Source organism: Nonomuraea sp. NPDC059007 (genome assembly GCF_042740555.1).
Lineage (GTDB): Bacteria > Actinomycetota > Actinomycetes > Streptosporangiales > Streptosporangiaceae > Nonomuraea.
This window is the reverse complement of the sequence record NZ_JBHYJD010000060.1, coordinates 1-55613: the sequence shown is the minus strand read 5'-3', so window position 1 is coordinate 55613 and position 55613 is coordinate 1. Positions and strand designations below refer to the sequence as shown.

At 71.1% G+C, this 55613-nt stretch carries 54 protein-coding genes and 1 pseudogene (1 of these 55 running past the window's edge); 39 read left to right on the top strand and 16 right to left on the bottom strand.

Annotated features, from left to right (window positions below; genetic code table 11):
* Positions 1-705: the 3' portion of a hypothetical protein gene (locus ACFWY5_RS50640; protein ID WP_379639280.1), read on the top strand. The gene continues 399 nt to the left of window position 1, outside the view; 705 of the gene's 1104 nt are visible here — the last part of the coding sequence; its start codon lies off the left edge, out of view; it ends in the stop codon at positions 703-705.
* A 54-nt stretch (positions 706-759) separates the two neighbouring features.
* Here ACFWY5_RS50640 and ACFWY5_RS50635 read toward each other — a convergent pair whose 3' ends face one another.
* A complete protein-coding gene (locus tag ACFWY5_RS50635; protein ID WP_379617549.1) occupies positions 760-1686 on the bottom strand; it encodes an MBL fold metallo-hydrolase in 927 nt (308 codons plus the stop codon).
* Between the two features lie 112 nt (positions 1687-1798).
* On the opposite strand from ACFWY5_RS50635, the gene ACFWY5_RS50630 reads away from it, so the two are divergent.
* Positions 1799-2137 (top strand): single-stranded DNA-binding protein, encoded by a 339-nt coding sequence (locus tag ACFWY5_RS50630; protein ID WP_379639278.1) that lies wholly within the window; start codon positions 1799-1801, stop codon positions 2135-2137.
* A gap of 15 nt (positions 2138-2152) precedes the next feature.
* Here ACFWY5_RS50630 and ACFWY5_RS50625 read toward each other — a convergent pair whose 3' ends face one another.
* Complete coding sequence (locus ACFWY5_RS50625) at positions 2153-3982, bottom strand: DUF1015 family protein (protein ID WP_379639277.1); 1830 nt, start codon at positions 3980-3982, stop codon at positions 2153-2155.
* A 155-nt stretch (positions 3983-4137) separates the two neighbouring features.
* Between ACFWY5_RS50625 and ACFWY5_RS50620 the strand changes: the two genes are divergently transcribed.
* Together ACFWY5_RS50620 and ACFWY5_RS50615 are read left to right on the top strand one after the other, a co-directional pair.
* Positions 4138-4560, top strand: a complete 423-nt coding sequence (locus ACFWY5_RS50620; protein ID WP_379617555.1) for a tetratricopeptide repeat protein — start codon at positions 4138-4140, stop codon at positions 4558-4560.
* Positions 4561-4976: 416 nt separating this feature from the next.
* Entirely contained in the window at positions 4977-5942 is a 966-nt protein-coding gene (locus tag ACFWY5_RS50615; protein WP_379639276.1) for an HAD-IIA family hydrolase, read from the top strand.
* A 309-nt stretch (positions 5943-6251) separates the two neighbouring features.
* Here ACFWY5_RS50615 and ACFWY5_RS50610 read toward each other — a convergent pair whose 3' ends face one another.
* On the bottom strand, positions 6252-7424 hold the full coding sequence (locus ACFWY5_RS50610) for an ROK family protein (protein ID WP_379639275.1): 1173 nt from the start codon (positions 7422-7424) through the stop codon (positions 6252-6254).
* A 141-nt stretch (positions 7425-7565) separates the two neighbouring features.
* On the opposite strand from ACFWY5_RS50610, the gene ACFWY5_RS50605 reads away from it, so the two are divergent.
* Genes ACFWY5_RS50605 through ACFWY5_RS50580 form a run of 6 tightly spaced genes read left to right on the top strand, consistent with a single transcriptional unit; the run spans position 7566 to position 15061 of the window.
* A complete protein-coding gene (locus ACFWY5_RS50605; protein ID WP_379639274.1) occupies positions 7566-8813 on the top strand; it encodes a Gfo/Idh/MocA family protein in 1248 nt (415 codons plus the stop codon).
* Positions 8810-10417, top strand: coding sequence for a beta-N-acetylhexosaminidase (locus ACFWY5_RS50600; RefSeq protein WP_379639272.1), 1608 nt, complete (start codon positions 8810-8812; stop codon positions 10415-10417). Before ACFWY5_RS50605 ends, ACFWY5_RS50600 begins: the two co-directional genes overlap by 4 nt.
* Before the next feature lie 26 nt (positions 10418-10443).
* Positions 10444-11688, top strand: coding sequence for an ABC transporter substrate-binding protein (locus ACFWY5_RS50595; protein WP_379617565.1), 1245 nt, complete (start codon positions 10444-10446; stop codon positions 11686-11688).
* The gene (locus ACFWY5_RS50590) at positions 11685-12560 is read left to right on the top strand and encodes a carbohydrate ABC transporter permease (protein WP_379617567.1); all 876 of its coding nucleotides are present in this window, start codon (positions 11685-11687) and stop codon (positions 12558-12560) included. Before ACFWY5_RS50595 ends, ACFWY5_RS50590 begins: the two co-directional genes overlap by 4 nt.
* Positions 12553-13362 (top strand): carbohydrate ABC transporter permease, encoded by an 810-nt coding sequence (locus ACFWY5_RS50585; RefSeq protein ID WP_379639271.1) that lies wholly within the window; start codon positions 12553-12555, stop codon positions 13360-13362. The genes ACFWY5_RS50590 and ACFWY5_RS50585 overlap by 8 nt, the downstream gene beginning before the upstream one ends.
* Before the next feature lie 7 nt (positions 13363-13369).
* Positions 13370-15061, top strand: coding sequence for a bifunctional metallophosphatase/5'-nucleotidase (locus tag ACFWY5_RS50580; protein WP_379617571.1), 1692 nt, complete (start codon positions 13370-13372; stop codon positions 15059-15061).
* Here ACFWY5_RS50580 and ACFWY5_RS50575 read toward each other — a convergent pair.
* From ACFWY5_RS50575 to ACFWY5_RS50565, 3 genes are read right to left on the bottom strand one after another with little or no spacing between them, the layout of a single operon-like run.
* A complete protein-coding gene (locus ACFWY5_RS50575) occupies positions 15058-15831 on the bottom strand; it encodes an ABC transporter permease (RefSeq protein ID WP_379639284.1) in 774 nt (257 codons plus the stop codon). The two genes, ACFWY5_RS50580 and ACFWY5_RS50575, sit on opposite strands and share 4 nt — an antisense overlap.
* Positions 15831-16583 (bottom strand): ABC transporter ATP-binding protein, encoded by a 753-nt coding sequence (locus tag ACFWY5_RS50570; protein WP_379639270.1) that lies wholly within the window; start codon positions 16581-16583, stop codon positions 15831-15833. The genes ACFWY5_RS50575 and ACFWY5_RS50570 overlap by 1 nt, the downstream gene beginning before the upstream one ends.
* Before the next feature lie 38 nt (positions 16584-16621).
* Positions 16622-16969, bottom strand: a complete 348-nt coding sequence (locus tag ACFWY5_RS50565; protein ID WP_379617575.1) for an SCP2 sterol-binding domain-containing protein — start codon at positions 16967-16969, stop codon at positions 16622-16624.
* 114 nt (positions 16970-17083) lie between these two features.
* On the opposite strand from ACFWY5_RS50565, the gene ACFWY5_RS50560 reads away from it, so the two are divergent.
* The 13 genes from ACFWY5_RS50560 to ACFWY5_RS50500 all read left to right on the top strand — a co-directional run bounded on the left by ACFWY5_RS50560 (position 17084) and on the right by ACFWY5_RS50500 (position 29762).
* Entirely contained in the window at positions 17084-17242 is a 159-nt protein-coding gene (locus tag ACFWY5_RS50560) for a hypothetical protein (protein WP_379617577.1), read from the top strand.
* Entirely contained in the window at positions 17239-18060 is an 822-nt protein-coding gene (locus tag ACFWY5_RS50555) for a TlyA family RNA methyltransferase (RefSeq protein WP_379617579.1), read from the top strand. Before ACFWY5_RS50560 ends, ACFWY5_RS50555 begins: the two co-directional genes overlap by 4 nt.
* On the top strand, positions 18057-18956 hold the full coding sequence (locus ACFWY5_RS50550) for an NAD kinase (protein ID WP_379617581.1): 900 nt from the start codon (positions 18057-18059) through the stop codon (positions 18954-18956). Before ACFWY5_RS50555 ends, ACFWY5_RS50550 begins: the two co-directional genes overlap by 4 nt.
* Positions 18957-19061: 105 nt before the next feature.
* Entirely contained in the window at positions 19062-20774 is a 1713-nt protein-coding gene (gene recN, locus ACFWY5_RS50545) for a DNA repair protein RecN (protein WP_379617583.1), read from the top strand.
* 63 nt (positions 20775-20837) lie between these two features.
* On the top strand, positions 20838-22034 hold the full coding sequence (steA, locus tag ACFWY5_RS50540; protein WP_379617585.1) for a putative cytokinetic ring protein SteA: 1197 nt from the start codon (positions 20838-20840) through the stop codon (positions 22032-22034).
* Positions 22031-23008 carry a copper transporter gene (locus tag ACFWY5_RS50535; RefSeq protein WP_379639269.1) on the top strand — a complete coding sequence of 326 codons (978 nt, stop codon included), beginning with the start codon at positions 22031-22033 and terminating at the stop codon, positions 23006-23008. The genes steA and ACFWY5_RS50535 overlap by 4 nt, the downstream gene beginning before the upstream one ends.
* A gap of 3 nt (positions 23009-23011) precedes the next feature.
* Positions 23012-23911 (top strand): hypothetical protein, encoded by a 900-nt coding sequence (locus ACFWY5_RS50530; protein ID WP_379639268.1) that lies wholly within the window; start codon positions 23012-23014, stop codon positions 23909-23911.
* Positions 23908-25596 carry a murein biosynthesis integral membrane protein MurJ gene (gene murJ / locus ACFWY5_RS50525; protein ID WP_379639266.1) on the top strand — a complete coding sequence of 563 codons (1689 nt, stop codon included), beginning with the start codon at positions 23908-23910 and terminating at the stop codon, positions 25594-25596. The genes ACFWY5_RS50530 and murJ overlap by 4 nt, the downstream gene beginning before the upstream one ends.
* Before the next feature lie 46 nt (positions 25597-25642).
* Positions 25643-26713 (top strand): glycosyltransferase, encoded by a 1071-nt coding sequence (locus ACFWY5_RS50520; protein ID WP_379639265.1) that lies wholly within the window; start codon positions 25643-25645, stop codon positions 26711-26713.
* A 198-nt stretch (positions 26714-26911) separates the two neighbouring features.
* Positions 26912-27901, top strand: a complete 990-nt coding sequence (locus ACFWY5_RS50515) for a TerC family protein (protein WP_379617595.1) — start codon at positions 26912-26914, stop codon at positions 27899-27901.
* Between the two features lie 106 nt (positions 27902-28007).
* Positions 28008-28649, top strand: a complete 642-nt coding sequence (locus tag ACFWY5_RS50510; RefSeq protein ID WP_379617597.1) for a phosphatidylserine decarboxylase — start codon at positions 28008-28010, stop codon at positions 28647-28649.
* Complete coding sequence (gene pssA / locus ACFWY5_RS50505; protein ID WP_379617599.1) at positions 28636-29457, top strand: CDP-diacylglycerol--serine O-phosphatidyltransferase; 822 nt, start codon at positions 28636-28638, stop codon at positions 29455-29457. The genes ACFWY5_RS50510 and pssA overlap by 14 nt, the downstream gene beginning before the upstream one ends.
* Positions 29458-29495: 38 nt before the next feature.
* Positions 29496-29762: a hypothetical protein gene (locus tag ACFWY5_RS50500; RefSeq protein ID WP_379617601.1), complete on the top strand. Its 267-nt coding sequence runs from the start codon at positions 29496-29498 to the stop codon at positions 29760-29762.
* 18 nt (positions 29763-29780) lie between these two features.
* Here the strand turns inward: ACFWY5_RS50500 and ACFWY5_RS50495 are convergent, their stop codons facing one another.
* Positions 29781-30437 carry an MBL fold metallo-hydrolase gene (locus tag ACFWY5_RS50495; protein ID WP_379617603.1) on the bottom strand — a complete coding sequence of 219 codons (657 nt, stop codon included), beginning with the start codon at positions 30435-30437 and terminating at the stop codon, positions 29781-29783.
* 20 nt (positions 30438-30457) lie between these two features.
* Positions 30458-31216 carry a maleylpyruvate isomerase family mycothiol-dependent enzyme gene (locus ACFWY5_RS50490; protein WP_379639282.1) on the bottom strand — a complete coding sequence of 253 codons (759 nt, stop codon included), beginning with the start codon at positions 31214-31216 and terminating at the stop codon, positions 30458-30460.
* A 261-nt stretch (positions 31217-31477) separates the two neighbouring features.
* Between ACFWY5_RS50490 and uvrA the strand changes: the two genes are divergently transcribed.
* Positions 31478-34318 (top strand): excinuclease ABC subunit UvrA, encoded by a 2841-nt coding sequence (gene uvrA / locus ACFWY5_RS50485; protein WP_379639264.1) that lies wholly within the window; start codon positions 31478-31480, stop codon positions 34316-34318.
* A gap of 55 nt (positions 34319-34373) precedes the next feature.
* Here uvrA and ACFWY5_RS50480 read toward each other — a convergent pair whose 3' ends face one another.
* Positions 34374-35081, bottom strand: a complete 708-nt coding sequence (locus ACFWY5_RS50480; protein ID WP_379639263.1) for a DUF2306 domain-containing protein — start codon at positions 35079-35081, stop codon at positions 34374-34376.
* A 210-nt stretch (positions 35082-35291) separates the two neighbouring features.
* Between ACFWY5_RS50480 and ACFWY5_RS50475 the strand changes: the two genes are divergently transcribed.
* The 7 genes from ACFWY5_RS50475 (at position 35292) to whiA (ending at position 41882) form a co-directional block, all read left to right on the top strand.
* Positions 35292-35717 carry a Rieske (2Fe-2S) protein gene (locus tag ACFWY5_RS50475; RefSeq protein WP_379617611.1) on the top strand — a complete coding sequence of 142 codons (426 nt, stop codon included), beginning with the start codon at positions 35292-35294 and terminating at the stop codon, positions 35715-35717.
* Positions 35718-35821: 104 nt separating this feature from the next.
* Positions 35822-36277 carry a Rieske (2Fe-2S) protein gene (locus tag ACFWY5_RS50470; RefSeq protein WP_184974084.1) on the top strand — a complete coding sequence of 152 codons (456 nt, stop codon included), beginning with the start codon at positions 35822-35824 and terminating at the stop codon, positions 36275-36277.
* Positions 36278-36326: 49 nt separating this feature from the next.
* Positions 36327-36773: a Rieske (2Fe-2S) protein gene (locus tag ACFWY5_RS50465; RefSeq protein ID WP_379617613.1), complete on the top strand. Its 447-nt coding sequence runs from the start codon at positions 36327-36329 to the stop codon at positions 36771-36773.
* A 68-nt stretch (positions 36774-36841) separates the two neighbouring features.
* Positions 36842-38809, top strand: coding sequence for an excinuclease ABC subunit UvrC (gene uvrC, locus ACFWY5_RS50460; protein WP_379617615.1), 1968 nt, complete (start codon positions 36842-36844; stop codon positions 38807-38809).
* Positions 38806-39675 (top strand): RNase adapter RapZ, encoded by an 870-nt coding sequence (rapZ, locus tag ACFWY5_RS50455; RefSeq protein ID WP_379617617.1) that lies wholly within the window; start codon positions 38806-38808, stop codon positions 39673-39675. Before uvrC ends, rapZ begins: the two co-directional genes overlap by 4 nt.
* A 224-nt stretch (positions 39676-39899) precedes the next feature.
* Positions 39900-40817 (top strand): uridine diphosphate-N-acetylglucosamine-binding protein YvcK, encoded by a 918-nt coding sequence (gene yvcK, locus ACFWY5_RS50450; RefSeq protein WP_379617784.1) that lies wholly within the window; start codon positions 39900-39902, stop codon positions 40815-40817.
* Positions 40818-40901: 84 nt separating this feature from the next.
* Positions 40902-41882 carry a DNA-binding protein WhiA gene (whiA, locus tag ACFWY5_RS50445; RefSeq protein WP_379617619.1) on the top strand — a complete coding sequence of 327 codons (981 nt, stop codon included), beginning with the start codon at positions 40902-40904 and terminating at the stop codon, positions 41880-41882.
* A 270-nt stretch (positions 41883-42152) separates the two neighbouring features.
* Here the strand turns inward: whiA and ACFWY5_RS50440 are convergent, their stop codons facing one another.
* Both ACFWY5_RS50440 and ACFWY5_RS50435 read right to left on the bottom strand, forming a co-directional pair.
* Positions 42153-42809: a hypothetical protein gene (locus ACFWY5_RS50440; protein ID WP_379639261.1), complete on the bottom strand. Its 657-nt coding sequence runs from the start codon at positions 42807-42809 to the stop codon at positions 42153-42155.
* Complete coding sequence (locus tag ACFWY5_RS50435; RefSeq protein WP_379639260.1) at positions 42809-43750, bottom strand: hypothetical protein; 942 nt, start codon at positions 43748-43750, stop codon at positions 42809-42811. Before ACFWY5_RS50435 ends, ACFWY5_RS50440 begins: the two co-directional genes overlap by 1 nt.
* 186 nt (positions 43751-43936) lie before the next feature.
* Between ACFWY5_RS50435 and gap the strand changes: the two genes are divergently transcribed.
* The 5 genes from gap (at position 43937) to ACFWY5_RS50410 (ending at position 47628) form a co-directional block, all read left to right on the top strand.
* Complete coding sequence (gene gap / locus ACFWY5_RS50430) at positions 43937-44941, top strand: type I glyceraldehyde-3-phosphate dehydrogenase (protein ID WP_379617625.1); 1005 nt, start codon at positions 43937-43939, stop codon at positions 44939-44941.
* Positions 44938-46110 carry a phosphoglycerate kinase gene (locus ACFWY5_RS50425; protein ID WP_379617627.1) on the top strand — a complete coding sequence of 391 codons (1173 nt, stop codon included), beginning with the start codon at positions 44938-44940 and terminating at the stop codon, positions 46108-46110. Before gap ends, ACFWY5_RS50425 begins: the two co-directional genes overlap by 4 nt.
* A complete protein-coding gene (tpiA, locus tag ACFWY5_RS50420) occupies positions 46107-46883 on the top strand; it encodes a triose-phosphate isomerase (RefSeq protein ID WP_379639259.1) in 777 nt (258 codons plus the stop codon). The genes ACFWY5_RS50425 and tpiA overlap by 4 nt, the downstream gene beginning before the upstream one ends.
* Positions 46884-46982: 99 nt before the next feature.
* Positions 46983-47213 carry a preprotein translocase subunit SecG gene (secG, locus tag ACFWY5_RS50415; protein WP_379617630.1) on the top strand — a complete coding sequence of 77 codons (231 nt, stop codon included), beginning with the start codon at positions 46983-46985 and terminating at the stop codon, positions 47211-47213.
* Positions 47214-47283: 70 nt separating this feature from the next.
* Entirely contained in the window at positions 47284-47628 is a 345-nt protein-coding gene (locus ACFWY5_RS50410) for an RNA polymerase-binding protein RbpA (RefSeq protein ID WP_184974105.1), read from the top strand.
* A gap of 168 nt (positions 47629-47796) precedes the next feature.
* On the opposite strand, the gene ACFWY5_RS50405 is transcribed toward ACFWY5_RS50410, so the two are convergent.
* Positions 47797-49401: an amidohydrolase gene (locus ACFWY5_RS50405; protein WP_379639258.1), complete on the bottom strand. Its 1605-nt coding sequence runs from the start codon at positions 49399-49401 to the stop codon at positions 47797-47799.
* Between the two features lie 16 nt (positions 49402-49417).
* Positions 49418-50809 carry an NAD(P)/FAD-dependent oxidoreductase gene (locus ACFWY5_RS50400; protein ID WP_379617633.1) on the bottom strand — a complete coding sequence of 464 codons (1392 nt, stop codon included), beginning with the start codon at positions 50807-50809 and terminating at the stop codon, positions 49418-49420.
* A 108-nt stretch (positions 50810-50917) separates the two neighbouring features.
* On the opposite strand from ACFWY5_RS50400, the gene ACFWY5_RS50395 reads away from it, so the two are divergent.
* Positions 50918-51940: a GNAT family N-acetyltransferase gene (locus tag ACFWY5_RS50395; protein WP_379639256.1), complete on the top strand. Its 1023-nt coding sequence runs from the start codon at positions 50918-50920 to the stop codon at positions 51938-51940.
* A gap of 251 nt (positions 51941-52191) precedes the next feature.
* Here ACFWY5_RS50395 and ACFWY5_RS50390 read toward each other — a convergent pair.
* Positions 52192-52588: pseudogene (locus tag ACFWY5_RS50390) on the bottom strand (Clp protease N-terminal domain-containing protein); the annotation flags it as partial.
* Positions 52589-52675: 87 nt separating this feature from the next.
* On the opposite strand from ACFWY5_RS50390, the gene ACFWY5_RS50385 reads away from it, so the two are divergent.
* Positions 52676-53446, top strand: coding sequence for a hypothetical protein (locus ACFWY5_RS50385; RefSeq protein WP_379617637.1), 771 nt, complete (start codon positions 52676-52678; stop codon positions 53444-53446).
* On the opposite strand, the gene ACFWY5_RS50380 is transcribed toward ACFWY5_RS50385, so the two are convergent.
* Complete coding sequence (locus ACFWY5_RS50380; RefSeq protein WP_379617639.1) at positions 53443-53595, bottom strand: hypothetical protein; 153 nt, start codon at positions 53593-53595, stop codon at positions 53443-53445. The two genes, ACFWY5_RS50385 and ACFWY5_RS50380, sit on opposite strands and share 4 nt — an antisense overlap.
* Before the next feature lie 50 nt (positions 53596-53645).
* Positions 53646-54395, bottom strand: a complete 750-nt coding sequence (locus tag ACFWY5_RS50375) for a class I SAM-dependent methyltransferase (protein WP_379639255.1) — start codon at positions 54393-54395, stop codon at positions 53646-53648.
* Between the two features lie 123 nt (positions 54396-54518).
* Between ACFWY5_RS50375 and add the strand changes: the two genes are divergently transcribed.
* A complete protein-coding gene (gene add / locus ACFWY5_RS50370; protein ID WP_379639254.1) occupies positions 54519-55532 on the top strand; it encodes an adenosine deaminase in 1014 nt (337 codons plus the stop codon).
* Positions 55533-55613: the final 81 nt, after the last annotated feature.

Here is a 55613-nt window from a genome sequence, read left to right as displayed (position 1 = left end):
GAGCTGGCGATCGTGGAGTCCGGGGCCCGCCGGGACCTGGGGCAGCACGACGCCGCGGTCATCACGCTGCAGCGGCTTCCCGAACTGCGTGACCCGCAGGCGCGTCCCTGGTCAGGGCGGCTGGCGTTCGCCTACGCGGACGCGCTGGCCGAGGCCGGGCATGGCGAGGCGGCTACGGACTGGTTCGCGCGGGCCATGTCCTTCGACGAGGACGGCGAGACGGACGCGGCCGAGCGTTACGCGGAGCTGACCGGAGCGGTCATCGAGGACCTTGAGGAGGACGACGAGGACCTCGACGCCGACGCCGAGACCGATGTCGAGGCCGAGGAGGTGTCCGACTCGGCGGCGTTCGCAGAGGCGGGTGACCTGCTGGGCGGCGACGAGCCCGTGGCCGTGGACGAGCCGGCGGTCGATGAGCCCGAGGCCGAGGTCGACGAGCCCGATGTCGACGAGCCCGTGGCTGCGGAGGAGCCCGCCGACGTTGTCGCGGAGGAGCCCGCGGCTGACGACGCCAAGGAGCCGGCCGAGGCAGTTGCCGAAGCGGTGCCTGAAGCCGAGACGGTGGCCGAAGCTGAGCCTGAGGCCGACAAGCCGGACGAGGAGGCCCCGGCCGCGGCCGGTATCACGCCCGCGTTCATCGAGCCGGACTTCGGTGACATCCTCGACGAGGCGCCTGAGCCCAAGGATGGCAAGACCGAGTCCTGACCTGCGCCGCCCGCCGTACCGTGGAATTCTTCTGGGGTACGGCGGGCGGCGCCGTTACGGTGAGACGCGGTCGAGCCAGTGGAGGATGCCGGCGACGTTGGAGGCCGCGCCGCTGAGCAGTTCGAACTGCTCGGCCGTCTCGTCGTCGGCCTTGAGCGCGAGGTAGCGCTCCTTGGTGCGTTCGTGGACCATGGCGACGGCGTGATCCAGATCCATCCCCTCGGAACGGGCCTGGCGCGTCATGTCCACCCAGACACGTAGTTCTTCCGCGGACCTCTCCAGAGTCTCCTGAACCGCCTCGACCGGTCCGTAGTGGCTGAACAGCAGCCGTTGCGGCCCCAGCGCCTCGAACAGCGCGATCGAGTTGAGTGCCGTTTCCAGGTCGAAGTCGGGCGGCGGGGTGGCGGGGCGGAGGTCGCCGGTCTCGGGGAGGTAGACCCCGGCCGCGTCGCCGACATAGAGGTCGCCGGTGCCCGAATCGACCAGTCCGACATGGTGTTTGGCGTGGCCGGGGGAGTAATGGCTGCTGAGCGTGCGGCCGTTGCCCAGGTCGATGGCGCCGGTGTCGCCGAGGGCGACGATGCGTTCGGCCTCGGTGGGGGTCAGTTCCCCGAACAGCGTGTCCAGCCGATCGCCCCACACCATCCGGGCACTGGCCATCAACCTCGACGGATCGGCCAGATGCCGCGCGCCCTTCTCGTGCACCACGATCTGCGCGGACGGGAAGTACTTCGCCATGTCCCCCACTCCGCCCGCGTGGTCGAGGTGGATATGCGTGACGACGACCGTCGCGAGGTCCTGCGGCCCCACGCCGAGCGAGGCCAGCGCGTCCCGCACGACCGGCGCGGAGGTCGAGGTGCCCGTTTCGACCAGGCATGGCCGGTCACCCAGGATCAGATAGCCTGCGGTGATCCCGGAGTATCCGGCCATCTTCGTGTCGATCTCGTACACGTCGCCGCCAAGGGCGGTGATGTTGTCCACAAGCACTCCCGAGTCGTTCACCACAATCCCCAGAACGGCGTTCGAGCCGATCCGGCCATGCCCTCATCGTAAAGAGTGATCTCGGCCAGTTCACCGACGAGGGAGGCCTGAGATGGACCACAACGACGTCCAGCTGACCGGCAAGCTGTCCGGCGCACCGGAGCACAGGGAGATGCCGAGCGGCGACACGCAGACGGCGTGGCGCCTGGTCGTCCGCCGCCCGCAGCCTCGGCCGCGCGCGGTCGTCGACACGATCCGGTGCGTGACGTACGACCCCGATGTCACCGCGTTCGTCGAGGGCCTGGCGTCCGGCGACCGCATGGAGATCAGCGGCGCCATCCGCTGCCGCATCTACGGTCCGTCGCATGCCAAGGTCTGGCGCTACGAAGTCGAGGTCGCCTCGGCCACCCGGGCGGTCGTCCCCGAGGCCGGGGCGGTGGCCGCATGCTGAGCCGCCCCGGCCGGATCAGTCGGCGTCCAGCGTACGCAGCACCAGTCCCGTGCGCGGCTTCGGCCCGAACGACGTGGACTTGCGCGGCACCCGCTCACCCTCGGCCGCCACCGCGAGCACGTCGTCGACGGCCAGCGCGTTGAGGATCACCGCCGTGCCTCCGGTGGTGGCGGCCAGGTCCGCCGCGGCCTGCGCGTCGTGGTGCACGATCCGGACGTCGACCTCGTCGTCCCGCATGCCCCACACCCTGGGCATGACGAACTCCGTCAGGACGGAGGTGTTCAACGCGTTCCACCGCGCCGAGCGGTCGGCCGGCATGGCACGGGCGAACTGCACCGGATCCGGATCGGTCAGTAGATGGCCGCCACCTTCTCCGGCCAGCAGGAATGCCGGTTCGGGTGCTTCCCGCAGCGCCGCCAGGCCGGAGGGCAGGTCCGCGAAGTCCTGGACTCGCCACGCGCCCTTGGCACGGGCGGCCGCCTCTTCGAGAGGCAGTCCGGGGATGACGCGATGGATCGCCTTGAGGTCCGGCGGGTAGGCGTCGGAGTCGACGAGCAGGGCCAGCCCGAAGTCCCACGGGCCGGAGTCCTGGTCCTGCGTGCCGGACACCTGGTCGGTCTCGGCGGGGCTGGTCGCCGGTGCGGGGGTTGCGGGGGTGGTCGTACGGCGGGCGTGTTCGTTGCGCTGGAGTTCGCGGTAGGTGGCGTAGCGGTGATGGCCGTCGGCGATGAGCGCCTGGCGGTGGCGGAGGTCGGCGTTCACGGCGTCGATCTCGGCCTGGTCGGTGATGGCCCAGAGGCTGTGCCGTACGCCGTCGGTGGTCTGGGCGGTCACCAGGGGCCGGCGGGTGGTGGCGACCTCGTCGACCAGGCGGCTCGCCCTGCCCTGCCGGGCTGCCGAGCCGGACGTTCCGCTGCCTCGGTAGCCGGCGGTCGGGGTGTCCTTGGGGTCTGAGTGTGTGCTTGGGGCTGCGGTGGGGTCGTTGCCGTTGTACAGGAGGAGGATGGGTTCGAGGTTGGCCTGGGTGGTGCTCATGAGGGCCAGGCGGTCGGCTACGGGGCCGGGCATGACGTTCTCGTGGGGGAGGATGACGCGCTGCTCCGGGGCGGCCAGGCCGACGTCGCCGATCAGGCCGCGTTGCAGCATGCCCGGGGCCTGCTGCTCGTAGACGTACAGGGCCGGGCGGTCGTCACGGACCAGTACACCGTCCGCCAGCCAGGCGCGCAGGGCGTCTCGGGCTGCGCCGTACCGGCGGGCGGTGGGTGACGGGCGGTCTTGCGTCTCGGCCTGCGCGTGGGCCGTGGTGTGCTCGGCCGTCGGTGTGGCCTGCCTCGGGGCGTGGTTGTGCTCGTGATCGGTGGCCTCACCGGCGTCCTGGCCTGTTCCCGATGCCTGGTCCGCGTCTTCGGGGTTGGGCGGTGTTCTGGGGTGTGGGCGGTGCGTGGGAGCTTGTCCGACGTCGTCGAGGCGTGCGGTGACCGCGGGTCCATCGACGGTGGAGGCGCGAAGGGAGGCTTGGGCCGTGCCGGGCTGGCCTGTGGTGTTCGCGCCGTGCTGCTCTGTGGCGTCCGTGGGCTGCGGGCTTTCGGCGTCCGTGTTGTGCGGGCTCGCGGAGGGCGGCTGGGGTGTGGCCTGGGGGGCGGACGTGTGAGGGACGGGGACGGGGGCCGGTGGCGGGGAGGCCAGGTGGGCAGGGGCGCGGGGAAGGATGAGGCGGACGACATTGTTGGGATGAGAGTCCAGGAGAGCTTGGACGTCGTCGTCCGAGATCAGGTCATAGGGCGGGGAGGTGACCGCCCCGGGGTCGTCCACGGAGAAGCGGACACCGCGGAAGGGGCGCAGCATTAGCCCATCTGGCACCGGTAGTTCAGGAGTCCCCATACCGGGCATGCTCCCATAGAGGTCCGAGTCTTCCCCGGGTTGCCCCCATATCCCGGCGATGCCCGTTCTCTCCGGGAATCGCGCGGAACTGCCGTCGTTCGATGAAGGAGCCCTCACGCATGATCCAAGGCAGAAACGTCCCTGATGATTCCCCCGGAGCGCCTTCGGGTGAGGTTTATGACTGGTACCAGCGTGGGGTGAAGCTTCTTCAGGAGGGCAGTCCGGCTGCTGCCGCGTCGCTTCTGGAACGTGCGGTGGCGGCTGAGCCGGAGTCGCGCAGCATTCGGGAGGCGTTGGCTCGGGCGCAGTTCAACTCGCGGCAGTACGTGCAGGCCGCGGATACCTTCCGGTGGATTGTGGATGCCAATCCGGCGGAGGATTACGCCTATTTTGGGCTTGGGCTGTCGTTGTGGCGTACGGGGGATATGGAGGCGGCTCAGGAGCCGCTGGCTATCGCTGTGGCCATGCGGCCGGATGAGCGTAACTATGTGACGGCTTTGCGGAATGTGCGGGCGACGTTGCGGGCTCGGCGGGCTATGTGAGGGGTTCGGTGGCGTTCCGATTCTCTGGGCGGCTTGGCCGGCGGGGCTGGGCGTTACGCGGGTGCTTGACGCGTGTGCGGGCGGCTGCCGATCTTCTGACGGGGTGGAGCTCCGCCGAAGGGAAGCTTGGGCTCTGTGCGTAGGGCTTTGGGGTCTGCGCCTCTGGGCTTCGTGCTTGCGGGCTCTGTCGCTGACGGTTGCTGCCTTGTTCTTGGCGTGGGCTCCGGGAGTTCGGGCCTTGGGTCCTGAAGCTCGGGCCTCGGGTTTTGGGTTCCGCTTTTGGGCTTGTTCTTGGGTTTCGCCTTCGGTGTCGCTGTGATGCTCTCCTGTGTGCGGGCGGACAACTGGTTGTGGGTGGGTGAAGGCGCGGGGGTTAGAGTCGCTGGCGGTGTTGGTCGCGGGTTAGGGGATATGTGGTGCTGGTCGATAGGTACGACACCTTGCTGCTTGACCTTGATGGGGTTGTCTATCTGGGGGCTCATGCCGTGCCCGGGGCGGCCGAGTCGTTGGTGGCGGCCAAAGGGCGGGGGGTTCGGCTGGCTTATGTGACGAACAATGCTTCGCGTACTCCCGCTGCCATCGCGGGGCATCTCCGGGAGTTGGGGGTGCCCGCGGAGCCGGAGGATGTGGTCACTTCGGCGCAGGCGGCGGCTCGGTTGATCGCTGAGCGGTTCGAGCCCGGGGCGCGGGTGCTGGTGGTGGGTGGGACGGGGTTGCGGCTGGCCGTACGGGATCAGGGGCTTCGGGTGGTGACGACCGCGATGGACCAGCCTGTGGCGGTGGTGCAGGGGATCGCGGCCGGGTTGTCGTACGGGCTGCTGGCTGAGGGGGCTTTGGCGGTTCGGCAGGGGGCGCTGTTCGTGGCGTCCAATGGGGACACCACGATGCCTTCCGGGCGGGGGGAATTGCCGGGTAACGGGGCTATGGTGCGGGTGATCGCCTCGGCGACCGGGGTTGAGCCTGTCTATGCGGGTAAGCCGGCGCCGCCGTTGCATCGGGAGTCGATGTTGCGGACGGGGGCCGAGCGGCCGCTCGTGGTGGGGGATCGGCTGGACACCGACATCGAGGGGGCCAGCAACGCGGGGGTGGACAGTCTGCTGGTGCTGACGGGGGTGGCGGGTCCGCTCGATGTGCTGACGGCCGCGCCCGAGCATCGGCCCACCTACGTCGCGGAGGATCTGCGGGCTCTGGGCGAGGACTATCCCGAGGTACGGCGGGGCTGGCGGGCCACCTGGGTCGACGGGAGCCTCCGCCTGGAGGGTGACGGGACGTGGATCGACGGGCTCCGGACGGCCTGCGAGGCGGCTTGGGCGGCGGCCGGGGCGGGGCGTGTGGATGAGGACAGCGTCAAGCCGGTGCTGGAACGCCTCCAGGCCGGCTGATATGGGGTAGCGGCGCGGATCCGGCCGACCGGGCTCGGGGGCTCCGGGGTGGACGGGCCGCGGTGGTGGGATGCCCGTAGGCGAGGCGCTGGGTGGGGGATCGGGTGCTGGGCGGGCCGCATTCGTGGCTGGTCGCAGGGGGTCCGAAGCGCTGCTGCGCTGGGCAATGTGGGTGGTCGAAGGCACCCCGGGGTCGAGGGCGTCGGGGCAGTGCGCCGGGTAAGAGGCCGGGCTGGGTGTTGGTTCGGGGGTGGGTGCTGGTTCAGGTGGGCGTTGGGGGTCGGGGTTGGGCGCCGGGGGGTGGTGGGGTTAGGCGGAGGTGGGGCGTTGGGGGGCGGTGGGGTGGGTGAGGGCGCCTTCGGGGGAGAAGAACAGGTGGTCGATGTGGTCCAAGGCCAGGCAGGCAGCCCCCAGAACCACGCATTCCTCGCCCAGCGTAGAAGGCCGGATCTCCGGTACGCGCAGGCAGTGCGGGGCCAGAGCGTGGCGTAGCGGGGCGAGGAGGACGTCGGCTGAGCGGGAGAAGCCGCCGCCCAGGACCACGACCTCGGGGTCGAGGGTGAGGACCATGGCCGCGGTGCCCAGGGCCAGGTCCCGGGCGTAGGCCTCGACGGCGGCGCGGGCGGTGGGGTCGCCGGTGCGGGCGGCGCCGAAGACGAGGGCGGCGGCGTCCTCCGCGGGGGCGCCGGCGGCGGCGGGGCAGGATTCCAGGTGGTCGGTCATGGTACTCCAGCCGGTGATCTCCATCAGTCCCACCTCCCCGGTGGCGCCGCTGAAGCCGTGGTAGGGGCGCCCGTTGAGGATCAGGGCGGCGCCGGGGCGGCGGCCGGCGTGGAGGTAGACGAGGTCGCGTACGCCCGCGGCGACGCCGAGGCGTTGTTCGGCGAGGGCGGCGAGCTTGCTGTCGTTCTCGATCGTGATGGGGCAGGGCAGGCGGGCACCGAGGTGGCCGATGAGGTCGGTGCCGGCCCAGTCGGGCAGCGCCTGGACGCGGGTGATGACGCCTTCGCGGTCGACGACGCCGACGGTGCCGGCGGCCACGCCCCACAGGTGGGCGGGGGTGAGGCCGGCGGCGATCAGGGCGGCGTCCATGGCTCTGTTCATGGCGTCGAGGCGCTGCTCGCGCGGGGTGCCGGGGCTGACGGAGGTGCGGCCGCTGGCGATGGCCCTGCCGTTGAGGTCGGTGATGGTGGCCAGGACCTTGTGCACGCCGATGTCGATGCCGAGGACGTGCCCGGCGTCGGAGCGGAAGCGGTAGCGGCGGGCGGGCCGGCCCATGCCGCCGGGGGAGGGTTCGACCTCGGCGATCCAGCCGCGTTCCTGCAGGTCGGTGACGACGTCGACGATGGAGCCGCGGGAGAGCCCGGTGTGGGCGGCGAGTTCGGTGAGGGTGAGCGGGCGGCGCGCGTCGCGCAGGGCGCGGATGCTGCTGAGCGAGTTCAGCTGCCGCAACCGCTGCAGGTCCCCACCGCTGACGTGCACGTCGATGCCTCCTTTTTGATGGAAACCTCATTATGTACGGCAAGCGACGTCTCCGCCACATCGAAACCTGGGGCTTGACCACGGCCGGTCATCCATGAATATTTATGGACTCCCACATAAGTCGCGGAGTGAAACACATCGATGACCGTAACCATCGCGATCGCCGGCGCCGGAGCGCGCGGGCAGATCTACGCCAGGGCGGCGGCCGCCTCCGGCCGGGCCAGGGTCGTGGCCGTGGCCGATCCAGATCCGGGGCGCCGCGCGGCCGTGGCCCGCGAGCACGGGCTGCCCGAGGAGGCCTGCTTCCCCGGCTGGGAGGAACTGGCCGCGGTGCCGAAGCTGGCCGACGCGGTGGTCATCGCCACCCAGGACCACCAGCACGCCGATCCCGCCGTCGCCTTCGCCGCGCTCGGCTACGACATGCTGCTGGAAAAGCCCCTGGCTCCGACCGAGAAGGAGGCCCGCCGGATCGTCGAGGCGGTCGAGCGGGCCGGGGTCGTGTTCGCCGTGGGCCACGTGCTGCGCTACACGGCGTACACGAGAGAGCTGAAGCGTGTCCTGGCCTCCGGCGTGCTCGGCGAGATCGCCAGCGTGCAGCATCTGGAGCCGGTGGGGTGGTGGCACCAGGCGCACTCGTTCGTGCGCGGGGCGTGGCGCGACGTGGCCGGATCCGGCCCGATGCTGCTCACCAAGTCGTGTCATGACCTCGACTGGCTGCTGCACGTCGTCGAGGACGAGCCCGCCCGGGTCGCCTCCTTCGGCTCGCTGATCCACTTCCGTCCCGAGAACCGGCCGGCCGGCGCCGCCGACCGCTGCGTGTCGTGCCCGCTGGAGATCGAATCGGCCTGCCCGTACTCGGCGAAGCGGTTCTACATGGAGATGATCGGGGACCCGCACAAGGAGTTCTGGCCGCTCGGCGCGGTCACGGCGGACGCCAGCGTGGCCGGGGTCACGCGGGCCCTGGAGACGGGCCCGTACGGGCGCTGCGTCTACGCGGCCGACAACGACGTGGTCGACCAGCAGGTCGTGATCGTGGAGTTCGCCCGCGGCGCGACGGTCGCCTTCACCATGACCGCCTTCACCCCGCTCGAACACCGCAAGACCAGGATCTTCGGCTCGCACGGCTACGCCGAGGGCGACGGCGCCTCGATCAGGGTCGTCGACTTCCGCACCGGCCAGGAGCACACCGTCGAGGCCACGGGCGGCGGCGCCTCGCTGTCCGACGGGCACGGCGGCGGGGACGGCGGCCTGGTGGAGGCGTTCCTGGACGCCGTGGCCACCCGGGACCAGAGCGCGCTCGGCGGCGACGCCACCGACGCGCTCGCCGGGCACCTGCTGGTGTGGGCGGCGGAACGGGCCCGCGAAACCGGCACGGTGGTGACCCTGTGACGCTCGTTCCGGCGCCGGTCGCCGCCGTCCCCGGGCAGGGCGTCTTCAGCCTGGGCCCGGCCACCACGCTCACCGCCGACCCGGCCCTGGCCCGCGCCGCCGCCTGGCTGCGCGAGGCGCTCGTCCCCGCCACCGGATTACCCCTGCCGGAGGGCCCCGGCGGCATCGAGATGCGCCACGTGCCCGGCATGGCGGAGGAGGAGTACCGCCTCACCGCCACCCCCGGCCGCGTCCTCATCGAGGCCGCCACCGCACCGGGCGCCTTCTACGGCGCCCAGACCCTGCGCCAGCTTCTCGGCCCGGCCGCCTTCCGCGCCGGCCGTACCGCGCGCGGGCCGTGGCAGGTGCCCGCCGTCACGATCGAGGACCGTCCCCGGTACGGCTGGCGCGGCTGCCTGATCGACGTCGCCAGGCACTTCCTGCCCAAGCACGACCTGCTGCGCTACATCGACCTGCTGGCCGCCCACAAGCTGAACGTCCTGCACCTGCACCTGACCGACGACCAGGGCTGGCGGCTGCAGATCAGGAAGTACCCGAAGCTCACCGAGATCGGCGCCTGGCGCCACGAATCCCCGCTCGGCGCGAAAAAGCACCGCAGATGGGACGGCCGCCCGCACGGCGGCTACTACACCCAGGACGACATCCGGGAGATCGTCTCCTACGCGGCCGACCGTTTCGTCACCGTGGTGCCGGAGATCGACCTGCCCGGCCACACGCAGGCCGCCATCGCCGCCTACCCCGAGCTCGGCAACCTGGACACGACCCTGCCGGTACGCACCGAGTGGGGCGTCGGCGAGAACGTGCTCAACGTCGCCGACGCCACCATCGCCTTCTTCAAGGACGTCCTGGACGAGGTGCTGGAGCTCTTCCCCGGACCGTACGTGTGCGTGGGCGGCGACGAGGTGCCCAAGGGCCAGTGGAACGAGAGCGTCCCCGCCAAGGAGCGCATCCGCGAGCTGGACCTGCGCGACGCCGAGGAACTGCAGAGCTGGTTCGTCCGCCACTTCACCGACTACCTCATCGCCCGCGGCCGCAAGCCCGTCGGCTGGGACGAGCTGCTGGCGGGCGGGCTGCCGCCCGGACTGACGGTGGCCGCCTGGCGCGGGCAGGCGTGCGCGGCGATGGCCGCGCGGGCCGGCCACGACGTGGTGGTCTCGCCCTTCGCCGAGACCTATCTGGACTTCCGGCAGGCCGAGGGCGAGCAGGAGCCGGTCGCGATCGGCAGCGTGACCGGGCTGCGCGCCGTGCACGGGTTCGACCCGGTGCCGGCCGGGCTCTCGGCCGCCGAACGCGAGCGGGTGCTGGGCGCGCAGGCGGCGCTGTGGACCGAGCACATCGACTCGCCCCGGCTGCTGGACTACATGGCCTTCCCCCGCCTGGCCGCGTTCGCGGAGGCGGTATGGAACGACGGGCGCGACTTCGAGGACTTCCTCGGCCGCCTCGCCGTACACGAAAGGCGGCTGGACGCGCTGGGCGTGGAGTATCGCCCGGCCGGCGGGCCGCACCCCTGGCAACGGCGCCCCGACGCGCCGGGCCACCCACGAACCCGGGCGGAGATCGACGCAGAGCTCGCCGCCTGGACGGCCAACCTTCGATGGCCGTAGCCACACCCCCTGTTTGGAGAACGACCATGCGTAAGCGCCTGCCCATCGCCGGGCTGCTCGGACTGGCCCTGTTAGCTTCCGGCTGCGGCTCCAGCGAGCCCGAGAAGCCCGGAAAAATCGAGATCAGTTATGCGCTGTGGGAGAAGAACGACGCTCCCGCCGCCCAGAAGATCATCGACGCCTTCCAGAAGGCCAATCCCGGCGTCACGGTCAAGCTGGAGATCACCCCCTGGGACCAGTACTGGACCAAGCTCCAGACCGCCGCGGCCGGTGGATCGGCGCCCGACGTGTTCTGGATGAGCAGCCTCAACGTCCGCATGTACGCCAAGGGCGGCGTCATCGCCCCGGCCGACGAGAGCAAGACGACCGGCTTCACCCCGGCCACCGTCGCCGGATACCGCTACGACGGCAAGCTGTGGGCGCTGCCGTTCAGTGTGAGCCTGCCCGCGCTCTGGTACGACAAGAAGATCTTCGACGCCGCCGGCATGAAGTACCCGACCGCGGACTGGACCTGGGACGACGTCAAGGCCGCCGCCAAGAAGCTGACCGACCCGGCCAAGAAGCAGTGGGGCATCATGGCCCCGATGTGGGACCAGGGCGGGTTCTACAACACGATGATCCAGGCCGGCGGGCGCGTGCTGTCGGCCGACGGCAAGAAGTCCGGCTTCGACGAGGCCGGCTCCATCCAGGGCCTGGAGTTCTGGACCGACCTGATGAACAAGGACAAGGTCGCGCCGCAGGCCCAGGTCTACAACGACACCGAGCCGCTGCAACTGTTCCAGACGGGCAAGTACGGCATGTACTACGGCGGGTCCTGGTTCGCCGCCACCTTCGCCGCCAACCCCGAGGTGAAGTCCCGCGTCAACCTGGTCCCTCTGCCCAAGGGCCCGGTCCAGAAGGGCATGATCGTGGCCTCGCTGGCCAACGCGGTCTCGGCCAAGACCGAGCACCCGAAGGAGGCCGCCGCCTTCGCCGCCTTCTTCGCCTCTGAGGAGGGCCAGAAGATCTTCAGCGACGCGGGCGGCGCCTCGATCTCGGCCCGCGAGGGCACCCAGGACGGCTTCTACAAGGCCTACCCCGACTTCGACCTGAAGGGGCTGTTCGAGGGCTCGATGCCGCACGGCGTGGAGTACCCCGTGACGCTCGACACCGCGAAGTGGCAGGACGTGCAGCAGAAGCTGCTGGTCGACGCCTGGACGGGCAAGCGGCCGACGGCGGAGGTGGCCAAGGAGATCGCGGTCAAGATGAACGAGATCCTGGCCAAGGAATGAAAGGCAGGGAACGGCTCTGGGGTTATGCGCTGATCGCCCCGATGGCCCTCGGCCTGGCCGTGTTCTACGTCTGGCCGATCGCGCAGACGCTCTACCTCAGCTTCACCGAGTCAGGCGTGTTCGGCGGGCAGACCTGGGTCGGCCTGGACAACTTCACCGCGCTGGCCGCCGACGAGGAGATGAGGGGGGCGCTGGGCAACACGCTGCTGTACGCGGTGCTGGTGCTGGCGGGCGTGCCCCTGTCGATCGTGGTCGCGGCGCTGCTCAACGTACGCGGCCTGCGCGGGCTGGGCTTCTACCGGACGATCTACTTCCTGCCGGTGGTCACCATGCCCGCGGCCGTGGGCCTGACCTGGCGCTACCTGTACAACGGCGACTTCGGTCCGATCAACCAGCTCCTCGCGGCGGTCGGGATCGACGGCCCGTACTGGGTGGCCGACCCCGACGTGGCGATCTACGCCCTCGCCCTCGTCGGTATCTGGAGCTCCATCGGGTACAACGCGGTGCTGTTCCTGGCCGGGCTCCAGGGCATTCCCCGCCACTACTACGAGGCGGCCGAGATCGACGGGGCCGGGCGGCTGCGCCAGTTCTTCCGCATCACGCTGCCGCTGCTGACCCCGACCACCTTCTTCGTCCTCGTCATCACGCTGATCAACGCGCTGCAGGTCTTCGACCTCGTCTACCTCATCTTCGACCTCAAGAGCCCGGCGCTGCCCGGCGCCCGCACGATCGTCTACTTCTTCTTCGAGCAGGGCTTCCTGCAGAACCAGCGCGGCTACGCCGCCGCCATCGCCGTCGTGCTGCTCGGCCTGATCCTCGTGCTCACCGCGATCCAGTTCAGGCTGCAGAAGAGATGGGTGCACTATGCGTAGGACCTGGCCCGCGCACGTGACGCTGATCGCCGGGGCGCTGGTCATGCTGGCGCCCTTCGCGTGGCAGCTCATCGTCTCCCTGCAGACGCTCAGCGACTCGCTGCGGGTGCCGCCGGTGCTCACGCCGTCGTGGCGGTGGGAGAACTTCACCGACGTGTTCAAGACGGTGCCGCTCGGGCGGCAGTTCCTCAACACCGTCGTGGTCACCGCCGCGGTCACGGCCGGGCAGTTGCTGTTGTGCTCGCTGGCCGCGTTCGCCTTCGCGCGGCTGCGCTTCCCCGGCCGGGGCGTCATCTTCATGGTGTTCCTGGCCGTGCTCATGGTGCCGCAGGAGCTGTTCCTGCTGCCCCGCTACGAGATCATGCAGGGTCTCGGCTGGCTCAACACGCTGCAGGCGCTCATCTCGCCCGGCGTGTTCGGCGCCTTCGGGACGTTCCTGCTGCGGCAGTTCTTCCTCACGCTGCCCACCGAACTCGACGAGGCCGCCCGCCTCGACGGCGCCAGCCCGCTGCAGATCTACTGGCACGTCATGCTCCCGCTGGTCAGGCCGGGGCTGCTGGCGCTCGGCCTGCTCAGCGTCATGTGGTCGTGGAGCAGCCTGCTGTGGCCCCTCGTCGTCAACACCGACCCCGAGCAGATGACGCTGGCCGCCGGGCTGGCCTCGCTGCGCGGACAGTTCCAGACCAACTTCCCGATCCTGTTCGCCGGATCGATCGTCGCCTCGCTGCCGGTCATCGTGCTCTTCGTGATCATGCAGCGCCAGCTCATCGCCGGAATCGCATTCACCGGAACGAAGGGTTAGATCCCCCATGCGTTTACCCCTGCTGATAGGCGCGGCCGCCCTCGTGGCGCTCACCGCACAGCCCGCCTCCGCCGCCGGGCGCCAGCCCGTCGACGTGCAACTGCTGTCCATCACCGACTTCCACGGCTACATCACCCCGCAGAACAACGCCGCCGACGGCACGATCAAGGACGGCGCGGGCAACACGCTGGTGGTGGGCGGCGCGCCGTACGTCTCGACCCACCTGAAGAATCTGCGGAACGGCAAGCGCAACACCGTCACCTTCACCACGGGCGACGATTTCAGCGGCTGGCCCGTGGAGGTCTCCCACCACGCCGACGAGCCGACCGTCGAGTTCCTGAACCGGATCGGCGTGCAGTTCACCGCGGCGGGCAACCACGAGTTCGACCGGTCGCTGGAGTTCACCCGCGACCACATGGGCAAGGGCAGGTGCTTCGGCGAGGTCGGCCTGGACAGCTGCTTCACCGACTCCTCCGGCAGGCGCTTCCCCGGCGCCCGCTTCGAGATCTCCTCGGCCAACATGACCCGCAAGGGCAGCACCCGCCCGGTGCTGGAGCCGTTCGTGATCAAGCGCTTCCAGGGTGTGCCGGTGGGCTTCATCAACCTCACCACGCCCACGACGGTCGCCGGCTCGACCTCCTACCAGCCCACGCTGGACAACCTGCCGCTGGTGGAGACGGCCAACAAGTACGCCGCGATCCTCAAGCGGATGGGCGTGGAGGCCATCGTCGCCAACGTGCACGAGGGCGGCGCCGCCGGCCAGGACTTCAACGGCTGCGGGGCGACCAAGAGCGGCCCGATCTGGGACTTCGCCCGCGACGCCTCGCCCGACATCGACGCGATCGTCACCGGCCACTGGCACTGGTTCTTCAACTGCTCGCTGCCCGACCCGGCGGGCAACCTCCGCCCGGTCGTGGAGGCGGCCAACCACGGCCGGCTCATCAACGAGATCAACCTGAAGATCGACCGCCGCACCCGCGACGTGATCAGGCCGGCCACGACCGCGCGCAACCACCCCGTCACCCGCGACGTGCCCGCCGACCCCGAGATGGTCGCGATGGTCGACTACTGGAACGCCAAGGCCAAGGAGACCGGCGCCCGCCAGATCGGCACGCTGACCGGTGACGTGACCAGGGTGCGCGACGCCGACGGCGAGAGCACGCTGGGCAACCTCGCGGCCGACGCGGAGAAGGCCGCCTCCGACGGCGCCGACCTGGCGATGGTCGCGGTGGCGCCGGTGAAGGGCTCCAACTCGCTGCGCGGCGACCTCAAGGCCGGTCCCGTCACCTTCGCCCAGGCGTGGGCGGCGTGGGGCTACGCCAACCCGGTGCTGACCGTGTCGGTGAAGGGCGCCCAGATCGACCAGGCGCTTGAGCAGCAGTGGCAGACGCAGGCCAACGGGACGGTCCGGTTCGCCCCGCTTGCCGTATCAGGAAATGTCCGCTTCTCGTATGACGTGAGCAAGCCGGTCGGCGAGCGCGTCGAGAACGTGCTCATCGACGGCAAGCCGCTCGACCCGGCCCGCGGCTACCGACTCGCCGCCCTCGCCTACACGCTGATCGGCGCCGACGGTTACACCGCCTTCACCGGCTACACCGACGCCGTGCGCGGGCCGCGCGACTACGAGGCCCTGCGCTCCTACCTCGGCACGGGCCCGGTGAACCCGCCCGCCCTGGACCGCGCCCAGCCGCTCCTCTAGGCGACGCGTTCGCTGGTCTGGCGTCCGAACTGCCACGCTCCCACCACGAGCAGCAGCGCGGACGCCAGCACCAGCGCCCCCATCGCCACCGGCAGCCCGGCGCTCCAGCCGTCCAGCATCAGCAGCCGCATCGCCTCGATCGCGTACGTGAGCGGGTTGGCCCGCGCCACGACCTGCATCCAGGCGGGCATCGCGGTCAGCGGCACGAAGGCGTTGGACATGAACAGCAGCGGCAGCGAGGCGAACCCGGTGACCGCGAAGAACGTGCCGTGCGAGGGGACCGCGCAGGCCAGCGCCATGGCCGCCGCCGTCATCGCCAGCGTCAGCAGCGCCGCGGTGAGCAGGATCGCCAGCACACCGGGCAGGCCGGTGGCGGGCCGTACCCCGAGCAGGAGCGCGACGAGCAGGATGACCAGCACCTGCGCCGAGTTCATGCCCATCTGGAAGACGAAGCGCGAGACGATCAGCGAACTGCGCCTGATCGGCATGCTCATCAGCTTGTCGAGGTAGCCGGTCTCCTTGTCGAACAGCAGCGGCATCGCCGCGCTCACCCCGTTGCCGACGACGGTGAAGGCGATGATGCCGGGCACCGCGAAGGCGAGGTAGTCGGTGGTGCCCACGACCTCGGCGTTCATGGCGCCGCCCAGCGAGCCGGCGAAGAACACCAGCCACACCGCCGGCTGGAGCACGCTGAACAGCAGGTTCAGCCGCTCGCGCAGGGTCATCAGCAGCCAGCGCCGCGACAGCGCCAGCACCTCCTGGGCCCACATCACGCCGCCTCCTCACGCAGCGCGTGGCCGGTGTGGCGCAGGAAGACCTCGTCGAGGCTGTCTGCGCCGATCTCCGCCTTGAGCTCGGCCGGAGTGCCCGAGACGATCTCGCGGCCGTGGTCGATGATGGTCAGCCGGTCGCACAGGCGGTCGGCCTCGTCCATGTAGTTGGTGGCCAGCAGGACGGTCATGCCCTCCTGGCAGAGCTGCCTGATGTGGTCCCAGACGTGGTGGCGCGACTGCACGTCCAGGCCCAGCGTCGGCTCGTCGAGGATGAGCAGCTCGGGCCGGTGCAGCAGGCCGCAGGCCAGCTCCAGCCGCTTCTGCATGCCGCCCGAGTACGCCTGCACCAGGCGGTCGGCGTGGGCGCTCAGGCCGACGAGCTCCAGGACCTCCGCGGCCCTGGCCTTCACCCGCTTCCTGGGCACGTGGTAGAGGGCCGCCTCGATCTCGGTCTTCTCCCGGCCGGTGAGCATGTAGTAGCCCATCGGGGAGACCTGCTGCATGACGTAGCCGATGCGCAGGCGCACGTCGCCGGCCGCGCGTACCACGTCGAAGCCGCACACCCGCGCCGTGCCCGAGCTCGGCGGGAGCAGGGTGGCCAGCATTCTGATGGTCGTGGTCTTGCCGGCGCCGTTGGGACCCAGCAGGCCGACGACCTCGCCGGCGCCGGCCGTGAGGGTCAGCTGGTCAACCGCGGTGCTCTGCCCGAAGCGGCGGCTGAGCCGCTCCGCGTCGATGATCATTCCCATGGACGCACCTCAAGTACTTAACGGATGCGTTAAGCATATCAGAGCAACTTCCGCAGCCGCAGGAGGTCACCGAAGCTGGCGTCCACCTTGACCCGGCCGCCCAGCAGCGCCCTGGCCAGGTCGAGCTCACCTTCGACCAGCGCGATCAGATCGTCGCTCGTGATGGTCAGCTTCACGTCCGCCTCCTTGCCGTCGGCCGGAGGCACCTCCGTGAACGGATCCAGGCCGTCGTGGCTGAGCCGGCCGTAGAAGACGACGTCGAGGTCGGAGACACGGCAGCTGACCGTCCGCTCGACGACGTGCTTGGCGCGGTCCTCGTCGCTGATCTCGTCGAAATTGGCGACGAGCTTGGCCAGAGCGGCCCGGCACTCCTCGACGCTTGCCATGGATGCGCTTCCTTTCTCCCCACTGACACGGACCGTAGCGTTCCATACGACTGCATAACGTGTGACACGCCTGCCGAGGTGCCGGGTGTCGGTGCCAGGCGTTACGGTCGTGTCATGACTGAGATCCCGGAGGGGACGGGCGACGAACGGGTCGACGCCGTTCTCGCAGGTCTGGAGCGTCTGTCCGGGCTGCCCGTGGGCGAGCACGCCGCCGTCTACGACGACGCGTTCGCCGGGCTGGAGGAGACCCTCGCCGCGATGGACGAGCAGTGAGCCGACGCGTCCGGCTCGACAGCGAGCTCGTACGGCGCGGCCTGGCCCGCTCCCGCGAACAGGCGGCCCAGCTCATCGAAGCCGGCCGGGTCAGCGTCGGCGGACAGGTCGCCGGCAAGGCGGCCACCCAGGTCGACACCGCCGCCGCCATCGTCGTGGCCGAGTCGCCCGACGGCCCCGACTACGTCTCGCGCGGCGCGCACAAACTGCTCGGCGCGCTGGAGGCCTTCAAGGCCCTGAGCGTCGAGGGCCGCCGCTGCCTCGACGCCGGCGCCTCCACCGGCGGCTTCACCGACGTGCTGCTGCGCCACGGCGCCGCCCACGTCCTGGCCGTGGACGTCGGCTACGGACAGCTCGCCTGGTCGCTGCGGACCGACGAGCGGGTCACCGTCATGGAACGCGTCAACGTGCGCGACCTGACGCCGGAGATGGTCGGCGAGGCCCCCACGCTGATCGTCGGCGACCTGTCGTTCATCTCGCTGCGGCTGGTGCTGCCCGCGCTCGCCGCCGTGGCCGCGCCGGCCGCCGACTTCGTCATGCTGGTCAAGCCGCAGTTCGAGGTGGGCAAGGAGCGCGTCGGCGCCGGCGGCGTGGTGCGCGAGCCCGCGCTGCGCGCGCAGGCGGTCCGCGACGCCGCCGCCAAGGCACAGGACATAGGTTTGGCGGTGCGCGGCGTCACGGCCAGCCCGCTGCCGGGACCGTCGGGAAATGTCGAATACCTGCTCTGGCTGGGCAAGGGGGAGGGCGAGCCGCCGGTCGCCGGGCTCCTCGACCTCGACGCCGAGATCCAGCGCGCCGTAGAAGAAGGGCCCCAATGAACCGGACCGTTCTGGTCACCGTGCACACCGGGCGCGGCGCCGCCGTCGACAGCGCCCGCCTTGTCGTCAACCGCCTGGTCGACGCCGGGATCACCGTGCGCGTGCTGGAGCAGGAGGCCGTGGAGATCGGGTGCGTCGGCGCCGAGGTGGTGCCGTGCGACCCCGGTGCGGCCAAGGACGCCGAGGTGATGATCGTCCTGGGTGGCGACGGCTCGCTGCTGCGCTCGGCCGAACTGGCCCGCTCGGCCGGCACCCCGCTGTTCGGCGTCAACCTCGGCCACGTGGGCTTCCTGGCCGAGGCCGAGGTCGACGACCTGGCCGCCGCCGTCGACAGCGTCGTCGCCGGGAACTACGACGTCGAGGAGCGCATGACCATCGACGTGCTCGCCCGGCTCAACGGCCAGGTGATCGCCGACACGTGGGCGCTCAACGAGGCCACCGTCGAAAAGCGCGAGCGCATGCTGGAGGTCGTGGCCGAGGTCGACGGCCGCCCGCTGTCGCGCTGGGGCTGCGACGGCGTCATCTGCGCCACCCCGACCGGCTCCACTGCCTACGCCTTCTCCGCCGGCGGCCCGGTGGTCTGGCCGGAGGTGGAGGCGCTGCTCATGGTGCCGATCAGCGCCCACGCGCTGTTCGCCAAGCCCCTGGTCGTCTCGCCGCGCGCGACCCTCGCCGTCGAGATCCTGCCCGGCACGCCGGGCGGCGTGCTCTGGTGCGACGGCCGCCGCCGCTTCGACCTGCCGACCGGCACCCGCGTCGAGGTCCGCCGCGGCGAGCACCCGGTGCGCGTGGCCCGCCTGCACGGCATCGAGAGCACCGGCGCGCCGTTCACCGACAGGCTGGTCGCCAAGTTCGAACTTCCCGTGCAGGGGTGGCGCGGAAGGGTGCGTCCCTGAGTCAATTGGCTCAGGAGCGCGTAGGATCGCTTGCGCACGTGTGTTCGGACAGTGGGCTCCGAAGCCGGGTGCGACCGTAAACGCAGGCAGCGACAGGAGTGGCCGGTGCGACCCAGGGTCGAAGAGGTCCGCATCCAGGGGCTGGGTGTCATCGACGAGGCCGTTCTCGAGCTCTCGCCGGGATTCAACGTGGTCACGGGCGAGACCGGAGCGGGCAAGACCATGGTCGTCACCGGGCTCGGCCTGCTGTTCGGCGGCCGTGCCGACCCCTCGCGCATCCGTCCGGGCTCCGACAAGGCGACCGTCGAGGGCACGCTGGTCATCGAGGCCGGCGGCCGCGTCGGCCAGCAGGTCGAGGACATCGGCGGCGAGGTCGAGGACGGCGAGCTGATCATCTCGCGCACCGTCTCCGCCGAGGGCCGCTCGCGCGCCTGGCTGGGCGGGCGCACCGTCCCCGTCGGCACGCTCACCTACCTGGCCGACGACCTGGTGGCCGTCCACGGGCAGATGGACCAGCAGCGCCTCCTGCAGCCGGCCAGGCAGCGCGCCGCGCTCGACCGGTATGCGGGGGACGATCTGGTCAAGCCGCTGCGGGCGTACTCGCAGGCGTACAAGCGGCACAAGCAGGTGGCCGCGCTGCTGGAGGAGCTGACGACCCGGGCGCGCGAGCGCGCCCAGGAGGCCCACCTGCTGCGCTTCGGCCTGGAGGAGATCGAGAAGGTCGACCCCAAGCCCGGCGAGGACGTCGAGCTGCGCGCGGAGGAGGAGCGGCTCTCCCACGCCGACGCGCTGCGCACCGCCGCCACCGGCGCCCACACGGCGCTGCTCGGCGACCCGATGGAGTCCGCCGACGGCACCCACGACGTGATCTCGCTGCTGGGCGAGGCCCGCTCGGCGGTCGAGGGTGTGCGCGACTTCGACCCGCAGCTCGCCCAGGTGGCCGACCGGCTGGCCGAGGCGGGCTACCTCATCTCCGACGTGGCCACCGACCTGGCCGCCTACGCCGAGTCGATCGAGGCCGACCCGGCCAGGCTGGCGATCGTGCAGGAGCGCCGCTCGCTGCTGACCGGCCTGATCCGCAAGTACGCCGAGGACAGCGCCGGCGTGCTGGCCTGGGCGCAGCAGTCCTCGGCGCGCCTGACCGAGCTCGAGGGCGACGACGAACGCATCGACGAGCTCACCCGCGAGCTCGACGAGCTGACCGAGCGGCTCACCGAGCTGGCCGCCGAGCTGACCAAGGTGCGCGAGGCCGCCGCCGAGCGCTTCGGCGAGGCCGTCACCGAGGAGCTCACCGCGCTGGCCATGCCGCACGCCCGCGTGGTCGTGCAGCTCGCCCAGAGCGCCGAGTTCGGCCCCGAGGGCGTCGACGAGGTCGAGCTGCGCATGGCCGCGCACCCGGCCGCGCCGCCGCTGCCCCTGAACAAGGGCGCCTCGGGCGGCGAGCTCAGCCGCGTCATGCTCGCCATCGAGGTCGTCTTCGCCGGCGCCGACCCGGTGCCCACCTTCGTCTTCGACGAGGTCGACGCGGGCGTGGGCGGCAAGGCCGCGGTCGAGATCGGCCGCCGCCTGGCCAGGCTCGCCCGCACCGCCCAGGTCATCGTCGTCACCCACCTGCCGCAGGTGGCCGCCTTCGCCGACCAGCACCTCGTCGTGGAGAAGGCCAGCGACGGCAGCGTGGTGCGCAGCGGCGTGCTCACGCTCAACCACGAGGGCCGGGTACGCGAGCTTTCGCGCATGCTGGCGGGCCTGGAAGATTCCGAGCTGGGCAGGGCCCATGCGGAAGAATTGCTGGGGCTCGCCGCTGCCGACTCTGCGTGACATATCAGACACGCCGCGCAGTGCGTGGCCCCCGGGCTCTCCGGCTCTGGCAGGATGGTCTTGATGAAGGTACCGGGGAACAAGTTGCCGGGCCTCCGCGGCAGGAAGGTCGGTGACCTTCCCGGCCTCACGGCAGTGGCGAGAATCGACCGGCGGACGAAGAGGCTAACCAAGCGCCTCCGGCCGGGGGAAATTGCGATTATCGACCATGTTGACGTGGACCGGGTCAGCGCGGAGGCGCTCGTCGCGTGCGGCGCCGCCGCCGTGGTCAACGTCGCGGCGGGGATCAGCGGGCGCTACCCCAACCTCGGTCCGCAGATCCTGGTCGAGGCCGGCATCCCGTTCGTCGACAACGCCACGCCCGAGCTGTTCGAGCGGGTGGCAGACGGCGAACCGGTCCGCGTCTGCGACGGGATCGTCTACCTCGGCGAGGAGATGGTCGGCAAGGGCGACGTCGCGACCGAGGAGACCGTCGAGGCCGCCATGGCCGAGGCACGCGCCGGACTTTCCGTGCAGATCGAGGCTTTCGCCGTCAACACGATGGAGTACGTTCGTGGTGAGGGCAGGCTTCTCATCGACGGAGTCGGCGTGCCGGAGATCCGCACCCCCATCGAGGGCAGGCACGTTCTCATCGTCGTGCGCGGGTACCACTACAAAGAGGACATCGCCACGCTCCGGCCGTACATCCGCGAGTACCGCCCCGTCCTCATCGGCGTCGACGGCGGCGCGGACGCGCTCCTGGAGGCCGGATACCTGCCCGACGTGATCGTCGGCGACTTCGACTCCGTCTCCACCAAGGCCCTCACCTGCGGCGCCGAGCTCATCGTGCACGCCTATCGCGACGGCCGCGCGCCCGGCCTGGAGCGCGTGCACCAGCTCGGCCGCGAGGCCGTCATCTTCCCCGCCACCGGCACCAGCGAGGACATCGCCATGCTCCTGGCCGACGACAAGGGCGCCGAGCTCATCGTCGCCGTCGGCACCCACTGGACGCTGGAGGAGTTCCTCGACAAGGGGCGCTCCGGCATGGCCAGCACCTTCCTCACCCGGCTGCGCATCGGCAGCAAGCTCATCGACGCCAAGGGCGTGAGCAGGCTCTACCGCAGCCGCATCTCCACGCCGCAGCTGCTGCTGCTGGTGAGCACCGCGCTCGTCACGATGGGGGTCGCTCTGTTCAGCTCGCCCATCGGCCAGACCTGGCTCAACGGCCAGCAAGACCTTTGGAACGCCTTCATCTTCTGGCTGGTCGGACTTTTCTCGTGATCGATTTCCGCTATCACCTCGTCTCCATCGTCGCCATCTTTCTCGCGCTGGCGGTCGGCATCGTCATGGGCACCACGCTGCTGCAGAATCCGGCCATCCAGATGGCCAAGGAGACCACGGACGGGCTGATCAAGAACAACAGCGAGCTGCGCGCCGAGAAGGACGACCTGGCCCGGCGCCAGGCCGGCAACGACTCCTTCGTCAAGGACATGACCCCGGTGCTGGCCCTGGTCGCGGGCGGGCTCAGCGGCCAGCGCGTGCTGCTGGTCGACACGCCCGGCTCCACCGGCGCCCTGCGCGAGGCGCAGCAGCAGGTGCTCGACCAGGCCGGCGCGACCGTCGGCCAGCGGGTGACGATCAGCGACAAGTTCCTGGCCCTCGACAGCGAAGGCGTCCTCGACGGGCTGGCCACCCAGCTCAAGCCCGCCGACCTCACCTACACCGCCGGCGCGAGCGTCTACGACAAGGTCGCCCAGCTCCTGGCCGCGACGCTGACCACCGCCGACCCCACCCAGGCGGGCACCGCCAACGCCGAGACCGCCGCCGTGCTGGCCGCGTTCGAGAAGGGCGGCTTCATCAGCGTCGAGGGCGACGTCGACAAACGCGCCACGCTCGCGGTGATGTTCGCGCCGGACAAGCCCTTCGAGGGCGAGCGCGCCGAGACGCAGGCGGCCGCGCTCGTCTCCCTCGCCGCCGGCCTCGACGCCGGGAGCAAGGGCGCGCTCGTCGCCGGCAGCACGACCGCGGTGGCCCCCGGCGGCGTCATCACCGAACTGCGCGACTCCGGCGACATCAGCCAGCGGGTCTCCAGCATCGACACCCTCGACATGCCCGCCGGCCGCGTCGTCGGCGTCTACGCCCTGCGCGAGCAGATCGCCGGGCGGGCCGGCCAGTACGGCATCGGCACCGGCGTGACCGACTTCCAGCCGCCGCTGCCCAGTCCCACCCCCGTCCCCACCTCGTCAGGGAGCTGAACCATGGCCCGTGCCCTGCTGTGCGCGCTCGCCGGAGCCGCACTCGGCGCCGTCGCCGCCCGCGCCGCCTACTCCGCCTTCACCTCGCGTGTGGCCGAGGCTCCCGAGAAGACGGCCACGCCGTCCGGCGAGGTCGTGGCCACGGGCGGGCTGGGCGCCGCCGCCACCTGGACCCGGAGCAACCACCGCGGCGAGCCGATCACGCTGCTCGAAGGTCCCGCGTTCGTGGCGGGCGCGAGCGCCGCCGCCGCGCTCGCCCCCGGCCTGGACCCCCGCGTACGGCTGGCCGCCCTCCTGGCCGGAGCGGGCAGCGGCGCGCTGGGCGCCTACGACGACCTCTACGGCAGCACCTCCTCCAAGGGCTTCAAGGGCCACCTCAGCGCCCTGGCCAAGGGAGAGGTGACCAGCGGCGCCGTCAAGATCCTCGGCATCGGCGCCACCGGCCTGGCCGCCGCCGCGCTCGTCTCGCGCGGCCCCCTCGACACCCTCGCCAACGGCGCCACCATCGCCGGCGCCGCCAACCTTGCCAACCTCTTCGACCTGCGGCCCGGCCGGGCCATCAAGGTCGCGCTGCTGACCGGCGGCCCGCTGCTGGCCGCCTCACTGCTGCGCGGCTCCCCGTCGGGCGCGGCGCTGGCCGCCGTCCCGCTGGGCGCCGCCGCCGCACTGCTGCCCGACGACCTCGGCGAGCGCGCCATGCTCGGCGACGCCGGGGCCAACGCCCTGGGCGCCCTGCTCGGCCTGGCCGCCGTCACCACGCTCGGCCGCCCGGGACGGCTGGCCGTGCTCGGCACCGTCGCCGTCCTGACCGCCGCCTCGGAGAAGGTCTCCTTCACCAAGGTCATCGCGGGCAACCCGGTGCTCAACCGCATCGACATGCTCGGCCGCCGCCCCGCCCCGTGACCGGACGGCTGGCGCGGGGCGTCGCGGGCGGCGCGGTACTGATCGGCGCGATCACGATCCTCGCGCGCGTCACCGGCTTCGCCAAGCAGTACGTCTTCGCCCAGACCGTCGGCACCGAATGCCTGTCCACCGCCTACTTCACCGCCAACCAGATCCCCAACATCGTCTTCGAGGTGGTGGTCGGGGGAGCGCTGGCCGGCATGGTGGTTCCGGTCCTCGCCGGCGCCGCCGCCCGCGCCCGTCCGTGGGGTGAGCCGCCGCTGGAGGAACCCGACTCCCCGGAGGCCGCCCGCGGCGCCCAGGCCGTGGCGGCCTCGCCCGTCGAGGCCCACGCGTACGTGAGCCGGGTCTCCTCGGCCCTGCTGACCTGGGTGCTGGTCGTGCTGGTCCCGCCGGCCGTGGCCGTGGCGGTGCTGGCCGGCCCCATCGCCGGGCTCTTCTACGGCTCCGCGCTCCCGCCGTGCGAGCTCGAGGCCGTGCGGGCCGTCACCGCGGACATGCTGGTCGTCTTCGCCCCCCAGATCCCCCTGTACGGCGTGGCCGTCGTCCTCTACGGCGTCCTTCAGGCGCACAAACGCTTCGCCGGGCCCGCCGTGGCGCCACTGGTGTCCAGCATCGTGGTGATCGCCGCCTACCTGGTGTTCGTCCCGGTCAGCGGCGGCGTGAGCGCGCCGGTCAGCCCGCTCGACGCGGGCGAGACCGTGCTGGCGGCCGGGACCAGCCTGGGCGTGCTCGCGCTCGTGCTCACCGTCGCCGGGCCCGCGTCGCGGCTCGGGCTCCGGTGGCGGCCCACGCTGCGCTTCCCCGAGGGCGTGGCCGCGCAGGTGCGCCGGCTGGCGTTCGCCGGGATCGCCGGGTTGCTGGCCCAGCAGGCGGCCATGGTCGTGGTGCTGTACCTGTCCAACGGGATCGGCGTAGGGGCGATCGCGGTCTACAACTACGCGTGGGCCATCTACCTCGTGCCGTACGCGGTGCTGGCCGTACCCATCGCGACCAGTGCTTTTCCCGGGCTGTCCGCGCGGGCGGAGAGCGGTGACGAGGAGGGTTTCGCGGGCCTGGCCGCGCGCACGACGCGGGCGGTCGTGCTGGCGTCGGGGCTGGCGGCGGGGGCGCTTGCGGCGGTGTCCGGGCCGGGCGCGGAGGTGTTCCTGCTGGGGACGGAGTCGGCGGTGCCGCACGCGCAGCTCGCGCGGACGATCGCGCTGTTCGCGCCGGGCCTGATCGGGTACGGGCTGATCGCGCACCTGAGCCGGGTGCTGTACGCGGCGGGCAAGGGCCGCGAGGCGGCCGCCGGAACCGTGGCCGGGTGGCTGGTGGTGATGGTGGCGCAGGCCGGGTTCGTGCTGGTGCTGCCGGATGAGTGGGAGATCGCCGGGATGGCGCTCGGGATGAGCGCCGGGATGACCGTGGGCGGACTCTGGCTGCTGGTCGCGGTGCTGCGGGCCCGTGGCAGGGCGGCGGTCGCTGGGCTGGTCAGGGCGGCGTTCGCGGCGGTGGCCGGAGGGGCGGCGGGGTTCCTGGCGGGCGCGTGGGCGGCGGGGCTGGTCGGGGCCGAGGGGTTCTGGCCGCGGCTCGGGGCCACGGTGCTGGGCGGGGTGGTCGCGATCGTGGCGGGCGCCGCGGTGGCGGCGCTGCTGGACCGCGACGACGCCCGCGCCCTGGCCGGGATGGCCCTGCGGCGCTGACCGGGACCGGAACGGGCATCAGTGGATGGTGGAGAGGAGAAGCGTCGTGCGGGTGGTGTTCGTGCTCGGAACCACGTCAGGCGGGACCGGGCGGCACGTGCTCATGCTGGCCGAAGGCCTGGTACGGCGCGGCCACCAGGTGGTCGTCGCCGGGCCGGCGGCCGTCGGCGAGGCGTTCGGGTTCGGCGCGGCCGGGGCGCGGTTCGTCCCGGTCGCCGTCTCCGACCGGCCGCACCCGGCCCGCGACCTGGCGGCGGTCGCCGCGATCCGCCGCATCACCCGCGAGGCCGGCGTCGTGCACGCGCACGGGCTGCGCGCGGGCGCCCTCGCCGTCCTGGCCGGGCTCGGCCGGGCCCGCCCGCCGCTGGTGGTGACGCTGCACAACGCGCTCACCGCCGGGGGATTCATCGGCGCGATCCACGGCGTGCTGGAGCGGATCGTGGCACGGGGCGCCGGCACCGTGCTGGTGGTCTCACCGGATCTGGGCGCGCGGATGACCGCGCTCGGCGCCCGCGACGTGCGCCCGGCCGTGGTGCCCGCACCCGTGCCCAGGCCGCCGTCACGCACCGCCGCGCGGGTGCGCGAGGAGCTCGGCGCCGGGGAGCGGCCCGTGGTGCTGACGGTCGCGCGGCTGGCGCAGCAGAAGGGGCTGGAGTTCCTGCTGGACGTGGCGGCCGGACCCTGGGGCGCGCGGGAGCCGATGTTCGCGATCGCGGGGGAGGGGCCGCTGAAGCGGGAGCTCCAGGAACGTGTGGACAGGGAGAAGCTGCCCGTGCGGCTGCTGGGCAACCGCGACGACGTGCCCGACCTGCTGGCCGCGGCCGACGTCGTGTTCTGGCCGAGCCGCTGGGAGGGAACGCCGCTCAGCCTCAGTGAGGCGCTCATGGCGGGCCGTCCCGTGGTGGCCACCGAGGTGGGTGGCATCCCTGACCTGCTGGGGGGCGCCGGGACGCTGGTGCCGTACGGGGATGCGGGGGTGGCGCGCGCGGCCGTACGGGCGGTTCTGGAGGAGCCCGGCGAGGCGGAACGGCACGCTCGGGCGGCGGCGGAAAGGGGCGCGGCGCTGCCCCGCGACGACGACGCGGTGGACGCTGTCCTGGGCGTCTACAACGCGTGAAGACGCCTGGGAAGATTACGTCGCGACCCCGCGTTCTCCTATACTGCGTTGGTTAGGGGAGGGGAGTATCCCTTCGCGGCAGCCTCGTCATCACGGTGTAGCCCCGCTCCACGGGGCCCCCGGGGCTGCCGGTCGGCCGATCGCGCCGGCGGGAGAGACCTCCGGCTGTCAGTCATGCGTGCCGGAGGTAGGAACAACGTGACCGTACCCGTGTGGGCCTGGATCGCCGTGATCGGCGGGCTCCTCCTGGTCATCGCCATCGATCTGTGGATCGTCGACAGGGGCGAGGCCCGCGAATTCTCCATGCGGCAGGCGACCTACTGGGTCTCCTTCTACATCGCGCTCGCCGTCGCCTTCGGTGTGCTGTTGTGGGTGACCGAGGGGGGCGGCAAGGCCGGTGAGTTCTTCGCCGGCTACATCACCGAGTACAGCCTGAGCGTCGACAACCTGTTCATCTTCTTCATCATCATGAGCCGGTTCGCGGTGCCGAAGCAGTACCAGCACAAGGTGCTGCTGGTCGGCATCCTGATGGCGCTGGTCATGCGCGGCATCTTCATCGCGCTCGGCGCCGCCGCCCTCGAGCGCTTCAGCTGGCTCTTCTACGTCTTCGGCGCCTTCCTCGTCTACACCGCGATCAACATCGTCCGCCAGCACGTCAAGGGCGACGACGAGGACTTCCAGGAGAACGCGGTGCTGCGGTGGGTGCGCAAGGCGTTCCCGACCACGCCCGACTACGTCGGCTCCAAGATCATGGTCAGGATCCACGGCCGCCGCATGGTCACCCCGATGCTCATCGTCATGGTCGCGATCGGCACCACCGACCTGCTGTTCGCGCTCGACTCCATCCCCGCCATCTTCGGGCTCACCAAGGACCCGTTCATCGTCTTCACCGCCAACGCGTTCGCCCTGATGGGCCTGCGTCAGCTCTACTTCCTGCTCGGCGGGCTGCTCCAGCGGCTGGTCTACATCAGTTACGGCCTGGCGTTCATCCTCGGCTTCATCGGGGTTAAGCTGGTTCTGGAGGCTCTGCACGCCAGCGACGTCTCCTGGGCGCCCACCGTGCCCATCCAGCTTTCGCTCGCGGTCATCGGTGCCACGATGGTCGTCACCACCGTCGCCAGCCTGCTCAAGTCCCGCAGCGACGCGCGCAAGGGCGTGAAGAGCGCAAGCCAGAGCGGGGCTAGCTAAAAGGCGTTCTAGGCGCTTTGCTGTGTCTAGTTGCGTCGTGTCATAGTTGCAAGTTCTGTAACATCACGGCAAAGCGCCGGTTCGTTCACCACTCCAAAGGTTGTCCGTGTCAGACGATTCAGCTAAGACCGCCCGCGTGCGCCTGGCGCGCGGGGTGTCCCCGTGGCTCCTCCCGACCGTGGCGGCCGCCGCCGCGACCACGCTGCTCACCCGCAAGGACAAGCGCTGGGCGCTGGCCGCCGTGCCGCTGACCGCACTCACCGGCGGGATGCTCTGGTTCTTCCGCGACCCCGACCGGACGCCCGGTCAGGGCCGCGTCCTGTCGCCCGCCGACGGCGTGGTGCAGAGCATCGACCCGTGGCCGGACGGCCGGACCCGGGTGGCGATCTTCATGAGCCCGCTGAACGTGCACGTCAACCGGGCACCCCTTGCGGGAACCGTCACCTCCGTGCAGCATGTGGCGGGTGGGTTCCTGCCGGCATTCAACAAGGACAGCGACCAGAACGAACGCGTGGTGTGGCATTTCGAGACCGCGCTCGGCGACATCGAGATGGTGCAGATCGCGGGCGCGGTGGCGCGCAGGATCGTGCCGTACCTGAACGCGGGGGCCAAGGTCACCCAGACCGAGCGGATCGGCCTGATCCGGTTCGGCTCGCGCGTGGACATCTACCTTCCCGAAGGCATCACGCCCGCGGTCGCCGTGGGTGAGAAGACGGTTGCGGGGGTGACCCGAATTGACCACGGCTGACGCAGGCGGCTGGCAAGCCGACGACGAGGACCCCCGTGGGCCCGTCGGCAAGGCGTTCCGACTTTCCGCCGCAGACTCCCTGTCGCTGGGCAACGCGCTCTGCGGCTTCCTGGCCGTGTGCGTGCTGGCCACCTCGGCCGTCAGCTCCCTGCAGGCGAACAAGGGCCTGGTGATCCAGCCCGGCTTCTTCGCCACCGCCGTGGTGCTGCTGCTCATCGGCGCCACCTGCGACCTGTTCGACGGCCTGGTGGCGCGGCGCTTCCGCGCCTCGGCCATGGGCGCCGAACTCGACAACCTCGCCGACGTCATCAGCTTCGGCTTCGCGCCCGCCTTCATGGTGGTGATCTGGGGTGGCTTCAACGGCACGGTGCCCATCTGGTGGGTGCTGACCGCCGCCGCCTCCGTGCTCATCGCCGGCGTCGTACGGCTGGCCCGCTTCGCCTGCGTGAAGACCAAGAGCGGCGACTTCATGGGCCTGCCCATCCCCATGGGCTGCATGACCGTCATCTCGATCGTCATGCTGTTCGAGGCGAACATCTGGTCGCTGCTGGCCGTGCTCGGCGTGTCCTGGCTGATGGTCAGCCGTGTGGAGTACCCGAAGCCCAAGGGTCAGCTCGCCGCCGTCGTCCTCGGCTGGATCATGGTCAACGTCGCCTTCCTGACGTTCTGGGTGGCCTTCCCCCAGGGCGGCGACCTGCCGATCAAGATCGGGGCGACCATGCAGATCGCGCTCGTGGCGGCGATCCCGCTGCGGATGCTCTTCTACAAGCGCGAGCAGCGCAAGGAAGCCCACCGCGTCGACAACTGAGCCTCCTCAAGCCGGGCGTCATCGGCTTTGATGGAGGCATGGCGCGCGAACACACTCGCACGTACTTCCTCGGCAAGCTCGCGAGGGAGCTGGAGTTCCGTGGCCTCGATGCCACGCTGCGCGCCGACCCGCCCTCGTTGCGGGTCGGCGACCCCGGTGCCCGGCTGCTGACCGAGACGGTCGACTGCGTTCCGATCGCCGAAGGCTGGTACTACCGCTGGTCCTGGGGCGAGGTGGTGGAGTCGACCACCAACCCCGCCGAGGCCGCCGACAGGATCGCCAGGATCCTCGGGCCGATCAGGTAGCTCATCTCGCGGCCAGGTTCACCATCCCCGGGCCTTCCACTCCGGCAGCGACGGGCGCTCGGCGCCCAGCGTGGTGTCCTTGCCGTGGCCCGGGTAGACCCAGGTCTCGTCCGGCAGCCGGTCGAAGACCCGCTCGACCACGTCGGTGTAGAGCTGGGTGAAGCGCTCGGCGTCGTCCCAGGTGTTGCCGACGCCGCCGGGGAACAGCGAGTCCCCGGTGAACAGATGCTTGATCGTCTCGCCGCCGTCGTAGAGCAGAGCGATCGAACCCGGCGTGTGGCCGCGCAGGTGGATGACCTCCAGCGTGACCTCGCCGACCGTGACGCGGTCGCCGTGCTCGACCAGGCGGGCGGGCTCGACGGGCAGCGCGGGCGCGTCGAGCGGGTGGGCGATCACCTGGGCGCCCGTGACCTTGGCCACCTGCTCGAGCGCCTGCCAGTGGTCGCCGTGCTGGTGAGTGGTGACGATCGTGCTGATCGCCTGCTCGTCGACCAGCGCCAGCAACCGGTCGGCCTCGGCGGCCGCGTCGATGAGCAGGCCGTCGCCGGTCTCGGCGCAGCGCAGCAGATAGGCGTTGTTGTCGAAGGGGCCGACGGCGAGCTTGGCGATGCTCAGCGCGGGCAGCTGCCGCACATCGGCAGGGCCGCCGACCGTGACGTCGCCGGTGTAGGTCATGAGATCTCCTCGGGGCCCGATCACGGATAGTCGTCGGGGGGCGCCGCCGGAAGGCCGGGCGGGGCCGGCTGGCTCAGCCAGGGCGGCGGCTCAGGAACGGCGTGCCCCTCGCGCACCACCCTAATCCCCTCGCCACGCGAGCGGCCCGTCAGCCAGGCGAGCACGTCCACCGGCCCGCCCGCCACCGCGGGCAGCCCTCTGCCGGGTGCCGCCGCGTTCCCGCCGAGGTCGCGCCAGATGTCCGGGGGCTCGCCCAGGAGGGTGATCTCGCCGACCGTGCTCCTCCTGTACGGCCAGCTCGCCAGGCAGTCGTGCAGCTCGCGCCGGACGAACGCGGCCGGCCAGTCGGCGGGACCGTAACCCGCGCCCAGGTCGGCGTGATGGAACTCCAGCTCCCTGATCCGCCTGACCAGCACGTACCAGGCGGGGTGCCAGGGCGGGCGCGGCGCGCGGACCAGGCCGCTCCACGCCTGCGCGGGCTGCTCGCGGATGGCGCGGGCGAGCCGTACCGCGCCGTCTTCCAGGTCGGCGAGATGTTCGGCCGGGGTACGGCAGGCGCCGTCCTCGATGCCGGCGGCCCGGGCGGCGAGCGAGGGGTACTGGGGCGTCTCGACCCCGGTCCTGGCCCAGGCGAGCAGGTTGAGCAGGCCGTCGGCGTTACGGGCGAGGTGGGCCAGGACGTGGCCGCGGGTCCAGCCGGGCAGGTTCGAGGGGGCGGACAGTCCGGCGGGCGACAGGCCGGCCGCGGTGGCCAGGAGACGGTTGGTGGCCGCCGTGATCTCGGAGTGGAGCGCGGGGGATGACCGTCATGGCGGCCATTCCAGCAGGGCTGTGGCCCCTTCACCAGCGGCGGCCGCCGTACGCGGGCATAAAGGCGCAGGTCGCGCGGTTGACCTCCAAAGAGCGCCTGCCCTCGCGGCGGGAGGCCGTAGTCTGAGTGGGACGGATTTTCGGGGGCCGGGGAGCGGGCCGCCGAAATTGTCGGTGCCCCCATCTACTATCCCCGTGGACCTATCCGTTTATCGACTTCCGGGATCGCCGTGGCTGACCGCCTGATCGTGCGTGGAGCACGTGAGCACAACCTCAAGGACGTCTCGCTGGACCTGCCGCGAGACTCGCTGATCGTCTTCACCGGCCTGTCCGGATCGGGCAAGTCCAGCCTGGCCTTCGACACGATCTTCGCTGAGGGCCAGCGGCGCTACGTCGAGTCCCTGTCGGCCTACGCCCGCCAGTTCCTCGGCCAGATGGACAAGCCCGACGTCGACTTCATCGAGGGCCTGTCGCCCGCGGTGTCCATCGACCAGAAGGCCACCAGCAAGAACCCCCGCTCGACCGTCGGCACGATCACCGAGGTCTACGACTATCTGCGCCTGCTGTGGGCGCGCATCGGCAAGCCCCACTGCCCGGTCTGCGCGCGCCCGATCGCCCGGCAGATGCCGCAGCAGATCGTCGACCGCGTGATGGACCTGGAGGAGGGCACCCGCTTCCAGGTGCTCGCGCCGGTCATCAGGGGCCGCAAGGGCGAGTACGCCGAGCTCTTCCGCGAACTGCAGACCAAGGGTTTCGCCCGTGCCCGCGTCGACGGCACGGTGATCAGGCTGGAAGAGCCGCCGACGCTGAAGAAGTACGAGAAGCACGACATCGAGGTCATCGTCGACCGGCTGTCGGTCAAGGAGTCGGCGCGCCGGCGGCTGACCGACTCGGTCGAGACCGCGCTGCAGCTGTCCGGTGGCACGATCACGCTGGAGTTCGTCGACCTGCCCGAGGGCGACCCCGGCCGCGAGCGCTTCTACTCCGAGCACCTCTACTGCCCCTACGACGACCTGTCGTTCGAGGAGCTGGAGCCGCGCTCGTTCTCCTTCAACTCGCCCTTCGGCGCCTGCCCCGAGTGCACGGGCCTGGGCACCAAGATGGAGGTCGACCCCGACCTGGTCGTGCCCGACCCGGAGAAGACGCTGCGCGACGGCGCCCTGCACCCGTGGTCGGGCGGCCACACCAGCGAGTACTTCATCCGCCTGACCGAGGCGCTCGGCCACACCATGGGCTTCACCCTCGACACGGCCTGGGAGAAGCTGCCGAAGAAGGCGCAGAAGTCGCTGCTGTTCGGCCACGAGGAGCAGGTCCACGTCCGCTACAGCAACCGCTACGGCCGCCAGCGCTCCTACTACACCACCTACGAGGGCGTCATCTCGTGGGTGCAGCGCCGCCACGCCGAGGCCGAGAGCGACGCCACGCGCGAGCGCTTCGAGGGCTACATGCGGGAGATCCCGTGCCCGGCCTGCGACGGCAAGCGCCTCAAGCCGGTCACGCTGGCCGTCACGGTCGCCGACATGTCGATCGCCGACGTGGCGAGCATGTCCATCGGCGAGTGCGCGAAGTTCCTGGCGGGGCTGAAGCTGTCCGACCGCGACATGCACATCGCCGAGCGGGTGGTCAAGGAGATCAACGCCCGGATGGGCTTCCTGCTCGACGTCGGCCTCGACTACCTGTCCATGGACCGCGCCGCCGCCACCCTGGCCGGCGGCGAGGCGCAACGCATCCGCCTGGCCACGCAGATCGGCTCCGGCCTGGTCGGCGTGCTGTACGTCCTGGACGAGCCGTCCATCGGCCTGCACCAGCGCGACAACATGCGCCTGCTCGACACCCTCATCAGGCTGCGCGACATGGGCAACACGCTCATCGTCGTCGAGCACGACGAGGACACGATCGCCGCCGCCGACTGGGTGGTCGACATCGGTCCCGGCGCGGGCGAGCACGGCGGGCAGGTGGTCGTCTCCGGCACCGTCCAGGACCTGCTGTCCAGCGAGGAGTCGATGACCGGCGCCTACCTGTCCGGCCGCAGGTCCATCGCCGTTCCCGCCAAGCGCCGCAAGCGCGACAGGAAGCGCCAGATCACCGTGAAGGGCGCCCGCGAGCACAACCTCAAGGGCGTCGACATCGACTTCCCGCTCGGCGTGTTCACCGCGGTCACCGGCGTCTCGGGTTCGGGCAAGTCGACGCTGGTCAACGACATCCTCTACAACGCCCTGGCCAAGGAGCTCAACGGCGCCCGCACGGTGCCGGGCCGCCATGCCCGGATCAACGGCATGGACCAGGTCGACAAGGTCGTCCACGTCGACCAGTCGCCGATCGGGCGTACCCCGCGCTCCAACCCGGCCACCTACACCGGGGTCTTCGACCACGTCCGCAAGCTGTTCGCGGCCACGACCGAGGCCAAGGTGCGCGGCTACCAGCCGGGCCGCTTCAGCTTCAACGTCAAGGGCGGGCGCTGCGAGGCGTGCGCGGGAGACGGCACCATCAAGATCGAGATGAACTTCCTGCCGGACGTCTACGTCCCGTGCGAGGTCTGCCACGGCGCCCGCTACAACCGCGAGACCCTGGAAGTCCACTACAAGGGCAAGACCATCTCCGAGGTGCTGGACATGCCGATCGAGGAGGCCCTCGGGTTCTTCGACGCGATCCCGGCGATCAAGCGCCACCTGCAGACGCTCAACGACGTCGGCCTCGGCTACGTACGGCTCGGCCAGCCCGCCACCACGCTGTCGGGCGGCGAGGCCCAGCGGGTCAAGCTCGCCTCCGAGCTGCAGCGCCGCCAGACCGGGCGGACGATCTACGTCCTCGACGAGCCGACCACCGGTCTGCACTTCGAGGACATCCGGCGCCTGCTCGGCGTCCTCGGACGGCTGGTCGACGGCGGCAACACGGTGATCGTCATCGAGCACAACCTCGACGTCATCAAGACCGCCGACTGGGTGATCGACATGGGCCCGGAGGGCGGGTCCAGGGGCGGCACGCTGGTGGCGGCGGGGACACCGGACGAGGTCGCGGCGGTGGAGGAGAGCCACACCGGGCGCTTCCTGCGCAAGATCCTGTCCGTCTGAGACGAGAGACCTCCCCTGTGCGGCCGGCGCGAGCCGCACAGGGGCTTTCCACCGGTCAGGCGCGTGCGGGACGGCGTCGGCGCCTGGCGGCCGGGCGATCCAGCCACCACTCGGCGAACAGGAGCGGCAGCACCCATCCCACCCAGGTGCTCAGACCGGCGACCGTCTGGCCGATCTGCTCCGGCGTGCTGCCCAGCGACTCCAGAGGCACGAACATCACGATCAGCGCGCCCCAGAGCCGGTTCGTGATGATGGACATGGTCAGGGCGAAGCTGCGGATCATCCAGCGCCGGTGGTCGGTGAAGCGCCGCTGCCTGGCCATGCGCCAGCCGGCCAGCGTGCACCCCAGCCACAGCAGCGCCAGCAGCACGTTGCTCGCCCGCGCCACGTGCCCGAACGGCGTCGCGGCGCCCACCACCAGGCCCAGCAGCCCGGCGGGCAGCACTCCGGCCAGCACGTACACGCGGCCCGTGTAGCGGTGCACCGTCGGATAGCGGCCCCTGAACCACGGCCAGATCTGCAGGCAGCACGTGATCATGGCGATCGACCCGAAGATGACGTGCAGGGCCAGCAAGGGGAAGTGCGGCGGGAAGAAGTCCGGCGCCGGCACCCTGGAGCCGCCCTCGTCGAACGTCGCGTACGGCGGCAGGGAGAAGGCGAGGAACGCCACCGCCACCACCGCGAGCGGGGCGATCCAGGGCCGCCGCCACCAGCGCACGCGCTGCGGGGCCGCTGGTTGTGGCGGGCTCAAGGTGTCGGTCACGACAGCTCCTTAGGGGGTTGCTGGGGTTGAGATCCGGTGCCCGGAGACCGGACGCTGGACATGACGCGGTGTGCGCGTTCAGGGTCCGGCGGAGCGCTGACCGTCCGCCTACCACCCGCTGACGGGACCGCCCTGGGCGGCCAATAGATTGGTGCGACGGGTAACGACCTGGCCTGTTGGGGGTCACGGGCGACGCGGAAGGGTCGGGAAATGACAAGTTCTGAGCGTGATGTCGTCATGCCGGAATTCGGCCGCCGGACGGTGCTGGGCGCGGCGGGCGTGGCCGCGTGCGGCGTGGCGCTGGCCGGATGCGGCGGCGAGCCCGAGGGCGCGGCGCCCGGCATCAAGGGCAAGGAGATTGCCAAGGCGGCCGACGTCCCCGTGGGCGGCGGCAAGGTGATCTCCAAGTGGAAGATCGTCGTGACCCAGCCGACGGCCGGCGTCTACAAGGCGTTCAGCGCCGCGTGCACGCACAAGGGCTGCGCGGTCGCCTCGCCGAAGGAAGGCGTCATGACCTGCCCGTGCCACGGCAGCGAGTTCGACGCCAACGACGGCAAGTGCCTCAAGGGGCCGGCCACGGCGCCGCTGGCCGCCTACCAGGTCAAGCTTCAGGGCGACGGGATCATCATCGTCTGAACCGGTAATTGTGCGTGGTTCCCAGGATCGGCACGCCTCAGGCTGAACCGGTGCCGGTGCGCCGGCCGTACCTGAAGTGAGCAAACGACCTGGGAGGACCGGATATGGCGGAGACGACACGCAGGGCCGTGGTGCTGGGCGCCGGCGCGGCGGTGCTGACCGCGTGCGCGGGATACGGACAGCCAGCCGGGGAGGACGCGGCCGCACCCAGTTCGGAGGCGCCGAGCTACGGAGCCACGGAACCGAAGAAGAGCAAGAAGCCGGCCGCCGGCGGCAAGGCGCTGACAGCCACCGCCGACATCCCCGAGGGCGGCGGCAAGGTCTTCGAGAGCGAGAAGATCGTGGTCACGCAGCCGACCGCCGGTGAGTTCAGGGCCTTCAGCGCGACGTGCACGCACGCGGGCTGCACGGTCGCCGACGTCGCGGACGGCACGATCAACTGTCCCTGCCACGGCAGCAAGTACGACATCTCCGACGGTTCGGTGACCGGCGGCCCGGCGCCGAAGCCGCTGCCCAAGAAGAAGATCACGGTGGACGGAGACCAGATCAAGCTCGCCTGACGCGGGCTGATTCATGCAATTCTCACGCGGGTGCGGTTGTCTGTCCCGCATGGGAGATGACCTTCAGAGCCGTAGAACGATGATCGCCGGCGTCGGCGCGGGCGGGCTGACGCTCGCGCTGGCGGCCTGCGGCGGTGGCTCCGCCGAGACCTCGGCGGAGGCTTCCGGCGCCCCGGCGACCTCGGGTTCCGCCGCGCCGCAGGCACCCGCGGGCGGGCTGGGCAGCACGGCCGACGTGCCGGTCGGCGGTGGGAAGATCTTCGCGTCCGAGAAGATCGTGGTGACGCAGCCGAAGGCCGGTGAGTTCAAGGCGTTCAGCGCGTCCTGTACGCATAGCGGGTGCACCGTCGGCTCCGTCTCCGACGGCACGATCAACTGCCCGTGCCACGGCAGCAAGTTCGCCATCGCGGACGGGGCGGTGGTCAAGGGACCGGCCGATAAGCCGTTGCCGGCCAAGGACGTCACGGTCGAGGGCGACCAGATCAAGCTCGCCTGAGAGCGCCGGATCGGCCCGTCGCGCATCGTGTACGGCGGGCCGCTCCGTCCTCCCGGGTCCCGGGCCGCATGAGGTTGTCGGTCGGGCGGGCTAGGCTTCTATCCGTGCCCAGCCCACTCAGTTTCCGCCCCCGATCCGGCTCCATCCCCGACTCCCCAGGGGTCTACCGGTTCCGGGACGCGCACCGCCGCGTGATCTACGTGGGCAAGGCCAAGAGCCTGCGCCAGCGGCTCAACTCCTACTTCGCGGACTTCGCCGGGCTGCACCCGCGTACCCAGACGATGCTCACCACCGCCGCCGACGTCGACTGGACGGTCGTCAGCACCGAGGTGGAGGCGCTGCAGCTCGAATACTCCTGGATCAAGGAGTTCGACCCGCGCTTCAACGTCAAGTACCGCGACGACAAGTCCTACCCCTATCTCGCGGTCACCATGGGCGACGACTTCCCGCGCGTACAGGTGATGCGGGGCGCCAAGCGGAAGGGCACCCGCTACTTCGGCCCCTACTCCCACGCCTGGGCCATCCGCGAGACCGTCGACCTGCTGCTGCGCGTCTTCCCCGTGCGTACCTGCTCGGCCGGGGTGTTCAAGCGGGCGGGCCAGATCGGCCGTCCCTGCCTGCTCGGCTACATCGACAAGTGCTCGGCGCCGTGCGTCGGCCGGGTCACCCCCGACCAGCACCGCGAGCTGGCCGAGGACTTCTGCGACTTCATGGCGGGCAACACCACCCGCTGGATCAAGCGCCTCGAACAGGACATGCGCCAGGCCGCCGCCGAGCAGGAGTACGAGCGGGCCGCGCGCCTGCGCGACGACATCCAGGCGCTGCAGCGGGCGCTGGAGAAGCAGGCCGTCGTGCTCGGCGACGCCACCGACGCCGACGTGATCGCGCTGGCCGAGGATCCGCTCGAAGCGGCCGTCCAGGTCTTCTACGTGCGTGGCGGGCGCATCCGCGGGCAGCGGGGATGGGTGGTCGACAAGGTCGAGGAGACGACGCCGGGCGAGCTGGTCGAGCACTTCCTGCTGCAGATCTACTCCGAGGGCGACATCCCCCGCGAGGTGCTGGTCCCCGAGCTGCCGCCGGAGCCGGAGGCGGTCGCCGAGCTGCTGTGCGAGCAGCGCGGCGCCCGGGTCGAGCTGCGCGTGCCGCAGCGCGGCGACAAGAAGTCGCTGATGGAGACCGTCGAGCGCAACGCCAAGGAGTCGCTGGCCCAGCACAAGATCCGCCGCGCCAGTGACCTGACCACCCGCAGCAAGGCGCTGCAGGAGATCGCCGACGCGCTCGACCTCGACCAGGCGCCGCTGCGCATCGAGTGCTACGACGTCTCCCACCTGCAGGGCGAGAACGTCGTGGCCTCCATGGTCGTCTTCGAGGACGGCCTGGCCAGGAAGAGCGAGTATCGCCGGTTCGCGGTGAAGACCAAGGAAGGCGACGTCGCCTCGATCTACGAGGTGATCAAGCGGCGCTTCCGCCGCTACCTCGAAGAGCGCTCCAACACCGGCGAGCTGACGCCGGAGGCGGGCGAGGACGAGGAGGGCGCCGAGGGCGTCGCCTCCGGCCCGATCGACCCGGAGACCGGCCGGCCGCGCAAGTTCGCCTACCCGCCCAACCTCGTCGTGGTCGACGGCGCCGGCCCCCAGGCCGCGGCGGCGCAGCGGGCACTCGACGAGCTCGGCGTGGACGACGTGGCCGTGTGCGGCCTGGCCAAACGGCTGGAAGAGGTCTGGCTGCCGACCGACGACCAGCCGGTCATCATGCCGCGCTCGAGCGAGGGCCTCTACCTGCTGCAGCGAGTGCGTGACGAGGCACACCGCTTCGCCATCACCTACCATCGAGCCAAGAGGTCCAAGTCCGTGAAGGAGAGCGCGCTCGACGCGGTGCCCGGCCTTGGTCCGGCGCGCAAGCAGGCGCTGCTCAAGAGGTTCGGCTCGGTCAAGAAGCTCAAGGAAGCCACGGTGGCCGAGATCCGCGAGGTCCCCGGCATCGGCGAGGCGACCGCGGAGATGATCGTGTCGAGGCTGAAGGGGGAAGGACAGTGAGCACCACCGAGCCGGCGTTCGTGATCGTCACCGGCATGTCGGGGGCGGGGCGCAGCACAGCGGCCAAGGCACTGGAAGACCTGGGCTGGTTCGTGATCGACAACCTGCCGCCCGGGTTGCTGTTCGCCATGGCGGAGGAGGCCGGCAAGGTCAAGCTCGCCGCCGACAAGGTGGCGGCCGTCGTCGACGTGCGCAGCCTGGCCTTCACCACCGACCTCAACGCCGCCATCGAGGAGCTCGAAGGCCGCGGCGTCCGCGTCCGGGTGGTGTTCCTGGAGGCCAGCGACGAGGAGCTCGTCCGCCGCTTCGAGAACGTCCGCCGCCCCCACCCGCTGCAGGGCGAGGGCCGCCTGGTCGACGGCATCGCCCGCGAACGCGGCATCCTGCGCGAGGTGCGGGCCAACGCCGACCTGGTCATCGACACCTCCGCGCACAACGTGCACGAGCTGCGCAACAAGATCGTCGCCTACTTCGGCGGGGAGGATCGGCCCGGCCTGCGGGTCAACGTGCTCTCCTTCGGCTTCAAGTACGGCCTGCCCGTCGACGCCGACCTCGTGGTCGACTGCCGCTTCCTGCCCAACCCGCACTGGGTGCCGGACCTGCGCCCCATGAACGGGCTCGACGTCCCGGTGCGCGACTACGTGCTCAGCCAGCCGGGTGCCAAGGAGTTCCTCGACGCGTACGAGGAGGTGCTGGGGGTCGTCGCCGCCGGCTACGCGCGTGAGGGCAAGAGCTACGCGACGCTGGCGGTGGGCTGCACGGGCGGCAAGCACCGCAGCGTGGCCATGGCCGAGCAGATCGCCGCCCGGCTGCGCGACCGCGGGATGGAGATCCAGGTGAGCCACCGGGATGTGGGCCGCGAGTGACTGATGAACTTCCGGGCGCGGCAGACGCTTCCATGGCGGCTTCCGGCGCCCGTTCCGCGTATCCGCCTGCCGGTTCCGGGGGCCAGGGTTCCGCGGCTGTTTCCGAGGTGCTCGGGGTGCTGCTGGGGGACGGGGCGGCGGTGCCGTACCGGATGGAGGGGCAGATATCCGTGCCGGCGGAGAGCGGCGGGACGGGCGGCGGGCCGCGGCGGGACGGGCCGCGGGTGGTGGCGCTGGGCGGCGGGCACGGGCTCTACGCGTCGCTGTCGGCGCTGCGCGGTGTGACCGGTGAGCTGACCGCGGTGGTGACGGTGGCCGACGACGGCGGGTCCAGCGGGCGGCTGCGGCGTGAGCTCGGCGTGCTGCCGCCGGGCGACCTGCGGATGGCGCTGGCGGCGCTGTGCGGCGACGACGAGTGGGGCGGCACGTGGAGCGAGGTCGTGCAGCACCGCTTCCGCTCCGAGGGTGACCTGCACGGGCACGCGGTCGGGAACCTGCTGATCGTGGCGTTGTGGGAGCTGCTGGGCGATCCGGTGGCCGGGCTCGACTGGGTGGGCAGGCTGCTCAAGGCGCACGGCCGGGTGCTGCCGATGGCGTCGGTGCCGCTGGACATCGTGGCCCAGGTGGAGCTCGACGGGAACATCTCGATCGTGCGCGGGCAGGTCGCCTGCGCGCTGACGCCGGGTCGGGTTCAGGCCGTCTCGCTGGTGCCCGAGGACCCTCCGGCGCGGCCCGAGGCGATCGCGGCGGTGCGGGAGGCCGACTGGGTGGTGTTCGGGCCCGGGTCGTGGTTCACCAGCGTGCTGCCGCATCTGATGGTGCCGGAACTGGCCAGGGCGCTGCACGAGACGCGGGCGCGCCGCCTGGTCACGCTCAACCTGGCGCCCCAGCCGGGGGAGACGGACGACTTCTCGCCGCAGCAGCACCTGGAGGTGCTCCGGCAGCACGCGCCCGATCTTTCGGTAGATGTCGTACTCGCCGATACCGGGGTGGTCGACGACCGCGACGCCCTGGAGAAGGCGGTGGCGGCGCTCGGCGGCCGGCTCGTGATGGCCGACGTCGCGACCTCCGACGGTTCACCCAGGCACGACCCACGCCGACTTGCCTCCGTCCTGGACGAGATTTTCCTCCAGAAGCGCTGATCAAGGCCACCTATCGGGGGCGGCGGCCCGAAAGGTGCGAGAGACTGCTGTGAGGCCGGTCTGAATGGGGGAGGACTAACGCTTATGGCGATGACAGGTGTGGTCAAGGACGAACTGAGCCGACTGCCGGTGCTGAAGCCGTGCTGCCGCAAGGCGGAGGTCTCGACGCTGCTGCGGTTCGCCAGCGGCCTGCACCTGGTGGGAGGGCGGATCGTGATCGAGGCCGAGCTCGACACCAACGCCACCGCCCGTCGGCTGATCAAGGACATCGGTGAGGTGTTCGGGCACAAAGCGGAAGTACTGGTGCTCGCGCCGGCCGGATTGCGCAAGGGCTCGCGCTACGTCGTGCGCGTCTACCGCGACGGCGAGGCGCTGGCCCGCCAGACCGGGCTGATCGACAACCACGGCCGGCCGGTGCGCGGCCTGCCGCGTCAGGTGGTGGCGGGGGCCGCCTGCGACGCGGAGGCGGCCTGGCGTGGGGCGTTCCTGGCGCACGGGTCGCTGACCGAGCCGGGGCGTTCGATGTCCCTGGAGGTCACCTGCCCGGGGCCGGAGGCGGCGCTGGCCCTGGTCGGCTCGGCGCGCCGGCTCAAGATCCACGCGAAGGCCCGCGAGGTGCGCGGCGTCGACCGCGTCGTGGTCCGCGACGGCGACGCGATCAGCGCGCTGCTGACCCGCCTCGGGGCGCACGACAGCGTGCTGGCCTGGGAGGAACGCCGCATGCGCCGCGAGGTGCGGGCGACCGCCAACCGGCTGGCCAACTTCGACGACGCCAACCTGCGCCGCTCGGCCCGCGCGGCGGTGGCGGCGGGGGCGCGGGTGCAGCGGGCGCTGGAGATACTGGGCGACGACGCGCCCGACCACCTGGTGATCGCGGGGCGGCTGCGGGTGGAGCACAAGCAGGCCTCCCTCGAAGAACTCGGCCAGATCGCCGACCCGCCGCTGACCAAGGACGCGATCGCGGGCCGTATCCGCCGCCTGCTGGCCATGGCCGACAAACGCGCCTCCGACCTGGGCATCCCCAGCACCGAGGCCAACCTCACCTCCGACATGCTCGCCCCCTGACTTTTCCTTCTCTCTCTTGTTTGTCGTTTCTCGCTTTTCTGTCTGTTGCTGTTTCGGGCCTTGTATCCGCTACGGCTCCCGCCCCACCACCGCGCACGGTCCGACGTGCGCGGGCCTCTGTCCTGGCCGGTCGTGAGGGCCCACGGGGTCGCTCGCCGTGACGAGCGTCCTGTGGGCCGGGCTCCGTGGCCGCCTTGCCAGGTGACGACCCGAGCGACCCCAAGCGGCTGCCTGTCGTGCCGTGGCGTCGGTCACCCTGTCACGTCGGGATTATGGCTGCCGGCTCTGGTGGGTTGCGGTGAAGGGGGCGGCTGTGGGGCGGGGTGGCTGGACGGGGTCGAAGGCGCCGCGCTTCTCGGGTGGCTGGACCGGCTCGAATGCCCCGCGTTGCTCCGGTCGCTGGACGGGGTCCAGCGAGCTGTCGTGGTCCGGGGTGCCGGGGGTGTTCGTGGTGGCCGGGGTGGTTCTGCGTATTCGGCGGACCTTGAAGGTGGCCAGGGCGAAGGCGATCAGGGCCGGGATCGTGGTGAGCGTCCAGTAGGGCCAGGAGCGCTGGATGGGCTCCGCGTAGGCCATGGCGGCCTGCTGGAAGCCGCCGAGGATGGCGTCCAGGGTGATCACGTGCTGTGCGGCCGGGGTGGTGGAGAGCGCGTAGGCCGTGGGTGCGGAGCCGATGATCAGGCCCAGGGTCATGGCGGCGCCCGCGTACAGGAGGGCCAGGAGCGGGACCAGGAGGCTGCGCGGGCGGCCGATGCGCAGGGTGAGGCCCACCACGAGGCCGGGCAGCAGGGCCTGGGCGGTGCTCCAGGGCAGGCCGTCCGCTGTCTGGGTGATGGCCGCGGGCAGGCGGTCGCCGAAGAGCCTGGCGCAGGCGAGGGCCGTGGCGCTGACGGCCATGGCGAGGAAGCCGAGGATCAGGGCACGCATCAGGACTCTCCCGGCTCGCGAGGCGGGGCGAACATGTCAGGGACGGGACGGCGCACGGGCGGCTGGAGCGGCTCGAACGCGCCACGCTCCTCGGCGGCGCTCCGCTCCTCCGAGGCTCCCCTGCGGCGCTCCCCGGCCCCGTGGCGCTCGCCGGCCCCGTGGCGCTCCCCGACCCTGTGGCCCTCGTCGGTTCTGTGGCGCTCCCCGATCCTGTGGCCCTCGTCGGTTCTGTGGTGCTCCCCGATCCTGTGGCCCTCCTCGGCCCTGTGGGCCTCCTCGATCGTCTGTGTGGCGTCCCGCTCGCTCGCGGGCCTGCGGAACGCCTCGTGGTCCGCCGAGGCTCGTCCGGCGCCGGACCGCTCGGCGGCCGCGGGGCCCTCGGCAGGCTGGGCGGGCCAGGGGTCCTGCGCGGGTGTGGCGGGCTGGTCGGGGGTGGGTGATGGGGCTGCGAGGGCGGCCTCCGCCCGGTCCCGGCGGCGCAGGCGCAGGACGCGGAGCAAGGTGAGGAGGAACGTCGGGGTCGCGGCGATCGCCACGCCCGTCCAGAAGATCGGGGAGGTGCGGAAGAGCTCGGGCAGTTCCGAGACGATGCGCAGGGCGTGGTCGTCCAGGGATGACGACGGGAAGCCGGCCCTGACGTAGTTCCCCAGTTCGGAGCCCATCGAGCCGATCGTGCGGGCGCCGAAGGCGAACAGGGCGGCCAGCACGGGCACGAGCAGGCCGCGGGGGCGGGTGAGCCACAGCGCCAGCCAGATGATCACGGCGATGACCAGGCCGAGGACGGTGTGGGCCAACAGGCGCTGGTCGCCTGTGAACCACCTCACGTTGTACGGCAGCAGGACGAAGCCGTAGGAGCCCGCGCTGTACGCGACCCCGGCGACCAGCATGGCGACGAACCCGGCGAACAGCCCTCGTACCAGGCCGGATCGTGGTTGTGACATCTCAGCCCCCAGAGAATGCCGCGAATTTACTCCGACGAGTCGGGCACTTTACTTCAATGCCGCAAATTGCGCTCCCTGATCTGTCATACGCAGGGCGGGGGTTGCAGTGGTCTAAACCAATTTAGGTCCGATAGGGTTCGTGATTGAGGTTTCAGCCCGCCATCACGTTCGAGGAGATCGGTTCCCGTGAGCATCCGCGTAGGCGTCAACGGCTTCGGCCGCATCGGTCGTAACTTCTGGCGCGCGGTCGCCGCCAGCGGCAAGGACATCGAGATCGTGGCCGTCAACGACCTGACGGACAACGCGACGCTCGCCCACCTGCTGAAGTACGACAGCATCCTGGGCCGCCTGCCGTACGAGGTGAAGGCCACTGCCGACGAGATCGTCGTCGACGGGAAGACCATCAAGGCCTTCGCCGAGCGCGACCCGGCCAAGCTGCCCTGGGGCGACCTGGGCGTGGACGTCGTGGTCGAGTCGACCGGCTTCTTCACCGACGCCAACAAGGCCAAGGTGCACGCCGAGAACGGCGCGAAGAAGGTCATCATCTCCGCCCCGGCGAAGAACGAGGACGTGACCGTCGTCATGGGTGTCAACCACGACACCTACGACCCGGCCAGCCACACGGTCATCTCCAACGCCTCCTGCACGACCAACTGCCTGGCCCCGCTGGCGAAGGTGCTCAACGACTCCTTCGGCATCGAGAAGGGCCTGATGACCACCATTCACGCCTACACGCAGGACCAGAACCTGCAGGACGGCCCGCACGGCGACCTGCGCCGCGCCCGCGCCGCCGCGCTCAACGTGGTGCCCACCTCGACCGGCGCCGCCAAGGCGATCGGCCTGGTGCTGCCCGAGCTGAAGGGCAAGCTCGACGGCTTCGCGATGCGCGTGCCGATCCCCACGGGCTCGGCCACCGACCTCACCGTCGAGGTCCGCCGCGACGTCACCGTCGACGAGGTCAAGGCCGCCTACAAGGCCGCCGCCGAGGGCCCGCTCAAGGGCTACCTGACCTACACCGAGGACGAGATCGTCTCCAGCGACATCGTCACCGACCCGGCCTCCTGCATCTTCGACGCCGGGCTCACCAAGGTGATCGGCAACCAGGTCAAGGTCATCGGCTGGTACGACAACGAGTGGGGCTACTCCAACCGCCTGGCCGACCTCATCGAGCTGGTGGGCAAGGACCTGTGACCTTCGCAGACACCGACGTCAGGGGCCGGCGCGTACTGGTGCGCGCCGACCTCAACGTGCCGCTGGACGGCGAGACGATCACCGACGACGGGCGCATCCGCGCCTCGGTACCGACGATCAAGGCCCTGGCCGAGCAGGGCGCCAAGGTCGTCGTCTGCGCCCACCTGGGCCGGCCCAAGGGCGAGCCCAACCAGAAGTACTCGCTGAAGCCCGTCGCCGCCCGCCTGGGCGAGCTGCTGGGCCGCGAGGTCGCCTTCTCCGGGAAGGTCGTGGACGGCGAGCTCGTCGACGGCCTCAAGGACGGCGAGGTGGCACTGCTGGAGAACCTGCGGTTCGAGCCGGGCGAGGAGTCCAAGGACGACGCCGCCCGCGGCGCCTTCGCGCGGAAGCTGGCCGGCCTGGCCGACCTCTACGTCGGCGACGGGTTCGGCGCCGTGCACCGCAAGCACGCCAGCGTCTACGACGTGCCGGAGCTGCTGCCGCACGTCATGGGCGGGCTGGTGGCCGCCGAGGTCGAGGTCCTGAAGCGGCTCACCGAGAACCCCGAGCGCCCCTACGTCGTCATCCTGGGCGGCGCCAAGGTCTCCGACAAGCTCGGCGTCATCGCCAACCTGCTCACCAAGGTCGACCGGCTGCTGATCGGCGGCGGCATGGCGTACACCTTCCTGAAGGCCCAGGGCTACGAGGTCGGCCAGTCGCTCCTGCAGGAGGACCAGCTCGACCAGGTGCGCGGTTTCCTCTCCGAGGCGATCAAGCGCGGCGTGGAGCTGGTGCTCCCGGTGGACGTCCTGGCGGCCACGCACTTCGCCGAGGACGCGCCGTACGAGGTCGTGGCGGCCACCGAGATCCCGGCCGACCGCCAGGGGCTCGACATCGGCCCGAAGACCCGCGAGCTGTTCGCGACCAAGCTCGCCGACGCGCGCACCGTCTTCTGGAACGGCCCGATGGGCGTCTTCGAGTTCGAGGAGTACGCCGGGGGAACACGGGCGGTGGCCGAGGCGTTGATCCGCTCGCAGGCCTTCACGGTCGTGGGCGGCGGCGACTCCGCCGCGGCCGTACGCAGGCTGGGCCTGCCCGAGGACGGCTTCTCCCACATCTCGACCGGTGGTGGCGCTAGCCTCGAGTACCTCGAAGGAAAGACCCTTCCCGGGCTGGAGGCCCTTCAGTGAGAAAGCCGCTCATCGCCGGCAACTGGAAGATGAACCTCAACCACCTCGAGGCCATCGCTCTGGTGCAGAAGCTCGCCTTCTCCCTGAACGACAAGGACTTCGACAAGGTGGAGGTGGCGGTGCTGCCGCCGTTCACCGACATGCGCAGCGTGCAGACGCTCGTCGACGGCGACAAGCTGCGCATCGTGTACGGCGCGCAGGACATCAGCCAGTACGACGGCGGCGCCTACACCGGCGAGGTGTCCGGCGCCATGCTCGCCAAGCTGGGCTGCACGTTCGTCACCGTCGGCCACTCCGAGCGGCGCGAGTACCACAACGAGGACGACGAGCTGGTCAACGCCAAGGTGCGGGCAGCCTACCGGCACTCGATCACGCCGATCCTGTGCGTGGGCGAGGGCCTGCCGGTACGGCAGGCGGGAGGCCAGGTGGCGTATTCCGTGTCACAACTCGATGCCGCTCTGCGCAAAGTCACGCCGGAGCAGGCAAAATCGATAGTGGTGGCCTACGAACCGGTCTGGGCGATCGGCACCGGCGAGGTGGCCACCCCACAGGACGCGCAGGAGGTCTGCGGAGCGTTGCGAAAGCGACTCGCTGAGCTCTACGACGCCGAAGTGGCCGCCGCGGTCCGTATCCTGTACGGAGGATCGGTGAAGTCAGGCAACATCGCCGGGATCATGGCTCAGCCCGATGTCGACGGCGCGCTCGTGGGCGGTGCCAGCATCGACGCCGGGGAGTACGTCAAGATCTGCCGATTCGGCGAATTGTCCGGCTAACTGGGTCGTTCAGGGGGTGCGACTTGACACCAGGTCGTACCCTCTAGAAGCAAGTTTGAATCGTCACGCGTAACAGTGGATTGAAGGAACAGGCATACCGTGGAAATCGGAATCTCCATCGCCCTCATCCTGGCGAGCCTTCTCATGATCCTGCTCGTCCTGCTCCACAAGGGTAAGGGTGGCGGTCTGTCTGACATGTTCGGCGGCGGCTTCTCGTCGAACTTCGGCGGCTCGTCCGTGGTGGAGCGCAACCTCGACCGGCTGACCGTTATCACCGGCGTGATCTGGTTCGTCTGCATCATCGCGCTCGGCCTGCTGCTCAAGCCCTGAGCTTCCCGGCGACGCGTGACAGTGATTCTCCCCCCGCCGCTCGCGGGGCGATCGAGCAAGGAGTTCATCCGTGGGTAGTGGCAACGCGATCCGTGGCAGCCGTGTCGGCGCCGGCCCGATGGGGGAGGCCGAGCGCGGCGAGGCAGCTCCCAGAGTGCGGGTCTCGTTCTGGTGCGCCAACATGCATGAGACGCGACCCAGCTTCGCCAGTGACGCGGCCGTCCCCGAGCACTGGGACTGCCCGCGCTGTGGCCTCCCGGCCGGTCAGGACGAGGCGGCCCCGCCCGCTCCTCCGAAGAACGAGCCGTACAAGACGCACCTGGCCTATGTGAAGGAGCGCCGGAGCGACAAGGACGGCAAGGCGATTCTGGAGGAGGCGCTCGAGCGCCTGCGCAACAACAAGTCGCCCTGGTAGACGCTGACCCGGTTTGACGGAAGCCCCCGCGCCCTCGCGGGGGCTTCCGTGTGTTCCCGGCGTGCGCGCTCCGGGGTGGTGGACGCGCAGCCCGATCCTTCACATCATCCGTGTCCGCGACGACGACACGAGGGGAACCTTCGGTGAAGGCGCGGACAACGCTCCCGCTCAGCCGGCGTAGACCTGCTCGCCGTCCACGAACGTACGGCGCACGCGGGTCGTCCAGATCTCGCTGTCGGGCAGCGTGAACGGGTCGCGGTCGAGCACCACCAGGTCGGCGGGACGGCCCTGCTCGATGACGCCGGCCGGGGAGCGGTTGATCCACGCCGATCCGGCCGTGTACGCGGTGAGCGCCTCGGCCAGGCCGATCCGCTGGCCGGGCAGGAACGGCGTGCGCGCGGTCGGGTAGCCGGCGTGCACCGAGCCGCCGGGCTCGGTCCTGTTGACCGCCACGTGCACGCCCTGCAGCGGGTCGGCGCTGGAGACCGGCCAGTCGCTGCCCGCGCAGAAGCGGGTGCCGTGGCCGAGCAGGTCGGCGAAGGGGTACTGCCACGACGAGCGCGGCTCGCCGAGGAAGGGCAGCGTCAGCTCGTCCATCTGGGCGTGGTGGGTGGCCCACAGCGGCTGCAGGTTGGCGGTGACGCCGAGCGCGGCGAAGCGCGGCACGTCCGACGGCTCGATGATCTGCAGGTGGGCGATGTGGTGGCGGTTGGCCGGGTCGGTGCCTTCGAAGCTGTCCAGCGCCTCGCGCACCGCCCGCTCGCCGATGGCGTGGAAGTGCACCTGGAAGCCGAGCCGGTCCAGCTCGCGCACGTACTCCTTGAGCTTGCCCGGGTCCACGTAGGAAAGGCCGGTGCCGCCGCACTGGCAGTACGGCTCCAGCGTCGCGGCGGTGAAGTTCTCCGTGATGCCGTCCTGCATGATCTTCACCGAGGTGGCGCGGAAGCGCTCCAGCCCCTCGGCGGAGGCGCGGCGCTCCACCAGGCCGGGGATCTGCTCGGCGCCGCGGGTGCGGTCCCACCACAGCGCGCCCACGACGCGGGCCTTCAGCCGCCCCGAGCGGGCCGCCGACAGGTAGGTCGGCAGCTGGTCGTCGGAGCCGGCGTAGGAGCCGACGATCGCGTCCTGCCAGCCGGTGACGCCCAGCGAGAACAGGTGTGCCTGCGCGTCCACGAGCGCGTCGTCGGCGTCCTGGGCGGTGGCGCGCGGGGTCAGCAGGCCGACGAGGTCCATGGCGCCCTCGTGCAGGACGCCGCTCGGGGTGCCGTCGGGGTCGCGCTCGATGCGGCCGTCGGCGGGGTCGGGGGTGTCCTTCGTGATCCCGGCCCGCTCCAGGGCGCGGGTGTTGACCCAGGCGGCGTGGTGGTCGCGCTGGATCAGGTAGGCGGGGCGGTCGAGGAAGTCGAGCTGCGCGCGGTGGGGCAGGCCGCCGGGGAAGGCCGACATGTCCCAGCCGCCGCCGTCGATCCACTCCTTGTCCGGATGGCCGGCGGCGTAGCGGCTGATCTCCTCGATGTAGGCGTCGAGGCCGTAGACCTCGCTCAGGTCGCACTTGGCGCGCTCCAGCCCGGCCTGGACCGGGTGGATGTGCGCGTCGGTGAAGCCGGGCACCAGCAGGCCGCCGTCCAGGTCCACGCTCTCGTGGCGGGGGGCCTGCCGTACCAGGTCGGCCTCGTCGCCCACGGCGGCGATCACGCCGTCGCGCACGAGTACGGCCTCGGCGAAGCCGCTGAGCGCGGTGAACACGCGCCCGCCGCGGAAGAGGGTCGTCATCGGGGAGTGTTCTCCTTCAGTGGCCGGTGATGAGGTCGGCGAGGCGGGCCAGGGCCGAGGTGCGGGTCATGGAGCGCTCACGCTGGTCGGCCATACGGTACAGGCGGTACATGGAGTGCACGCCCGCCCAGCGCAGCGGCTCCGGCTCCCAGGCGCGCACCTTCCTGCCCACCCACGGCAGCGCGGTCAGCCCGGTGTCCTCGCCGAGGATCAGGTCACGCAGGGTACGGCCGGCCAGGTTCGTGGTGGTGACCCCGTGGCCGGTGTAGCCGCCGGCCCAGCCGAGTCCGGTGTCACGGTCCAGGTGGACGGTCGAGCACCAGTCGCGCGGTACGCCCAGCACGCCGGACCAGGCGTGGGCGACCTTCGAGGAGGCGGCGGCGGGGAAGAAGTCGATCAGCAGTTGCCAGAGCGCCTCGACGGTCCAGTCGTGGGTGTTGCCGCGGGCGTCGACGCGGGAGCCGTACAGGTAGGGGCGGCCGCGGCCGCCGAGGGCGATGCGGTCGTCCTCGGTGCGCTGGGCGTAGATGTAGTAGTGGGCGAGGTCGCCCAGGAGTTCGGCGCCCTGCCAGCCGACCGTGTCCCAGAACGCGGCGGGCAGCGGCTCGGTGACGATCATGGAGCTGTTCATCGGGAGCCACTGGCGGCGCAGGCCCTTGAGCTGGGAGGTGAAGCCCTCGGTCGCGCGGATCACGTGCTGGGCCTCGGCGGTGCCGTACGGCGTGATGGCCCGATGCGGGAGGATGCGCGTGACCGGGGTGCGCTCGAAGACGCGCACGCCGAGGTCGCGCACCACGCGCGCCAGGCCGCGCACGAGCTTGGCGGGCTGGATGCGGGCGCAGTGCGGCGTCCAGACCGCGCCCACCGCGCCGGCCACGCGCAGGTGGTCGGCGGGGTCCACCACGCGCAGGTCCTCCTCGCGCAGGCCGCTCGCGCGCGCGTCCGCGACGAGCTCGCGCAGCCGTCCGGCCTGGGCGCTCGTGCGGGCCACGGTGAGCTCGCCGCCCTTGACGATGCCGGCGTCCACGTCCTCCCGGGCGCAGACGGCGATCACCTCGTCGATCGTGGCGTACATCTCCCGCTGCAGCGCCCGCGCCCCCTCCTCGCCGTGGGTCTTGGCGTAGCGCCCGTGGGAGCCGGCCAGCGCGCCGGTCAGCCAGCCGCCGTTGCGCCCCGAGGCGCCGAACCCGGCGAACTCCTGCTCCAGCACCACGACGTCGAGCGAGGGCCGGGCCTTCTTGAGGTAGTACGCGGTCCACAACCCGGTGAGGCCGGCGCCGACGATGACCACGTCCGCCCGGAGGTCGCCGTCCAGGCGCGGTCCGGGCTCCGGTACGCCGGAGGAGCGATACCAGAAAGACACCTCGCCATTGACGAAGTCCTCAGATAGTGGCACACGCGCGTTCATAGCACCCCATCTTCCAGCATCCGGGATGTAACACGCTGCATCGAAAAGGGGTGTGAGCGAAACAGGGTGTTAGCTTGTCCGAAACAGCCTCCCCGCATGCTGGCGGACATGGCATTCCTGCGTATCCGCACCACGGTCGACGAACGTCCCGGACGTCTCGCCTCGCTGGCCGCCGCCCTGGCCGGCCGGGGCGGCAACATCCTCGGCCTCAGCGTGCAGACCGACGCCGACGGGACCGTCGACGAGTTCGTCGCTGAGATCTCCGCCACACCCGAGACCGTCCGCACCGCCCTGGAGGCGGCCGGCGGACGCCGGGTCCAGGTGGTGCCCGCCACCGCCCACGAGCTGACCGACGAGCCCACCAGGGCGCTGCTGCTGGCCTCCCGGCTGCGCTCGATGCCGTGGCGGCTGCCGGAGCTGCTGGCCGAGCTGCTGCGCGCGGACGACGGCCGATGGACCTATGGTGAAGCGGTGAGCGATCTTCCCGACCCGACGCGGCTGGTGGTGCCGGTCGCCGCCCGGCGCGCCGTACGGCTGCGCCGCGCGGAGCTGCCCTTCACGCTGACCGAGGCGGCGCGGGCGGCCTCCTTCGTACGGCTGGCGCAGCCCGCCCCCGACCACTCCACCGCCGAGCAGGGCGTCCGGCTGTCCGACGGCGCCCAGGTCACGGTCAAGCCGCTCACCGGTATCTACCGCGAAGCCGTCCGCGACCTGCACGACCGGTGCTCGCCGGAGGCGCGCAGGTTCCGCTACTTCACCTCGATGCCGGCGCTGCCGCCGCGCATGTTCGAGCGCCTGTGCGACCGCACCCGCGGCCACTCCCTCGTGGCCGGGCACGACGGCCAGGTCGTGGCCATGGCGAACCTGATGTTCACGCCGGATCCCGGCATCGCCGAGATGGCCTTCCTGATCGAGGACCGCTGGCAGGGGCGCGGCCTTGGCGCGGCGCTGGCCAGGATGCTGGTGACCGAGGCGCGCGACCAGGGCTATGCCGAGGTGCGGGCCACGATGCTCTCCGACAACGTCAGGATGCGCCGCCTGCTCGTCTCCCTGGGCGCGACGCTGGGCTACACCGACGACCCCGGCGTGGTCGAGGCCCGCCTGCCGGTCGGTGCCCTGACCGTGGCCTGACAGCGCCGCGGCGGCCATGCGAGGGCCTCAGCCTGATGCGGCGTCGTCCTCTTCGCCGGGCTTGTGGCCGGGCTCCTGGTTGGGCGGGTCGTCCGGACGGGCGATGCCCAGGTGCCGCTCGATCCGACGCAGGCTCGCCTCGATGCGCGTCAGCCGTTCCTCCAGGTGCGTCCCTCGCGGTCCGATCAGCGGATCGGCCAGGCTCTCCGGGCCGCGGCCCCGGGTCTTCTCCACGACCTTCGCCCGCAGGGCGCTCAGGTTCGCGCCCTGCTTGACCAGGACCTGCGCGGCCACCCCCTCGCCCTCCCTGATCAGGCCGAGCAGGATGTGCTCCGTGCCGATGTAGTTGTGGTGCAGCTGCAACGCCTCGCGCAGCGACAGCTCCAGCACCTTCTTGGCCCGCGGCGTGAACGGGATGTGCCCCGACGGCGACGCCTGGCCGTGCCCGATGATCTGCTCCACCTCCACGCGGACCTCGGGCAGCGCGATGCCGTTCTCCCGCAGCACCATGGCGGCGATCCCCTCGCCCTCATGGATCAGCCCGAGCAGGAGATGCTCGGTGCCGATGTAGTTGTGATTGAGCATCCTGGCCTCTTCCTGGGCCAGAACCACCACGCGGCGGGCACGGTCGGTGAAACGCTCGAACACGGGGGCCTCCCGGCTAAGAGGGCTGATTCCACTATGCGCTACAAACCCCCCGATGTGGGGTAATTGACAGGTGTGGATCTTGACGAGGTGGCGGACCGCCTGTATGGCCTCCCGCCTGCCGACTTCACCGCCGCACGCACCGCCGAGGCCGCGGCGGCGAAGGAGTCCGGGCAGGTACGGCTGGCGCGCGAGATCGCCGCGCTGCGCAAACCCACGGTCTCGGCCGGAGCGGTCAACCGCGCCCGCAGGGAACATCCCGAACTGCTGGCCGAACTCCTGTCGGTGGGGGAGGACCTGCGCGCCGCCTGGGCCGAGGGCGACGCCGACGCGCTCGCCGAGCTGACCAGGCGCCGCGGCGAGGTGACCGGCAAGCTCGCCCGGCTCCTGCGCCAGGGCGGCCTGTCCGGCGCGGCGGCCATGGAGGTCGACCAGACCCTCGACGCGGCCGTGGTGGACGAGGAGGCGGCCGGCCTCGTACGGCTCGGCCGCCTGGTGAAGCCGCTCAGCTACAGCGGTTTCGGCGGGCCCTCCGGGCTGCCGTCGGCCGGGCCGGGGCTGGGCCGTAGCTCCGCCCGGCCCCGCCGCGCCACCCGTTCACCGGAGGAGGTGGAGCGGGAGCGGCGCGAGGCCGGGGAACGGCGGGCCAGGGAACTGGCCCAGGCCGAGTCCGACTACCAGGAGTGGCGGGACACGCTGGCGCTGGCCGTTCAGGAGCTGGACGAACGCTCGGAGAAGGTGGCCAGACTGGAGAAGAAGCTGGCCAAGGCCCGCAAGAGGCAGAACGAGAGCCACCAGCGCGTCGAGGTCGCCCGCCGGGAGGAGCGCCTGGCCCGCCAGCGCCTGGAAAAGGCGCACTAGAGCGGGCTGACGACGCGGTAGCGCGCGACGATCGCGCCGCCGTCGAACACCCGCTCCTCGCCCCACGGGAACGGCTCCCGGAACCCGCCGGCGGCGTTCGCGATGCGGTTGTCCAGAGTGGTCTGCGTGTGGAACACGATCTTGCGCACCTGAAGCGACCTCCGTACGTTCGGCTCACGTGCAAGGCAGACCGTTCCGGCTAGCGGGTGGCGTGGGCGAGGTGGGCGCAGACCGGGAAGCCCTGCTCGGCGTACGGGGCGGCCAGGCTGAGGTAGGCCTGGCGGATGCGCTCCACGGTGGCCGCGTCCTGTTCGAGGATGAACGCGAAACGGGGCCCGGCGGCGCCGGTGACGTCGTCCCACCAGGTGGCGAGGTCGACGCGGTGGCGCCAGCGGATGGTGTCGACCGCGCCGCCGGAGAAGCCGGTCTTCCTGAGCAGGGCGGTGAAGGCCGCGGGGCCGGCGTACCGGTCGAAGTCGCGCGGCGGGTCCGGGTCCACGGGGAGCCCGGCGGAGGCGGCGGCGTCGGCCAGCAGGGTGGTGGCGGGCATCTCCTCGCGCTTCCACCAGCTCAGCGCGAGGGTGCCGCCGGGGCGCAGGACGCGGTGGAGCTCGGCGAGAGTGGCCGGGGTGCCGGGGGCGTGCTGGATGACGAAGTTGCCCGCCACCGCGTCGAAGCCGCCATCGGGGAAGGGCAGCTCGGGCAGGGCGGCCAGCCGGACGGCCGCGTGGGGGTGGGCGCGGGCGGTGTATTCGAGCATGTCCAGGTCGGAGTCCACGGCGGTGACGTCGGCGCCCAGTGCCAGGGCCGCCGCGGTCACCACGCCGGTGCCGCAGCCGAGGTCCAGAAGTCGTGGGGCGCGGCTCTTGCGGACGAGGTTGAGCAGCGGGTCCACGGTGTGGGCGGTGAGGCTCGCGAAGCCGCGGGCGTACACCTGGGGGTTGGTCACGGGCGGCAGCCTATCGGGGGAGATGCCGGGTCGCGGTCGCGCCACCTCAAAGCTCACATTCTTATGTGAAATTTCGCGATAAAGCCTGTCGTTGCCGGTTGTGGGCGACTTATGGTCGTCCGCATGACGATCGATGCCTTCATTGACGCCCTGCCCAAGGTGGAACTCCATGTCCATCTGATCGGCTCCGCCTCGGTTCCCACGGTGCTGGAACTGTCACGGCGCCACCCCGGCAGCGGCGTGCCCACCAGCGAGGAGGAACTCCGCGCCTTCTACACCTTCACCGACTTCCCCCACTTCGCCCGCGTCTACCAGGCGGTCAACTCCCTGGTCCGCGACCCGGAGGACGTGGCCACCCTGGTCCTGGGTCTGGCCCGCGACCTGTCCGCCCAGAACGCCCGCTACGCCGAACTCCAGGTGACCCCGTACGCCCACGCGATCACGGGCATGCCGATGCGCGAGGTGACCGAGGCCCTGAACCTCGCCGCCACCGCCTCCCGCGAGGACCACGGCGTGGAGATGGCCTACATCTTCGACATCCCCGGCGAGGACGGCGAGGAGGCCGCCCGGATCACCCTCGACCACGCGCTCAACGAACCTCCCGCCGCATTGGTAGGTTTCGGCCTGGGCGGGATCGAGCAGAAGCGGCCCCCCTTCCGCGACGCGTTCCGCGACGCCTTCGCCGCCGCCCGCGCCGCCGGCCTGCACAGCGTCCCGCACGGCGGCGAGATGTCCGGCCCGGAGACGATCTGGGAGGTCATCGAGGGCCTGGGCGCCGAGCGCATCGGCCACGGCATCAGCTGCCTGGACGACGAGCGCCTGGTCGCCCACCTGCGCGAGACGCAGATCCCGCTGGACGTCTGCCCGACCTCGAACGTCTGCACCGGCCAGGTCGGACGCATCGAGGACCACCCGCTGCCGCGCCTGCTGGAGGAGGGCCTGTACGTCACGCTGAACAGCGACGACCCGCCCATGTTCGCGACCACGCTGTCCCAGGAGTACCGAGTTGCCCACGCCCTGGGGCTGGGCGCGGAGCACCTGGCCCAACTGGCCCGCAACAGCGTGAACGCCTCCTTCATGCCGAAGGAGACCAAGAGCACCCTCCTGGCCGAGATCGACGCCCTGCCAACCTCCTGAACACGGCGCGGGCCCACGGGGCGCTCGTCCCGGCGAGCGACCCCGTGGGCCCTCACGACCGGCCAGGACAGAGGCCCGCGC

What these genes read in the sequence shown, in the direction of transcription:
- ACFWY5_RS50630 (WP_379639278.1), top strand. Translation starts at nt 1,799, where the DNA reads ATGGACCACAACGACGTCCAGCTGACCGGCAAGCTGTCCGGCGCACCG.
- ACFWY5_RS50625 (WP_379639277.1), bottom strand. Translation starts at nt 3,982, where the DNA reads ATGCTGCGCCCCTTCCGCGGTGTCCGCTTCTCCGTGGACGACCCCGGG.
- ACFWY5_RS50620 (WP_379617555.1), top strand. Translation starts at nt 4,138, where the DNA reads ATGATCCAAGGCAGAAACGTCCCTGATGATTCCCCCGGAGCGCCTTCG.
- ACFWY5_RS50605 (WP_379639274.1), top strand. Translation starts at nt 7,566, where the DNA reads ATGACCGTAACCATCGCGATCGCCGGCGCCGGAGCGCGCGGGCAGATC.
- ACFWY5_RS50595 (WP_379617565.1), top strand. Translation starts at nt 10,444, where the DNA reads ATGCGTAAGCGCCTGCCCATCGCCGGGCTGCTCGGACTGGCCCTGTTA.
- ACFWY5_RS50590 (WP_379617567.1), top strand. Translation starts at nt 11,685, where the DNA reads ATGAAAGGCAGGGAACGGCTCTGGGGTTATGCGCTGATCGCCCCGATG.
- ACFWY5_RS50585 (WP_379639271.1), top strand. Translation starts at nt 12,553, where the DNA reads ATGCGTAGGACCTGGCCCGCGCACGTGACGCTGATCGCCGGGGCGCTG.
- ACFWY5_RS50580 (WP_379617571.1), top strand. Translation starts at nt 13,370, where the DNA reads ATGCGTTTACCCCTGCTGATAGGCGCGGCCGCCCTCGTGGCGCTCACC.
- ACFWY5_RS50575 (WP_379639284.1), bottom strand. Translation starts at nt 15,831, where the DNA reads ATGTGGGCCCAGGAGGTGCTGGCGCTGTCGCGGCGCTGGCTGCTGATG.
- ACFWY5_RS50570 (WP_379639270.1), bottom strand. Translation starts at nt 16,583, where the DNA reads ATGGGAATGATCATCGACGCGGAGCGGCTCAGCCGCCGCTTCGGGCAG.
- ACFWY5_RS50565 (WP_379617575.1), bottom strand. Translation starts at nt 16,969, where the DNA reads ATGGCAAGCGTCGAGGAGTGCCGGGCCGCTCTGGCCAAGCTCGTCGCC.
- ACFWY5_RS50560 (WP_379617577.1), top strand. Translation starts at nt 17,084, where the DNA reads ATGACTGAGATCCCGGAGGGGACGGGCGACGAACGGGTCGACGCCGTT.
- ACFWY5_RS50550 (WP_379617581.1), top strand. Translation starts at nt 18,057, where the DNA reads ATGAACCGGACCGTTCTGGTCACCGTGCACACCGGGCGCGGCGCCGCC.
- steA (WP_379617585.1), top strand. Translation starts at nt 20,838, where the DNA reads ATGAAGGTACCGGGGAACAAGTTGCCGGGCCTCCGCGGCAGGAAGGTC.
- ACFWY5_RS50530 (WP_379639268.1), top strand. Translation starts at nt 23,012, where the DNA reads ATGGCCCGTGCCCTGCTGTGCGCGCTCGCCGGAGCCGCACTCGGCGCC.
- ACFWY5_RS50500 (WP_379617601.1), top strand. Translation starts at nt 29,496, where the DNA reads ATGGCGCGCGAACACACTCGCACGTACTTCCTCGGCAAGCTCGCGAGG.
- ACFWY5_RS50495 (WP_379617603.1), bottom strand. Translation starts at nt 30,437, where the DNA reads ATGACCTACACCGGCGACGTCACGGTCGGCGGCCCTGCCGATGTGCGG.
- ACFWY5_RS50475 (WP_379617611.1), top strand. Translation starts at nt 35,292, where the DNA reads ATGACAAGTTCTGAGCGTGATGTCGTCATGCCGGAATTCGGCCGCCGG.
- ACFWY5_RS50470 (WP_184974084.1), top strand. Translation starts at nt 35,822, where the DNA reads ATGGCGGAGACGACACGCAGGGCCGTGGTGCTGGGCGCCGGCGCGGCG.
- ACFWY5_RS50465 (WP_379617613.1), top strand. Translation starts at nt 36,327, where the DNA reads ATGGGAGATGACCTTCAGAGCCGTAGAACGATGATCGCCGGCGTCGGC.
- uvrC (WP_379617615.1), top strand. Translation starts at nt 36,842, where the DNA reads ATGAGGTTGTCGGTCGGGCGGGCTAGGCTTCTATCCGTGCCCAGCCCA.
- whiA (WP_379617619.1), top strand. Translation starts at nt 40,902, where the DNA reads ATGGCGATGACAGGTGTGGTCAAGGACGAACTGAGCCGACTGCCGGTG.
- ACFWY5_RS50440 (WP_379639261.1), bottom strand. Translation starts at nt 42,809, where the DNA reads ATGCGTGCCCTGATCCTCGGCTTCCTCGCCATGGCCGTCAGCGCCACG.
- ACFWY5_RS50435 (WP_379639260.1), bottom strand. Translation starts at nt 43,750, where the DNA reads ATGTCACAACCACGATCCGGCCTGGTACGAGGGCTGTTCGCCGGGTTC.
- ACFWY5_RS50405 (WP_379639258.1), bottom strand. Translation starts at nt 49,401, where the DNA reads ATGACGACCCTCTTCCGCGGCGGGCGCGTGTTCACCGCGCTCAGCGGC.
- ACFWY5_RS50400 (WP_379617633.1), bottom strand. Translation starts at nt 50,809, where the DNA reads ATGAACGCGCGTGTGCCACTATCTGAGGACTTCGTCAATGGCGAGGTG.
- ACFWY5_RS50395 (WP_379639256.1), top strand. Translation starts at nt 50,918, where the DNA reads ATGGCATTCCTGCGTATCCGCACCACGGTCGACGAACGTCCCGGACGT.
- add (WP_379639254.1), top strand. Translation starts at nt 54,519, where the DNA reads ATGACGATCGATGCCTTCATTGACGCCCTGCCCAAGGTGGAACTCCAT.